Consider the following 57,671-nt stretch of genomic DNA (forward strand, 5'->3'; position numbering starts at 1 on the left):
CGGCAACGACTCGGGCCTTGACTTCGACGGACCGGCGAATGAGTTCGGGTAGCACCGATCCAGTCGGATCCATCGCTGCTTCGGGATCTGCTTCGATCAAGTCGAGAATGACAGGATCCTCGATGAAACCGGTCTTGATGACCTCTGCCAGGCCGGAGACGATCTCGTATTTCGGGACTGTCTCCAGCGTCGCAAGATCGATCAACACTGCCGAGGGCTCATGGAACGAGCCCACGAGGTTCTTTCCTGCCTCGGTATTGATGCCGGTCTTGCCACCGACTGCTGCGTCGACCATCGCCAACAGTGTCGTCGGCACATGGACCACCTTGACGCCGCGCATCCACGTCGCGGCAACGAAGCCTGCGAGGTCGGTAGCTGCTCCCCCACCGATACTCACCACGGCATCGCTTCGGGTCAGTCCGATTCTGCCGAGAACCTCCCAGCAAAAACCGGCGACCGCGAGTTCTTTGCCGTCCTCGGCGTCCGGAATCTCGATGCGGTGTGCATCGATTCCCTTCGCCGCCAACACCTCTCGGACTGCCTCGGCCGTCTCGGCAAGCGGCGGCTGATGGAAGATCGCAACGGTTTTCGTACCGACGAGTTGATCGACCAGGTCGGTCAACAATCCTCTGCCGATGATCACCGGATACGGCGCTGCAGTCTTGACCATTACGCGTACGGGGTCGGTCATCCGTTCACCTTCATCCACTCGACGACTCTTTGTGCACTGTTGATGGCGTAGTGCCTTCCTGGGCATGATGTTGCTTCAGCTTCGCCACGACCTGCCCCACCACTCGGGCCGGACTTCGCCCGTCCGTGCGGACGCGAATAGTGGCGACCGATCGATAGAGCGGACGCCGTGTGCGCATCAAAGCCTGATAGGTGGCGCGTGCATCCGGACCCGCCAGCAGCGGGCGGGATGTATTGGCCCCGGTTCGACGCAACCCCTCCGCGACACTGATCTCGAGGTAGACCACTGTCTGCGAAGCCAGCGATGCGCGGGTGCGATCGGAAAGAATCGATCCGCCTCCGAGCGAGACGATGCCCTCATGAGAGGCAAGTGCGTCGGCTACGACCTGCTCCTCGATCACTCGAAACGCCTGTTCACCGTCCTGCGCGAAGATCTCCGGAATTGTACGACCGGTGCGGCGCTCGATCGCTGCGTCCGTGTCGAGCAGCTCCAACTCGAGCGCCTGCGACACGCGCCTACCGATGGTGGACTTCCCCGCGCCGGGAGGTCCCACCAGCACCGCATAGGGAGTCATCGTGGTGGTCGGGCGGCGTTGCCCTTCAGGTAATGCGCGACGTTGCTCGTCGTCTCCGCCAACGAATCGCCACCGAACTTCTCGAGCACCGCCTGCGCCACAACGAGAGCCACCATCGTCTCGGCCACGACGCCCGCAGCAGGCACAGCACATACATCGGACCGTTGATGGATCGCGACGGCTTCTTCGCCGGTCGACATATCCACCGTTGCGAGCGCGCGAGGAACAGTCGAGATCGGCTTCATCGCAGCCCGAACACGAAGCGCCTCTCCGTTGGTCATGCCACCTTCGATACCACCGGCGCGGTTGGTCGATCGCAGGATGCCGTCCGGACCCGGGGTGATCTCGTCGTGCGCGGCGCTGCCACGACGACGGGCCGTCTCGAAGCCGTCACCAACCTCGACGCCCTTGATCGCCTGAATTCCCATGAGCGCTGCAGCAAGTCGTGCATCGAGCTTACGATCTCCGCTGACGAACGATCCGAGGCCGACAGGAAGCCCATGTACGACGACCTCGACGACGCCGCCGAGGGTGTCGCCGTCTCGCTTCGCGGCTTCGATCTCGGCGATCATCGACTCACCGGAAGCAGCGTCGAAGGCTCGCACCGGACTCGCATCGATTGCGTCGAGATCGTTACCGGACGGTGGTGGCCCGACATAGGGGTCCGATGCACCGATGGAAATGACGTGGGACACGACATCGACACCGAGTGCCTGTTTCAAGAAGTTTCGTGCCACGGTGCCGATCGCGACTCGCGCGGCCGTTTCACGGGCACTCGCCCGCTCGAGAACCGGCCTGGCGTCGTCGAATCCGTATTTCAACATTCCCGAATAATCGGCATGCCCAGGACGGGGCCTGGTCAACGGAGCGTTCCGCGCCAACGCGTCGAGAACCGACGGGTCAACCGGGTCCGCGGACATGACCTGCTCCCATTTGGGCCACTCGGTATTGCCTACTTCGATCGCGATCGGGCCGCCGATGGTCCGACCATGACGCACACCACCGGTGATCGTCACCTTGTCGGCCTCGAACTTCATCCGGGCGCCGCGTCCGTAGCCCAGTCGGCGGCGAGCCAACTGATCGGCAATGTCGTCCGAGGTCACCTCTACACCCGCGACCATTCCTTCGAGGATGGACACGAGAGCAGGGCCGTGAGATTCTCCGGCAGTTATCCAGCGCAGCACGGCCTCATCTTTTCACGTCGGTGAAGCCGCGAGTGCCAGCAGGGTCGACAGGCACATGGACGGGCCGTGAGGAATGGTGCAGTTTCGGTGGCCGAGCGCCGTTATCGCCACCCCTACCAGCCCGGTCAGCAGCGGCGGAAGTATTGCAACCAACGCCCACGCGTCGAGACCCGCCATCGCCGCAACACCGCCGAGTGGCCACGCCAGTTTCACGTCACCAGCACCGAATGCCGTGGGCAAACACACATGAACGAGAAGATAGCTGCCGAACAGGGCCGCCGCACCGACGAGCATGGGCGCGATGTCGCCGGAGAATGCTCCGAGCAACAGGGCGACGATCGCTCCTGCGCCTGTCAGCGAATTCGGTAAACGCCTGCACCCGATGTCGATGCACGCCAGCACCGAACACCACCAGCCCAACAGCCCGAGCGAGATACCGCAACCGAGCAGCGATCCCGCCGACCACACCACACTCAGCACCAAGGGAAGTCCGACGGCCTTCCAGGACAGTGCCAGCCCTCTCACAGTTCGCTCGGTGGCGATTCCTATGCCCCATCCGATCGAACCGAATGCCAGTGCCCATCCCAGAGATGCCGTGGTCATGCGGCAAGTGTGGAACTACTGCCGACGCATGTCGCGTCGGACTCCCAGGTGGAGAACCGCCCTGTGTATCGACGAGCCACCTGTGGATGAAACTGTCAGTGGGTGCCGATAGCTGCGATCATCGCCGCGCGCGGAGCGGATCGACCCGTAAATTGCTCGACCTGCCCGAAAGCTTGATTGAGCAACATCGACAGGCCCGAGACGATGATGCCGCCGGCCGACTCCACCGCGGTCGCCAACGGCGTCGGCCATGGATCGTAAATTGCGTCGAGGACGATCGGCGAGTGTGCAATGGCCGCCGACACCGGTGCGGCGCCGTCCGCGGGCACAGTACTGACAACGACTGCCGACGCGGCGGCCGCGTCGGACAGCGTTCCGTCGGACATTGCCAGGAACGTGGTCCTCAAGCCGGCCGCTTCGCCGCATGTGAGGGTCTCACGAGCTCGATCTTCCGATCGTGCGACAACTGTTGCCGATCGTGCCCCCATTTCGGCGAGCGCGACCAGCGCCGGCCTCGATGTACCGCCCGCCCCGACGACCATGACTGCCCGACCTGCAAGATCAGCGACACCGGCCTCGCGCAGCGCCCCCATCACCCCATCGACATCTGTGCAGTCGGCTCGCCATCCGGTCTCGGTGCGCAGCAGAGTGTTCGCCGAGCCGGCGAGAACCGCACGATCGGTTCTCGTATCGGCGAACTCCAACGCGGCAACCTTGTTCGGCATCGTCACCGACAGGCCTACCCAGTCCGGACCCAGACAGCCCACGAGCCCCGGCAGTTGATCGGCCGAACATTCGATGCGTTCGTAGGTCCAATCACTCAGACCCAAGGCACGGTATGCAGCGAGATGTAGCTGAGGCGATTTCGAATGGATGACCGGATTCCCCAGAACGGCGGCACGCATCGTTTCTACCGTCCGCTGTCGAGGAATCCGTCCTCGACCTTTCCGATATTCGCAAGATGCTCTGCGTAGTCGCGGGTGAACAACGTGTCACCTACTTGGTTGATAGTCACGAAGTACAACCAATCACCGTCTGCGGGTGCCTCGACCGCTTGCACTGCACCTATGCTCGGCGCCGCAATCGGGGTCGCCGGGAGTCCCTCCATTGCATAGGTGTTCCACGGTGTCACTGTCGCTCGGTCCTCGTCGGTCGTTGCGACCTCGGTTGTGTCGAGGGAGTAATTCACCGTCGAGTCGAACTCGAGCTTCTGCGGTGCGGCCAACCGATTGATGATGACGCGCGCTACCTTGCTGAAATCCGGCGGAAGCGATTCACGTTCGACGAGCGAAGCTGCCACCAACGTCTGATACGGGCGGAGACCCGAGTTGGCACCGGCGGTGAGGATCCCAGTTTTCTCGTAGGTCGCCGCGCTTTCCTCCACGAGCTGTCGGAGAATGTCACCCGGTGCTGCGGTCGGATCGAAGTCCCACGTGCCGGCAGCAATGAGACCTTCCAGTTGGCGGTCTCGATCGGGAACAACACTCACCTCCGCGCGCGCCCATTCGGGTACCCCCAACGCCATCGGCTCCGCGAGACCACCTGCGGTGTTGAAGTCGGCGTAGGAAATACATGTCGGTGTGCCTGCACCTGTCGTATCGATGCAGCTTGCTTCCGACAAAAGCGTGTAGATGCCCTTCTTGACAGCATCGGTATTGACGTCGCGTGAGTCGTGAAGTTGACGGCCCTCGGAAATTACGACGTTGCCGACCCGAGCGGATGGATCGACGAGTGCTGTCACTGCGTCCTCGGCAGGTACGTGACTCTCGAGCAGGTAGTAGCCGGGCTGCACCGACGACATTGCCGGGTTGACGACTGCGGCTTCCATGAAGGCACCAGAACTCGCCACGATGCCCTTGTCGGTCGCCTCGACACCGATCTGATCTGCAGTGTCACCAGGCTGCACCCGTAACACCACCGACGGCCCCGAACTACCTGCCGTGAAATCGTCAGGGGCCACCGGGCCGCCCGCAAACCGGTCGTACACGAGGAAACCTCCCACTGCGATCACGATGACGAGGATCATCCCCAGCGCCAGCCCGACCTTGCGGCCGCGTCGCTTGCGCTTTCGGGCCGAACGGTCGTGCCGAACCTCTGCTCGTGAACGTCCCACTTCCTGCGGACCGCCATGAGTCACAGCGTGATGAAATTCGCTCCCTTCGTCGACCTGATACCCGATCGGATCCGTCAGCGCTTCGTCGTCGTACTCGTAATTCCCCCGGTCCGTGGACCTTTGGTTGTTCACTCGACCTCCGGCGTTGGATCGGTCTCTGCCGATTTCAGTCGCGCGGACCGCTCATCCAGCCACCCCTGCAGGATTGCGACCGCAGCAGCTTGATCGATGACCGAGCGCTGTGATTTCCCCCGCACACCACTGTCTCGAAGTGCACGCGTCGCAGTTACCGTAGTCAATCGCTCGTCCGACATCCGAATCGGCACGCCGGGCAGTCGTCGCGACAATAATCGCGCAAACCCCTCAGCTGCCTTGACCGCGGATCCACTTTCTCCTCGCAGAGTGCGTGGTAGTCCGATGATCACCTCGACCGCCTCGTATTCGGTGACGATCTCGACGACACGCGCGACGTCGGGTGAGTCCGATCCTTTGGGCTTGGACCGCACGACAGTCTCCACCGGCGTCGCAAGTACGCACCGTGGGTCGCTGACGGCAACACCGACACGGACACTTCCGACGTCGATTCCAATTCGACGTCCGAAACCGGGATCGTCCGCGCCTGGACGGTCCGGTAGACCAGGAGGTCGACGAGAAAAATCCGGCACGGTCAGGCGCCGACGAGTTCTGCGATCCGGGCGCGCACAGCGGCCAATCCATCGGCGATACCGCTTGGATTCGATCCGGATCCCTGTGCAGATTCGGCCTTACCGCCGCCGCGACCACCGATGGCCGGGCCGAAGCTGGCCACCAGTTCTCCTGCTTTCACACCGGCTTCCTGTGCTCCGGCGTTTGCGGTTACCACGAAGGGCACCTTCCCATCGACGTCGCCGATAAGGACCACGACCGCAGGTTCGGAACCGAGACGCCCGCGAACATCGGCAGCGAGTCCGCGGAGATCATTGCCGCCTACGCCATCGGGGGCGCGCGCTATGACTGCTCGAACGGCTCCCAATCGTTCGGCACCTGCAGCGAGGCCACCTGCCGAAGCGAGTACGGAAGCTGCCTTCACTGCCTCGAGTTCCTTCTCTGCCACTCGCAGCTTTTCCACCAATGTCTCGATCCGGCCCGGCACTTCCTCGGTCGGAACCTTGAGCGAGGACGCGATCCCGGCGAGCAGGGCACGTTCTTTCGCCAAGTATCGATATGAATCCAAGCCGACGAATGCTTCGACTCGGCGCACCCCGGAACCCACCGACGACTCGCCGAGCAGGGTGACCGGCCCGATCTGCGAAGTATGTTGCACGTGCGTTCCTCCGCACAGTTCCATGCTGAACGGTCCACCGATGTCGACGACGCGAACCTCGTCCCCGTAGTTTTCACCGAACAGCGCCATCGCGCCCATGGCCTTGGCACTGTCGAGGTCGGTAACCAAGGTGTTGACAGCGAGGTCGGCACCGATCGCGTCGTTCGCGACAGCTTCGATGTCGTGTCGCTGTGCCTCGGACAGTGCGCCCTGCCAGGAGAAGTCGAATCTGAGGTACCCGGGCTTGTTCAGCGATCCGGCCTGGGTGGCATTGGGTCCGAGCACCTGCCGCAGCGCCGCGTGCACCATGTGGGTTCCAGAGTGACCCTGCGTTGCGCCCTTACGCCACGACGGGTCCACGTCGACGCGCACGACGTCGCCTTCGGTGATCTGACCTGATTGGACCGTGACCTTGTGCGTCCACACCTTTTTGGCGATCTTTTGGACGTCCTCCACGTCAGCGCTGAAACCTGGGCCACTGATCGTTCCGATATCGGCGATCTGTCCACCCGATTCCGCATACAACGGGCTGCGATCGAGAATGACCTCGACGGACTCCCCCGCCGTGGCCGTTGGGACGCGAACTCCACCGGAGATCAGGGCAAGCACATTCGCCTCCGAGGACAACTCCTCGAATCCGGTGAACTCCGTTGCCCCGAGGTCGACGAAGTCCTTGTAGACGGACAGGTCGGCGTGAGCATGCTTACGTGAACGCGCGTCTTCCTTCGCGCGCTGACGCTGTTCGGCCATCAGCGACCGGAAACCATCCTCGTCTACGTTCAAACCCGCCTCCGACGCCATTTCGAGCGTCAGATCTATCGGGAATCCGTAGGTGTCGTGCAGCGCGAACGCCTCGGCGCCGCCGATTGTCTTCTTTCCTGTCGACTTCACCGACTCCGCAGCTGTGTCGAACAGCTTGGAACCGGAAGTGAGGGTCTTGAGGAACGCCGACTCCTCACCGACCGATACATTGAGGATGCGATCGAAGCCGGTGACGAGCTCCGGGTACGACTGAGCCATGGTGTCGCGGACGACGGTGATGAACTCGCCCATGGTCCGGTCCGGCGCACCGAGCAGACGCGCCGAGCGCACGATTCTGCGCAACAGACGACGCAGCACGTATCCGCGCCCGTCGTTGCCCGGGTTGACGCCGTCGGAGATGAGCAGCGCGGCGGTGCGCGCGTGGTCTGCGATGACACGGAACCGGATGTCGTCCTCGTGGTTCTTCCCGTACGCCCGGCCGCTCAGTTCCTCGGCTTTGGCAATGACCGGACGAACGAGGTCGGTCTCATAGACGTTGTCGACGCCCTGAAGCAGGAAAGCCACGCGCTCGACGCCCATGCCGGTGTCGATATTCTGCTTCGGCAGCGGCCCGAGGATCTCGAAATCGTCCTTGCTGATTCCCTGCCCGCGCTCGTTCTGCATGAAGACGAGATTCCAGATCTCGATATAGCGATCCTCGTCGGCCTCCGGCCCACCGTCGACACCGTATTCGGGCCCGCGGTCGTAGTAGATCTCCGAGCACGGACCACACGGACCGGGAATTCCCATCGACCAGTAATTGTCTGCCATCCCACGGCGCTGGATCCGCTCGTCGGGTATCCCGGCAAGTTCTTTCCACAGCGCAATGGCCTCGTCGTCATCCAGATACACCGTCACCCAGATGCGCTCCGGATCGAATCCGTATCCGCCGTCGGCCACACTGCCGGTCAGAAGCGTCCAGGCATAGTGGATCGCTTCACGTTTGAAATAGTCACCGAACGAGAAGTTTCCGGCCATCTGAAAGAACGTGTTGTGGCGCGTGGTGATGCCGACGTTCTCGATATCGAGTGTGCGGACACACTTCTGAACACTCGTCGCCGTAGCGAACGGAGGTGTCTGCTGGCCCAGGAAGTAAGGAACGAACTGCACCATTCCTGCATTGACGAATAACAGGTTGGGATCGTCGAGCACCAACGAGGCACTGGCCACCTCGGTGTGGCCTGCCTTTACGAAGTGGTCGAGGAAACGCCTGCGAATGTCATGGGTTTGCACCGGTACAGGTTAACGCGCCGCCGGTGCACCCCGTGTCATCACCACTACTTGCACGTCAACGAGTTGTTCGTCGACGGCTTGTTCGTCAACGGCCACGCACAATGCGACGTAGCTTGCCTACGCGGGTCGCGATCTCACGCTCCACACCGTGATCGGTAGGCGCGTAGTAGTCGACACCCACCAATTCGTCCGGTGGGTACTGCTGCCGGAGAACTCCACTCGAATCGCTATGCGGATACTTGTAACCCACCGCACTACCGAGCGCTTGCGCCCCTTTGTAGTGCCCGTCCCGCAAATGGGCGGGCACCGGACCGGACTTGCCTGCTGCAACATCGGCCATCGCCGCACCGAGCGCTGCGATGACGGCACCGGACTTCGGCGCGGTCGCAAGATGAATTGTGGCTTGGGCCAAGGCCAATCGCGCCTCCGGCATACCGATGAGCTGTACCGCGGTGGCAGCAGCCATCGCTGTCTGCAACGCGGTGGGGTCTGCCATTCCGACATCCTCGCTGGCATGCACGACGAGTCTGCGTGCGATGAATCTGGGATCTTCGCCTGCTGTGATCATCCGCGCCAGGTAGTGCAGGGCGGCATCGACATCTGATCCCCTGATCGATTTGATGAACGCACTGATGACGTCGTAATGCTGGTCGCCGTCACGGTCGTACCGCACTGCCGCCTTGTCGACACTCGCTTCGACGGTGGCGAGGTCGAGCGTCGGCCCGGTAGCCGCCCCAGCGGCCGCCTCGAGCGCGGTCAACGCACGACGTGCATCTCCTGCTGCCAAACGAACCAGATGAGCCATCGCATCGGCGTCGATCGAGACGGCTCCGTCCAGTCCCCGCGGATCGTGGGCGGCGCGAGTGAGCAACAGTTCGATGTCTGCAGAACTCAACGGGTGCAGTTGGAGCACGAGGGAGCGGGACAGCAACGGTGAGACGACAGAGAAAGACGGATTCTCCGTAGTCGCGGCCACCAGAAGTACGATTCGGTTTTCGACGGCAGCCAGCAAGGCATCCTGCTGGGTTTTGGAGAACCGATGAACCTCGTCGATGAACAACACAGTTTGCTCACCTGCCGTCAACCGGCGGCGAGCCAGGTCGATGACTACCCGAACCTCTTTGACGCCTGCCGACAAAGCCGACAACGCTTCGAACCTGCGACCCGTCGCTCCGGAGATGAGCGAGGCCAACGTGGTCTTGCCGGTGCCGGGTGGGCCGTACAACATCACCGAAGATGCCCCTGAACCTTCGACGAGGCGTCGCAGAGGGGCACCCGGCGCGAGAAGGTGCCCCTGCCCGACTACCTCGTCCAGATTTTTGGGGCGCATCCGCACAGCCAACGGAGCGTCCGGTCGGGCGTGGGACTGGCTCGGCCGCGACCCTTCGCCTGCGTCGATGCTCGCCGGATCTCGCTCACCGCGGTCAGATTCAGCGGTGTCGAAGGTCTCGAACAGACCGCTTTCTTCTCCTTCATCGAAATCAGATCCGAAACCGATACTCACAAGTCGGACGCTACAGAACTGCGGGCGATGTTCAGCGCTCCCACTTCGACCTCAGAGACGCTAAAACTCTCTCGGCGAAATCGGTCACATCGTGGTCACCGGAACGTTGCGCCTGTTCGAAGAGAATTCGCCACCGCGATATGAGTGCCTCGGACCGTGGAACCGAGAGGTGATGCCGACGCGCAGCGGCGATCCGGGTGTGGTCGTCAGGGAGAAACCAGTAAGTCGACATCCAAACCCAGATGAGCTGAGCATCGAGAATTTTCGAGGCAAGGACCCGGTCGTCGGCCAGTTGCGGCCAAATGCCGACAACCTCGGCTCGCCATGCGTCGACCATGGCTTGTGCACGCTCGGTCGAAAGGTCGAAATGGCACAGGCATCCGGGAGAGGACGCCAATGCATACGTGATGTCGAGCGTGGCATCTCGAAAGCCGCCCCACTCGTAGTCGAGGAAGCGCACACCCTCCCCGTTGACGATGATGTTGTCCGGGCACAGGTCGGATGGGCTGAAGGCACGAAGCGCACCATGTGCGAACAACCTCCCGCTTCGCTCGACGCGGGCCAAGACGCGCAGCGGAGTGTCCGTCATGCCAAGTACTTCGGCGAGCATCTTCGGTACGGCAACAAGCGCATCCGGTATCTGCTCCGAAATGCCGTCAGCCGAATGCGGCAGACCCACACGCCTGAGCAGCGCCGCGAAATCGTCTTCTCGTCCAGCGGTGGCGGCATGCATGCGTCCGAGCGCTTGTGCCATGGCCATCAACGAGTTGGTGACCGATGCCGAGTCGGAATGTTTGAGCAATGCAGTGATCGAACTGGCATCGCCTAGATCACTGAGAACAAGCAACCTCGCCCCCAGGTCGTAAGCCAGCAGGGACGGCCCCGGTCGACTGTCGGTTGCGAGAGCCGTAGTGAATTGATACGACGCCGCCTCACGGAGAAAGGCCGACCTACCGCCGACAGTCTCCGCTTCGCTGTGGAGTTCGGTGTCGGTTGCGGTATCTCGAACCTGCTTGATCACCAGGGTTCGAGGCAACTGAAAAGGATTCTCCGAAACTCGAACGCGAAGGACAATTGCCTGGCCGCTGCCTCCGAGGTCGACGGGATCGACCAAGGTGACGTGTGCACCGGCACGTCGGGTAAGCAACTGCTGCGCAGCTGCTACCACCTCTGAAACAGGATCTGCCAATGTTGCGGTCATCGCGTACCAAGGTACCCGGTCTGTATGACAAACTGTGGCGGCTCCGATACGTCGAATCGGCTTGTTTCCGACTGACCTGGGGAATCGCCGATACCGATTTCATCACGACGGGCATCGAACCGGACAGACCGGAATCGAGGGTATCGACACAGGTGGAACTTCCTGCGGTAGTACCTGAATCCTCGGAAAGAACTGTTCGCTTCGACAAAGGCACTGCTCGTCGCCACGTCAGGCTTGACACATCACAGCCGGTGGGGTTCGCTCACCCTGAAATTGCGTCAGTACGCGACGGCGCGTTCATGGATGAAGAACGACTCGAGGGGGATATTTCGTGACCAACCCGCCCAATGATCCGCACTACGGCGGCGTAGACCCGAATCAGCCGCAGTATCCGCAGAATCCGGGCAACAGCTACCCACCACCCGGGAACTACCCACCACCCGGAAGTTACCCACCGCCGCCCGCCTCTGGCAATGCCGCGTACGGCCTCGGTTCTCAGCTGCCAGGAGGCGGCCGGCCAGGGGGCTTGGGAGCGCGGTTCGCCGCTCGCTTCATCGACGGCATCATCGTGGCCGTAGTGGCGCTCGTCGTCTATGCAATCTCGCCGGACGGGTTCGTCGGGCAGTTCATTCTCGGCCTCGTCACCGCGGTTCTGGGATTCGCCTACTTCACGCTCCTCGAGTCGAGCCGAGGGCAGACGCTGGGTAAGCAAATGCTGGGTCTTCGCACTCTCGGCGCTGCAGGCGGCAACCCCACGCAAGCCGAGGCTGCGAAGCGGAATGCGTTTCTGCTGCTGAACATCGTCCCGGTTCTTGGCGGGTTGCTCGTTTTCGTCGCATACATCGTCATTGCTGTGACGATCAACTCGAGCCCCATCAAGCAGGGCAAGCACGACGAACTCGCCGGCGGCACTCAGGTGATCGCGGTCAACTGACCCGGGCCTGCGTACAGGGGGGTGTAACCAAGCGGATCCATCGGAAGACTCCCGATGGATCCGCTTTTCAGTTCACCGACCGACGGATACGGATGTTCAGCCGACTTGAACGGCGCACAATGACCTGAAGTCCCTGAAAAAGGAGAAATACCGTGAGCGAGAACCCACCGACCGGCCCGCAGTACGGCAGCACTCCCGACCCCGACCGACCAGACCTTGGGAAGTCTTCGCAACCAGGAGAGGGCGGCTACCCGCCACCAGGCAACACACCACCAGGCAACACACCACCGGGCAACTACCCACCACCGGGCAACTACCCACCGCAGGGTGGATACCCCCCGCCGGGCAACTATCCACCGCCCGGTAACTATCCACCCCCGGGTGGATACCCGACTGGTGGCTATCCGCCTGCGTCCGGCAACTACCCACCCCCGGCGGGCAACTACCCACCCCCGGCGGGCAACTACCCACCCGGCAACTACCCCCCACCTCCCGGAAACTATCCCCCGCCACCCGGAAACTACGGCTCGCACGGGTCCGGATTCGGCGGAGGACTGCCCCCGACGCTCGACGTCGGCGGCGCGATTTCCTTCGGTTGGAACAAGTTCAAGGACAACGCAGGCGTGTGGGTCGGTATCGTCTTCATCGCTGTAGTTATTCAGTTCGTCATCAATCTGATCTTCGGCGGATTCGACACCTCCGGGGACTTCTCGTCGAGTTTCAATGTTCTGGGAATCATCGGCACGCTTGTCGGTGCGGTTGTGACATACCTGATCCAGGCTGCGATGGTTCGCGGTGCATTGCACGAGGTCGATGGGACCAAGCCCACGATCGGATCGTTCTTCCAGTTCGCCAATGTTGCGGCGATCATCATCGCCAGCGTGCTGATCGGGATCATGGCGACGATCGGCTTCGTGTTGCTGATCATCCCGGGCATCATCGTGGTGTTTCTGACGTGGTGGACGCTTCAATTCGTGGTCGACCGCAACGAAGATGCGATCACTGCAATCAAGTCGAGTTTCAGGGCGATTTCGTCGAACGCGGGCCAATTGTTCTTGCTTGCACTCGCACTCGTCGGAATCAACATTCTCGGCGCGATCCCCTGCGGGCTAGGACTACTGGTGACCATTCCGATCACCATCATTGCCTCGACGTATGCCTACCGCATCGTGACGAGCGGACAACCTGTCGCCTGAGCCTTCGGTCGAACAAGTGGAAGGGCCCCGATTCTCTCGCGAGAATCGGGGCCCTTCCACTGTGAGTTCGGCTATCGAGTAGCCGAAGGCTCATCCTTTTCAGCCTGCGCGGATTCCTTCTTCTCCAGCTTGGCGTCCTACTCCGGCTTGGCGTCTATGCCGGATTCCTTACGCTGTAGCGGCGTGATCGGCGCCGGCGCGTCGGTCAACGGGTCGACGCCGCCGCCGGACTTGGGGAATGCAATGACCTCGCGGATCGAGTCGACTCCGGCAAGAAGAGCAGTGATCCGGTCCCAACCGAAGGCGATCCCGCCGTGCGGCGGCGCTCCGTAGCTGAAAGCGTCGAGCAGGAATCCGAACTTCTCCTGTGCCTCGGCTTCGCCGATCCCCATCACCGCGAACACGCGTTCCTGAATGTCCTTGCGGTGGATACGAATACTGCCGCCACCGATTTCGTTGCCGTTGCAGACGATGTCGTACGCGTAGGCGAGCGCCGACCCCGGATCGGTGTCGAAAGTCGCCATCGAATCCGGCTTCGGTGAAGTGAAAGCATGGTGCACGGCCGTCCACGCCCCGGAGCCGACGGCAACGTCACCGCTGGCCGTCGCGTCGGACGTCGGCTCGAAAAGTGGCGCATCGACGACCCAGACGAACGCCCAAGCCTTCGGGTCGATCAGGTCGAGTTTGCGTGCGATCTCACCACGCACTGCCCCGAGTAGCCCGCGCGAGCCCTTGACCGGTCCCGCGGAGAAGAAGATTGCGTCACCGGGCTTGGCGCCTACGTGAGCTGCGAGGCCGTCGCGCTCGGTATCGGTGAGATTCTTCGCTACCGGTCCACCGAGGCTTCCGTCCTCGCCGACGAGTACGTAGGCAAGTCCCTTGTGCCCACGCTGCTTGGCGAATTCCTGCCATTTGTCGAGCTGCTTGCGCGGCTGTGAGGCGCCGCCCGGCATCACTACCGCTCCGACGTACGGTGCCTGGAATACCCGGAAGGTCGTGTCGGCGAAGAAGTCGGTGCACTCGACGAGTTCGATCTCGAACCGAAGGTCCGGCTTGTCCGACCCGTAACGCCGCATCGACTCGGCGTACGTGATCCGAGGAATCTTGTCGACGATCTCGTAGCCGACCAGTTTCCACAGAGCCGCGAGGATCTCTTCGGCCAGCAGAATGACGTCTTCCTGGGTGACAAAGCTCATTTCGACGTCGAGCTGGGTGAACTCGGGCTGACGATCGGCCCGGAAATCTTCGTCTCGGTAGCAGCGTGCGATCTGGTAGTACCGCTCGATTCCGCCGACCATCAGCAGCTGCTTGAACAGCTGCGGACTCTGCGGGAGCGCGTAGAAGCTGCCCGGCTGCAACCGTGCAGGCACGAGGAAATCTCGTGCGCCTTCGGGCGTGGATCGCGTCAAGGTGGGTGTCTCGACCTCGACGAACTCATGGTGCGCCAGCACACTGCGTGCTGCAGCATTGACATGCGATCGCAGACGGATGGCGCTTCCCGGGCCCTCGCGACGCAAATCCAGGTACCGATACTTCAGGCGAGCTTCTTCGCCCGGCTGTTCATCGAGCTGGAACGGAAGAGGGGCACTCTCGGCGAGAACCTCGATCGCTGATGCGTCGACCTCGATGGCGCCGGTCGGAATCTCGAAATTCTGGTTGCCGTCCGGTCTGGTCTCGACTTTGCCGGTCACCTTCACCACGTACTCCGCCCGTAGGCGGTGGGCCTGTTCGGCGACGGCGCCGTCACGGAAGACGACCTGAGCGACGCCGGACGCGTCACGAAGGTCGATGAAAATGACACCGCCGTGATCGCGTCGCCGCGCAACCCAACCCGTCAGGGTGACTGTTCGGTCGACGTGCTCGGGTCGAAGTGAGCCGGCGAGGTGGGTGCGCAGCACAGGTTTCCTTTCACAAAATTTCACAAAGCGTGTTCGTCGGTAGCCAATCCTACGGAGACACCTACGCCGACCGGAAACGCGATCCCACCACGGCGTGCGAAGCTAGTGCGCGACCGAGACCGAAAGCCCACAGAATTGACCCCGATGAAAGGATTTCGGCGATGACCTTCAACGAGGGCGCTCGTATGCAACCTGGCCGGGTTTCGACCGGCGGGGGCGGTGGCGGACGAGGCGGCAAGCTCGCGCTGGGCGGCGGCGCAGGTGGCCTGGTCATTCTGGTCTTGGCTTTGCTCTTCGGTGGAGATCCGGGATCCGTTCTCGGTCAACTCAGCGGTTCTACCGACAATGCAGGTCAGTCGCAGGCAGGCGGTACGGTGGCGAACTGCGAGACGGGCGCCGACGCCAATGCCAATATCGACTGCCGCGTGAGTTTTACCGTTGGCAGCCTCGACACGGTGTGGGAATCCGAACTCCAGTCGCAGACCGGGGTCGCGTATGTGCAGCCGGCCGTTCAGCTGTTCACCGGATCGATCAACACAGGTTGCGGCAACGCAACCAGCGCCGTCGGCCCGTTCTACTGCCCGGCCGACTCGACGGCCTACTTCGACACCAGTTTTTTCCAGGTTCTGGTGGACAGTTTCGGTTCGAGCGGCGGTCCCCTTGCACAGGAATACGTCGTGGCACATGAAGTCGGACATCACATTCAGAATCAGCTCGGCGACATCGGCCGTGCGCAGGCGGATCCACAGGGCCCACAATCAGGTGCTGTCCGGGTCGAGCTGCAAGCCGACTGCTACGCAGGGGTCTGGGCACATCATGCTGCGACGATTCCTGCACAGGACACCGGCGTTCCCTTCCTCGCTCCGTTGACCGACACCGATATTCGCGATGCTCTGTCCGCAGCGTCCTCGGTCGGCGACGATCGGATACAGCAGGCGTCGAGTGGCCGGGTCAATCCGGAGGGCTGGACCCACGGGTCGTCCGAGCAACGGCAGCAATGGTTCCTTTCGGGCTATCGAACCGGCCAAGTTGGCGCATGCAACACCTTCTCGGCCCGAGACCTCGACAACCCACCGGCGCTCCCTCGGTAAAGAGTTCGCGCGTCAGAACGGTCACGAGTGTGCTCACGGCGGCCTCTCGGGTACGCCGCTTTGCTTCGAACATCCGCCTCCGCGAAAGCCGTTGACATCTCGCTCATGCTGTGTAAATTTTACTGTAGGACTGGAGTCTCACGACGAATCGAGACGGCGATGAGCACCACCGCAGGAGTGATCGTTCGGGCACGTGACGAGGGTGAGCGTCGCTGGTTCTACGGAGGAGGCGAGCACCTCTGGAAGGCCACGACCGAGGAAACCAACGGTGCCTTCCTGCTTTTCGAAGATCGCATGACCGAAGGAAAGGTCACGCCTCTTCACATTCACCCCGAGTCCGACGAGTCGATGATGGTGCTCGAGGGGGAAATCCTCGTACACATCGACGGAACAGAACATCGGGTCGGCGCAGGTGGGTTCGCGCTCGCTGCCCGCGGTGTCCCTCATGCCTTCTTGGTTACTTCGCCTGAGGTTCGGTTGCTGTGCCTACACACACCTGGTTGCTGCCAAAGGTTCTACCTGGGCGCCAGCGATCCGCTGACCGCCGAGAATGCGGGAACCGTCGATATGGGTCGGGTCCAAGCATCGGCCGAGCAGTATGGCGGTATCGAGATTCTCGGTCCTCCACCCTTTGCGGCGCATCCCGACGGCATCTAGATTTGCCACCTGGCAGGACGCCGACCCTTCCGTCCAGGCGATTCCTCGGTGAAGTGCTTGCACATCAGAACAGGGTCAGTGCCGGGTCTACAGCGTTCGGCGTCGATGCCGGTTCCAGTTCGGCGGGCACGTTCACAGGTAGGAATTTGGTGTCGATGGGCCCGAACCCGTGGGTTGCAAGCAATGGGACGATACGTTCGCGCAGCCACGTCTTGTATTCGGGTGTGACGTACGCACCGCGTCCGTACAGCTGCCGATATCGCCTGACCAAGGCAGGGTGCTGCTCGGCCAGCCACGACATGAACCAATTTTTGGTCGAGGACCGTAGGTGCATCGGCATCGCGGTCACCGATGTGGCGCCTGCCTCGGCCAACGCCCCGAACAGTCCGTCGAGCTGCTTGGCTCCGTCGGTCAGAAATGGGATAACCGGTGCCACCAGCACAGCGCACGGCAAACCGGCCTCACGAATCGATCGGATAAGATCTAGCCGGGCCCGCGGGCTCGGAGTTCCTGGTTCCAATTGCTTCTGTAGATCCGGGTCGTGGATAGCGAGGCTGATACTGATGCGCACGTCCACCTCCCGGGCCGCGAGCGTCAGCAGGGGTAGGTCACGCCGCAGCAACGTGCCTTTGGTCAGAATCGAGAACGGTGTACCGGACTCCGTCAGCGCTCGGATGATGCCCGGCATCAGCCGGTAGCGGCCCTCTGCGCGCTGATAGGGATCGGTATTGGTTCCCAGCGCAACCTGTTCACACTTCCACGATCTGCGTGAGAGTTCCTTTCGGAGCACAGCAGCAATGTTGGTCTTGACGACGATCTGCGAATCGAAATCGTTGCCGGAGTCCAGTCCGAGATATTCGTGGGTGGGCCGGGCGAAGCAGTAGCGGCATGCATGCGAACAACCGCGTGCCGGGTTGATAGTCCAGGTGAACGGTAGCGAGGCGTCACCGGAAATCTTGTTCAATGCACTCTTGCACAGCACCTCGTGGAACGTGACGCCCTCGAACTCCGGCGTTTGCACGCTGCGCACGAGGCCGGCACGTTCCAAACCTGGTAGCGCGTCCTCGTCGGCAGCGTCGAGTGTTTGTCCCGCCCATCGCATGCACACAGTCGAACATTTGTTCTATGTCATGTCAAGACGCAACGAGGCGTGCACCTTTCGGTTCGCGGAGCACTAGGTGGTGAGACAAACGCGACGAAGGATAGCGTGTACCCACTGCCCGAACATGAAGGAGTACTTCTCACCGTGACTGCACCGAATATCCCGACTCTCGAACCGATCCTCCGGCTCGGCGTGACTCTCGGAGTTCCGATCGACATCGGCGGTGTCCCTACGGGAGAACGAGTCGTCATCCCCGTTCTCGGTGGTGCGGCGCCCGGACCGGACATCGAGGGCACGCTGGCCGGCACCTCGTCCGTCTTCGGATTGACACGGCCGGATGGCTGCACCGAATTCAGCGCCGAGTTCACTCTCGAACTGACGGTGGGCGGATATCTTTCACTGTCTTACCGCGGACTCCAATTCGGCCCGGCCGATGTCATCGCGGCACTGGGAGGGACCGAAGAAGTCGATCCGGCTACGTACTACTTCCGCGGAACTCTGGAAATCGCGACCTCCGTGCCGCAGTTCACGTACCTCAACCGGGCGCTGGTGGTGACATCCGGTTCACGATCGGCCGAAGCTGTTGTGCTCGACGCATTCTTGGTGACCTGACCGATCAGCTCGACAGTTCGGCGACTTCTCGATCGGTCAAAGTGGCAAGCGGAGTTCGTCCCGTCGCGCGGACCAACTCGATTGCTCGAAACAGCGGCCGCTCGTGCAGACCCGCGTCGCGCGCTTCTGCCTTGAGCTGATCGACCAGAACCGATGCGATCGCCGCCGCCGGTACCAACTCGGTGGTCCAGAGCGCATCGGCGAGCTTACGCAAAGACAGGATCGGCAGCTCTCGGCCACCGCCCTGGGTGTAGAGCGCGAGTGCGATCGTGACGCGAGCGTTGCCGTCGTACAACCGAAGAGTGACATTGTCGATCCGAGCGGTCCGCACCGCAATCTCGGCTGTCACGATCTTCGGCACCGACAATTGCTTCGTCCCGAAGCCGCCGCGGACGTGAATAGCGTTGCCGCTCAACCATGTTCGACGTCGGAGCACTATCCAAGTCGAGACCGACGTCGGCACCACCACGATGGCTCCGAGCACGACTGCCACAACCAACGGTAGGAAGAAGCTCGCGATGATCGCGAGCAGGATCGCGACTACTACTGCGCCGAACATGATCTTCATCAGCCGTGGTCTGATGAACTCGACCGGGACCAAATCGAGATCGACGTCATCCGAGCCGTCAGTCGGCAAGACGGGCCTCCAGATGATCGACGACGGCATCCAGCGAAACCTGCTGCTGTTCACCGGTGGCAAGTTCTTTGACAACAATGGACGTCTCGGCAAGTTCTTTGTCTCCGAGTACCAAAGCGAAGCGCGCTCCCGACCGATCGGCTGCCTTCATTGCTCCCTTCACACTACGATTTCCGTAGGCCAGGTCGACGCTGATTCCTTTGTGTCGCAACTCCCCCGCGATGGCCACGATCTTCGCTTTCGCTTCCAGGCCGAGCGGAACGCCGAACACTGCGCACCGGGAGGAAGCACCTGCCGATTTGCCCTCGGCTGCGAGGGCGAGCATCGTACGGTCGACGCCGAGCCCGAATCCGATACCCGAGAGCTCCTGACCACCCAACTGCGCCATGAGTCCGTCGTAGCGGCCCCCGCCTCCGATTCCGGACTGGGCACCGAGGCCGTCGTGCACGAATTCGAACGTGGTCTTGGTGTAGTAGTCGAGTCCTCGCACCATACGTGGATTTACGACGTACGTAACTTTCATCGCGTCCAGGTGGGCGAGCACCTCGTCGAAGTGCGCCTTGGCGGAATCGGACAGATGATCGAGCATGATCGGTGCGTCGGCGGTCATCTCGCGGACTTCCGGCCTCTTGTCGTCCAGCACACGCAACGGGTTGATCTCCGCGCGGCGCCGAGTGTCCTCGTCGAGGGGCAGGGCGAACAGGAATTTCTGCAGTAGCTCTCGGTACTGCGGGCGACAGGTGTCGTCACCGAGAGAGGTGATCTCGAGCCTGAAATCGGTCAACCCGACACTACGAAACCCAGTGTCGGCGACGGCGATGACTTCGGCGTCCAGAGCTGGATCGTCTACACCGATCGCCTCGACACCCACTTGTTGCAGCTGACGGTAGCGGCCGGCCTGTGGCCGCTCGTAGCGGAAGAAGGGCCCGGCATATGCCAGCTTTACCGGGAGCGCCCCTCGATCGAGGCCGTGTTCGATTACCGCGCGCATCACCCCGGCAGTGCCTTCCGGCCGGAGAGTGACCGATCGGTCCCCTCGATCGGCGAAGGTGTACATCTCCTTGCTGACCACGTCGGTCGACTCGCCGACGCCGCGGGCGAAGAGTCCGGTGTCCTCGAATATCGGCAGTTCGATATGCCCGTACCCCGCATTTCGTGCTGCGGTCAGCAACCCCTCTCGAACAGCGACGAATTCGGCGGAGTTCGGCGGAAAGTAGTCTGGAACACCCTTGGGTGCAGAGAAGGTCGACGGCTTGCTCACGAGTGCATATTTCCTTGTTCGGGACCGGTCAGTCCAACGAGAAACGGATTGGACGCGCGTTCTTGGCCGATGGAGCTCTGGCCGCCGTGTCCGGGAAGGATCACGGTGTCGTCGGCCAGTGGTAGCAGAGATCGGGCGATCGAGCGGAGTAGCTGGTCATGATCACCACCGGGAAGGTCGCTGCGGCCGATCGAACCGGCGAAGAGAGTGTCCCCGGTCAAAGCAATGGACACATCCCCGTCCGGCGCATCGATCGTTGTCGTGAATACCACCGAGCCCTGAGTGTGGCCCGGGGTACGCAGCACACCGAACGTGATTCCTGCGAGATCGAGTGCCATGCCGTCCTCGAGATCGAGTACATCGTCCGGCTCGTGGAACTCGGAGTCACCCAACATCGCCGCCAATGCCGGCCCGGTCCCTCGAATCGGATCCGAGAGCATGTATCGGTCCTCGGCCTGGATGTAGGCGGGGATGCCGAACTTTCTGCAGACAGGTTCCACGGACCATGTGTGATCGAGGTGTCCGTGAGTAAGGAGCACTGCGACCGGCGTCGTGTTCGAGGAGTTCAGAAACTCGAACAGGGGCTCTGCCGCATCCTGACCCGGATCGACGACGACGCATTCTTTTGCCCCGTCCTGGGCGAGTATGTAGCAGTTGGTCTGAAACATTCCCGCCGGGAATCCGGTGACGAGCACAGCTGCAGCTCCTAGATCGGTCTGGCACGGTCTTTCCTGCAGCCTAGTTGCACGGTGCGACCCGGACATCGCCAGTGCCTGGCGCTGCGCGCTGTGGAGCCCGTCAGAGTGTTCTCAGGATGTAATGGCACACTCACTGACGGCCGGTTTCGGCTCCGAACAGCCGGATCGAGCGCCGGTAATCGATCGAGGACAAGCGGGAGGACAGGCGAATTGCCCAGCAACGAGCAACGGCGTGAGGCAGCGAAAAGGAAGCTCGAGCGACAACTCGAACGCCGAGCAGAGCGAGCCAAGAAGCGTAAACAGCTGACGATCGCCGGGTCTGTTCTGGGCGTGGCCGTCGTAGTCGGTGCGGTCGCAGTCGTTTTCGCGATCACCCGAGGTGGTGACGAAACCGAGACGACCGCATCGGACACCCCTTCTGCAGACACACTCATCTCCGACGGCCGCTCCGAGCCGCTTCCGGAGACCGTGAATTGCGCGTACCCGGCGGCACAAGCGCCGGCGGCGAAGCCGAACACGCCACCACGCACCGACGCGATTCCGACGAGCGACGAGCCCCTGAGCTACAGCATGGAGACCTCGCAGGGCAACATCGGGCTGACGCTGAACAACCCGCAGGCGCCGTGCACTGTCAACAGCTTCGTTTCGCTGGCAAACCAGGGATACTTCGACGGAACCTCCTGCCATCGTCTTACAACGTCTGCAGGGTTGCAGGTGCTCCAGTGCGGCGATCCTGCGGGTACCGGTCAAGGCGGACCCGGCTACGAGTTCGCCGATGAGTTCCCGGTCGACCAATACAACGTCGGCGACCCTGCAGCCGGCCAGCCGATCTCCTATCCCCGCGGCACCCTTGCCATGGCAAACGCCGGGCCTGGAACCAATGGAAGCCAGTTCTTCCTCGTCTTCGGTGATTCGAAGCTGCCTCCCGCATACACGGCGTTCGGAACCATCGACGAGACGGGTCTGCAGACTCTCGACAAGGTCGCAGCAGGCGGGGTCGAAGGCGGTGCCCAAGACGGAAAGCCGGCCCTTCCCGTAGACATCACGAGCGTGGTGAGCGATCTATGATCACCCGCTCGGCCTTGTTCGCGGCGGCCGGTGCGGTAGCCGTGCTCGTGGCTGGTTGTTCATCGGACACATCGGGCACTGCGACATCCACTACGACGGCAGTAGCGTCGACGCCGAAGGCGACCAGCGCGGCACCCGAGCCGGAGTTGGATCTGCGCCAGTTCGGGGCACTACCTGCGGTCCCCGCACCCGGAGCGCCGACGACAAGTTGTGACTATCCCGCGGCGACCCCTGCCGTCCGCGACAACAACCCTCCGCCGACGGACGGTGTGTCCGCACAAGGGACGGTCGAGGTGGCGATGACGACGAGTCAGGGGCCGATCGGATTGACCTTGGACCGGACCAAGGCACCCTGCACTGTCAACAGCTTCACCAACTTGGCCGCTCAGGGGTATTTCGACGACACCCCGTGCCATCGTCTGACCACCTCCCCTGGATTGGAGGTTCTCCAGTGTGGCGATCCTTCGGGCAAGGGATCCAGGGGTCCGGGCTACGAGTACCCGAACGAATACCCGACCACGGTGTACCCCGCTGACGATCCCGCCGCGTCGACGCCGGTCGTGTTCCCACGCGGAACACTCGCGATGGCCAATGCCGGACCCGACACGAACGGCAGCCAGTTCTTCCTCGTCTACGAGGACTCGGTGCTGCCTCCGCAGTACACCGTCTTCGGGACGATTTCTGCCGAGGGACTGGCAACGCTCGACGAGGTTGCTGCGGCAGGGGTCGCAACTCCCGGCGGCGACGGCGCCCCGAACGCAGCTGTGACCATACAAACCGTCACCTAGAACCCCACCGGCTCGGTCGAGAGGCGTGTACGCGCGCTCGACCGTGCCGGTGAAGGTTCAGGCCGCCGAGGTCAGGCGGTAAACGTCGTAGACGCCTTCGACGTTGCGGACGACATTGAGAACATGCCCCAGATGCTTCGGGTCACCCATCTCGAAGGTGAACTTACTGATGGCGACTCGATCACCCGATGTTGCTACCGACGCGGACAGAATGTTGACTTTCTCGTCGGCCAGCGCCTTCGTGACATCGGAGAGCAGTCGGTGCCGATCGAGAGCCTCGATCTGGATGGCGACCAGGAACACGGACGACGCCGACGGCGCCCACTGCACGTCGACGAACCGTTCGGACTGCTCTTCCAGTGACTTGGCGTTGGTGCAATCGGTTCGGTGCACGCTGACCGATCCTCCGCGGGTGACGAATCCGAGAATCTCGTCGCCCGGAACCGGGGTACAGCATTTGGCCAACTTCGCCACGATGCCTTCGGCGCCCGAGACGAGCACGCCTGCATCACCGATATGTCGGGCCCGAGTGGGAATCGTCGACGGTGTCGAGCGCTCGGCAAGCTCTTCCTCGACGTCACCAACCCCGCCCAGGTGAGCAACCAGGCGCTGTACGACGTGCTGGGCAGATACGTGACTTTCACCGACCGCCGTATACAGCGCGGAGACATCCACATAGCGCAATTCGTGCGCGATGGTCGACATCGATTCCGCATTCATCAGTCGCTGCAGCGGTAGACCACCGCGACGGACTTCCTTGGCGATCGCGTCCTTACCGGCTTCCAGAGCCTCTTCGCGGCGTTCTTTGGCGAACCACTGTCTGATCTTCGATTTGGCACGCGGAGAGACCACGAAACCTTGCCAATCACGGCTGGGACCGGCAGTAGCGGCCTTGGAAGTGAAGACCTCGACCACCTCGCCGTTGTCCAGGGTGCGTTCCAATGCGACGAGCCGGCCGTTGACGCGCGCTCCGATGCAACGGTGACCGACTTCGGTGTGGACCGCGTACGCGAAGTCGACCGGGCACGAACCCGCAGGCAGCGTTATAACGTCACCCTTCGGTGTGAACACGAAGATCTCTTTGACTGCGAGGTCGTAACGCAGAGATTCGAGGAACTCCCCCGGATCCGCGGCCTCACGTTGCCAGTCGAGCAATTGACGCATCCAGGCCATGTCGTCGACCTCGGCGTTGTCATTGCCGTGCTTGCCTCGGGTCTCCTTGTATCGCCAGTGCGCGGCAATACCGAACTCCGCAGTCCTGTGCATCTCCCGGGTGCGGATCTGCACCTCGAGCGGTTTTCCCTCGGGACCGACCACAGTCGTGTGAAGCGATTGGTAGACGCCGTAGCGGGGCTGGGCGATGTAGTCCTTGAATCTTCCGGCCATCGGCTGCCACAACGAGTGCACGACGCCGACCGCCGCATAGCAATCACGAATTTCGTCACACAGGATACGAACGCCGACGAGATCGTGAATGTCGTCGAAGTCGCGGCCTTTGACGATCATCTTCTGATAGATCGACCAGTAGTGTTTCGGGCGCCCCTCCACCACGGCACTGATCCGCGACGCAGACAACGATGCGTTGATCTCCGCTCGAACCTTCTCGAGGTACGTGTCACGGGAGGGCGCTCGGTCCGCGACGAGTCGAACGATTTCCTCGTACTTCTTGGGGTGCAGAATTGCGAACGCCAAGTCTTCGAGCTCCCACTTGACCGTCGCCATTCCTAGCCGATGCGCAAGCGGCGCAATAACTTCCAAGGTTTCCTTGGCCTTGCGCGCCTGCTTTTCCGGCGGGAGGAACCTCATGGTCCGCATATTGTGGAGTCGGTCGGCGACCTTGATCACCAACACTCGGGGATCACGCGCCATGGCAATGATCATCTTGCGAATGGTCTCGCCTTCGGCCGCGGTGCCGAGCGCTACTTTGTCGAGTTTGGTGACCCCGTCGACGAGATGCGCGACCTCCTCACCGAACTCCTCGGTGAGCTGCTGAAGCGAGTATCCCGTGTCCTCGACAGTGTCGTGAAGCAGAGCAGCGACAAGTGTGGTCGTATCCATCCCGAGCTCGGCGAGAATGTTCGCCACCGCAAGCGGATGCGTGATGTAGGGGTCACCCGACTTGCGCATCTGCGTGGCGTGCCGCTCGTCGGCGACGTCGTAGGCCCGTTGCAGCAACGCGAGATCGGCCTTCGGGTACAGGTCCCGATGCAAACTGACGAGAGGCTCGAGAACCGGTTTGACGGCAGCCGAGCGACCAGCGGTGATCCGGCGTGCCAGACGAGCGCGGACCCTTCTCGATGCCGACGTAGGAACAGCCGGCACGGACCCGCGTTCGATTGTCGGCGGGGCGACTGGGACGGCCGTATTCGATTCGGGCGTCGAGGAATCCGAAGCGGGCCGTTCGGGCGAGGGTTGGTCGAGATAACTGGTCACGCTGATCGCCTCCTGCCGCGTTTGAGTTCATGGCCCGGTCTTGCACCGGGCACACACGCTCCGTGGTCCGACTTTAGTCCTCACACATTCTTCAAGGAGGTGAGCGGGTACCCATCGCACCTGGAGCGGCCTTGGAGCTCGGCTATCTCCAGCACTACGGCAGCTCCTACAACCTGCGCTCCACGTGCGCGCAGCAATGTCGCCGTCGCGGCGATCGTGCCCCCGGTCGCCAGCACATCGTCGACGACGAGGACGCGCCGACCGACCAAGTCGATGGATTCGGGGATCTCCAGTTGGGCGGATCCGTATTCGAGTTCGTACCGCTGCGATACGACGGGCGGAGGCAGCTTGCCTGCTTTGCGCACAGCGAGCACACCAGATCCCAGCGCAAGTGCAACGCCGGCACCGAGGAGAAAGCCGCGAGCGTCGATACCTGCCACGAGGTCCGTGCCCGCGCCCGCGACTGCCAGCGCTTCGACGACCGCGGAAAGCCCATCTGCATCGGCGAACACCGGTGTCAGATCCGCGAAACGGACGCCCTCGACCGGGAAGTTGTCCGCCCAGCGGACCAATCGATCGATGTTTGCCGAGGCGGTCTCGGCCAACGCGTTCGCGTTGTAATCTGTTTCACTGTGTTTGCTCACCGGAGGAGTATCCACCGATCCATATTCCAGCCCGCACCCGCCGCTGTCGGATTGGCGACGACGTTCTTCATCCCATCCGATACGAGGAGCATCCTCGGCTGGTTGAACAGCGGCAACGATGGCATCTCGTTCCATAGGATTTTCTCGCCCTCCGTCGCTACCGCGAGAGAAGTTGCGTCGGAGGTATCGACGGCAAGCTGATCCACTATTGCATTCACCCGACCGTTGTCGTAGCCGCCCACGTTGCTGCCGACGCCACCACGGAGGCTGTACTGGGCGGCCGCGTCGGACACGGTGCCGGACGCTCCCGACGCCGATGCGGTCGATGCGAGTACCGCGTCGACTTCGCCCCGCTGGAGGGCAGAGGGAGAGAACTGCGCGGAAGATGCGTCGACAACGTTGATCCCTGCTGGACCGCACGAGGCAGCGATGGTCGCCACGATGTCGCTTCGACGTGCATCCGGAGCGAGGTACCCGATCCGGATCGTCGGATTCGTCACACCGGCGGCCCGAAGCTCGAACGAGGACGCCGTCGTATCCGGCTGGCGATAACGCCCGGCCGCTGTAGCCGACACCGGCGGATAGAGCAGGGTGTCGGACTGCACAAGTCTGGCATCGACCACGCCGGATCCAATTCCGACGCTCTTGTCGTATCCGGAATGCCCGACCTCGTCGAACAACTGTTGGCGCGGAATGCACGAGGCAAAAGCTCGCCGCACCGCCGGCGGAGAAAGGGTTCCTTCGGTAGCGAACGTCAACTGTTCGACACCCCTGGAGGGCAAGTCTGTGCGTTCGAATCCGTCGGTGGGTTCAGCTCCCCCGGCACCCGCGTCGACGACCTCGAGATCGCCTGCTTCGCTCCGCTCCGGGATGTCCGTTCCCTTGGGCCAGATGACGATTCGTTCCGTTTCTGGTGGGACGCCCCACCATTTGTCGTTGGCAACCAGTATCAACCCGCCGTCGGCGGTGTAGGAATCGACACGGTACGGACCGTTGGACGGCATGAGGGATGTATCGATCGCGTCGGGAGCGAAGTTCCACCCGGTATTCCAGAATTCGGCGATCCGACCCACCGCGTCCAGGTCCCCACCGTTGATCGGGTCGACGATGTTGGGAACGTTCGCTGCACGCGCGACGACGTGGGCAGGTAGCAACGCCGTCGCACCGAACAAGCTGCGCCAGTCCAGGTAGGACCGCCCGGGCGCAAAGGTCACCGTGGCTTCCTTCGTACCGGTCACACAGTCCACTTTGTCGATGTCGGAGTACCCCGCAGTCGAAGAAGCGTCGAACAGCGAAGAATTGCCCTCACCGGAGGTGAAACGGCCACTCTCGGCAGCCCACGCCAACACGAGGTCGTCGCAGGTCATCGGGACGCCGTCGGAGTAGACGGCCTGTGGAGCGATCACGTAGCGAACGGTCAGAGCGGCACCGGGCACCACCGTCGAGCTTCCGATGTCGTTGTCGGAGAGCGCCTCTCCCCCGGGTCCGAGATAGGTGAATCCGGTCTGGACACGCGGAAACGCCTGACGCGCACCGGAGGCGGCGCCGTCCACAGTTCGAGCGTTGTACGTGGACACGACATTGTCGACGGCGTACCCGATGGACGGAACTGGATCCTCGGCCGCCGAGCACCCCGCGGCCGTAGCCACCGTCACGGTGGCAGCCAGTCCAGCCGCCACCGCCTTTACGACAGTTGTTCGACAGACTCGCACGTGATCAACGCCTTTTCTTGTTGCGCTTTCCTGTCGGCCTCGAGCCCGGCTGCGGCGTGGCCGGCGCGGACACGGTAGCGGCCGAGGACTCGACCATGCCGACAACGCCTCCGCGCTGTGCGGCTTCAGCTCGCTTGGCCATCACCTTCTTCGTATGGGGGGCGACGGGTCCCCACTTTTCCTTGATGGTCACGAGCAGCGGTGTTGCAAAGAAGATAGATGAGTACGCACCCACGATCATGCCCACCAACTGTACGAGTGCGAGGTCCTTCAGCGTTCCGACTCCGAGCAGCCATACGGCAACGACCATCAGAGCCAGCACTGGTAGGACGCCGATCACCGTCGTGTTGATCGAGCGCATGAGCGTCTGGTTGACAGCCAGGTTCGCCTGTTCTGCATAGGTCTTACGCCTCAGATTCAGAATCCCTCTCGTGTTCTCTTCGACCTTGTCGAAGACCACCACGGAGTCGTAGAGCGAGAAGCCGAGGATGGTCAACAAACCGATCACCGTCGCGGGCGTGACCTCGAACCCGACCAGCGAATAGACACCGGCCGTGACGAACAGGTCGAACCCCAGCGCCGCGAGGGCGGCGATCGCCATGTCTCGTTCGTATCTGATGGAGATGTAGATGCTGACGATGACGAGGAACACCAACAGCGCGATCAGTGCTTTCTGGGTGATCTGTCCGCCCCAGGTCTCGCTCACGTCGGAGATGCTGATCGCATTCGGAGACGCAACGCCGTTTACGTCGACCGGAGTGAAGGTATCGAACAGAGCAGTTTTGACCGAATCGACTTCGGCAGCATCGAGCGCCTCGGAACGAACTTGCACGGTGGCAGCGGCCCCGGAACCGACGGTCTGTACCGACACCGGATCGAATCCGAGGGTGTCGGCGAACACTGTCTCGACCTGCGCTGTGCTGACGTTGTCGGCGGCGGGGATCTGAATCCGGGTGCCACCTTCGAAATCGATCCCGAGGGTGAAGCCACGGACAGCGATGCTCAACAGGCAGATCAAGACGATCGTTCCGGTCAAAACGTAGTAGAAGCGACGTCGACCGATGATCTGAAAAGCCCCGGTGCCGGTGTACAGCCGACTCATCCAGCTGTGCTGCGGCTGATCCATTTGTTCGACGCCGGAATCTGTCAGCAGTGTCGAGGTTGGTTCCGAAATGTTCTTCTCCGGTGAATCGGACATATCACGCCCCCTTGGTCGACGCGTCGGCCGAGACCGTGCTCGATGTCGTTCGGGCAGCCGCCCGCTTGCGTTCCTGCGCGACCTCCGCCACTGCGCCGAGGCCGTTGACACCTGGTTTCGACCAGAACTTCGACTTCGTGCAGAGGTAGACCAGCGGCCAGGTCACCAGGAACACGACAACTACGTCGAGGATGGTCGTCAGGCCGAGAGTGAAAGCAAATCCTCGAACCTGCCCGACGGCGAGTGCATAGAGCACCGCGGCGGCGATGAAGCTGACCGCGTTTCCGGACAGGACAGTCTTTCGCGCACGTGCCCAGCCTCGCGGGACCGCTGATCTGAAGCTTCGTCCCTCACGAATCTCGTCCTTGATTCGTTCGAAGAACACGACGAACGAGTCCGCTGTCATACCGATACCGATGATCAACCCCGCAATGCCTGCCAGGTCGAGGGTGAAGTTGATCCATCGCCCGAGCAGAACCAGAATCCCGTAGACCATCAGACCTGCCAGCACCAGCGACAGTGCCGTCAACAGACCCAACGCGCGGTAGTAGACGAGGCAGTAGAGCAGAACCAACACCAGACCGATGGCGCCAGCGATCAAACCTGCCTCCAACGACGCAAGCCCGAGCGTCGCGGACACTGTTTCTGCTTCCGAGGAGGCAAAGGACAGCGGCAGTGAACCGTATTTGAGGGTGTTCGCCAACTCCGAGGCGCTTTGCGCGGTGAACTGACCGGTAATCGAGGTGGCGCTCCCGGCAGGTGTCGCACCCTGGATCTGCGGTGCACTGACGACCTTCGAGTCGAGTGTGAACGCTGCCTGCTTGCCGATGTTGGCGCCAGTGAACTTCGCCCAGGTGTTACTACCTTCCGAGTCGAAACTCAGACTGACCTCGTGGCGCGACTGCTGGCTGTTGAAGCCCGACGTAGCATCGTCGATCTGCTGGCCGTCGATGATGCTCGGACCGAGTACATAGACGGAGGCGCCGTCGGTCGAGCACGCAACGAGGGGCAATGCGGGATCGTCGTTGCCTTGCAGTGGGTCGGGTGCGTTGCAATCGATCGTCGCGAGAGCGGCCTGCTGAACCTGAGGGTCCTCGCTCTGCCGTAGAGCCTTCGCCTCGGTGATCTGATTGGCTGCCTCATCGGCTTCGGAGACCTCCGGTGATCCCACTGCCGCCGGAGCTTCGGGGCTACCCGGATCGCCGGTGGCAGGAGCCGCCGGAACCGGATCGACCGCGCTCGGTTCCTGGGCCGGGAACGGACGGCCCTGAGGCACCGATTCACCGACCGGGGCCTGCTCACCCGCAGCGGGCGCAGGTGTTTCGTTCGCAGGAGCTTGCTCTCCTGGCGCCGGCTGTCCTGCCACCGGTTGCGCTGCGGTCAACACGGGACGAATGAAGAGCCTTGCGGTCTGGCCGAGCGAACGTGCCTGCGAACTGTCGTCGCCGGGAACGGTGATGACAAGATTGTCGCCGTCGATTACCACTTCGGACCCGGACACACCGAGCCCGTTCACGCGAGTCTCGATGATCTGCTGCGCCTGTTTCAGAGAGTCCTGACTCGGCTGACTGCCGTCAGGCGTCCTGGCGGTCAGCGTGACACGCGTGCCACCCTGCAGGTCGATTCCCAACTTGGGAGTCGGCGACTTGTCTCCGGTGAAAAAGACCAGCGCATACACAGCGGCCATCAATACCGCGAAGACGGCGAGATAGCGGGCTGGATGCACCGATCCGCTGGAAGGTGCCACGGTGTGTGATTCTCCTCTTGGCGTGGGACAACATGCGGTCGATCAGGGGACGCAAGCGGTCTCTGTCGGGTGATACGCGTCGGAACAGGGAATTGCAGACGAACTGGGCAGCATGTGCGCGGCAAGCGAAACCGCTGCCGGAGTTCTCTCCGGCAGCGGTTTCATTCACAGGTCGGTCACTCTTTTTCGAGACGCCGTGCGCTCTGCTCCACGGTCTCTTCCGAAGTCGACGGGGACGCGTCCTTCTCGAGTGTCGTGCTTTTCTCGAGCGACGGTGTCGTGTCGCCGGACTCGATGACGTCATCCGATCCGGCGACGTCGGAGTCGAGATCGTCGACATCCGGGGGTAAGACCTCTTTCACGACGGCGCGGGACCACGTCGTCACGATGCCGTCGGCGATCTCGAGGTCCACTGTGTCGTCTTCGACCAGCACGACGCGGGCATACAGACCGGCTGTGGTGACCACTTCGTCACCGATCTTCAGCGAATCCTGCAGAGTCTGCGTCTGGGCAAGAGCCTTCTTCTGGCGCCGGACGTTCAGGAACATCGGAACGAGCAGAGCCACGATGAGAAGGGGGAATAGCAGTTCCATCTTTTACGTCAGTCCTCGAAGTTTCGGTTGTCTATCGGTTTCGGCTTTCGTGCCCACGGTGTGTTCACGGTGGTTTCTTACGTTCACGTACAGCCGAAGTCGGCGACAATTCGGTCACCGCGGCTGTGCTGAAGAACCACGCAAAGAACCAGTGTGCCATTACCGGACCGGCGATCCGGTCAGCTCCCACCGATTATCAGCAGATTATTCGAATATCTCCTGCTGAGCCTCGTTGGTTCGAACAGAAATTCCGCCGATGGCCAGATCAGGCGGCGGTACAAGTCCGAGGTGTTGCCACGCCGCAGCAGTGGCTACCCGACCGCGAGGTGTGCGGGCAACCATTCCAGCGCGAACCAGAAAGGGCTCACACACCTCCTCGACGGTTGCCGGTTCTTCCCCGACGGCCACCGCAAGGGTGGAAACTCCCACCGGTCCACCGCCGAAACTTCGAATCAGCGCGCTGAGCACCGCTCTGTCCAGCCTGTCGAGGCCGAGTTGGTCGACGTCGTAGACGACGAGAGCCGCGCGAGCCGTGGCCTTGGTGATGGTGCCGTCACCGCGTACTTCCGCGTAGTCACGAACGCGGCGCAGAAGCCGGTTGGCGATGCGCGGTGTGCCTCGCGAGCGTCCAGCGATCTCGGTGCACGCAGCCTTGTCGATCGGGACACCGAGGATGCCGGCCGATCGCTGGAGAATCAGTTCCAACTCCGCAGGCTCGTAGAAATCCATATGCGCGACGAACCCGAAACGATCACGGAGCGGTCCAGTCAGCGCTCCCGATCGAGTAGTAGCCCCTACCAGGGTGAACGGTGCTACTTCGAGGGGAATCGACGTTGCCCCCGGACCCTTGCCCACCACTACGTCGACCCGAAAATCCTCCATGGCCAGGTAGAGCATTTCCTCTGCCGGTCGCGCAATCCGATGTATTTCGTCGATGAAGAGGACATCACCCTCGACGAGATTGCTGAGCATCGCCGCTAGATCGCCTGCTCGTTCGAGCGCCGGTCCCGACGTGAGACGCAACGAGGTATTCAACTCCTGCGCGATGATCATGGCCATCGAGGTCTTACCCAGACCCGGCGGACCGGACATCAAAATGTGATCGGGGGTACTGCCGCGCAGCTTGGCGCCTGTCAACACCAATTGCAATTGCTCACGCACGCGTGGTTGGCCGATGAAATCGGTGAGGGTCTTGGGCCTCAGGCTCGTCTCGACATCTGCGTCGTCCGCGATCAACCCGGCCGCGAGCTGTGAGTCCGCGAACTCCTCTTCCGGATCTCCGGTCATCTGCTCTTACCCAGATAGGCCAGCGCGGACCGTAGCGCTGCCGACGTGGACGCATCCGGACTCTCGGCCAAAACCGAGTCCGTAGCGTCCTCGGCCTGCTTGGCCGGGAAACCGAGCCCGGTGAGCGCCTCGACGATCTGGTCGCGAACGGAGTCGCCCGTTCCCGACCCGGACTGCACGATCGTGGTGTTCCCTGCTGCCACGATCGCATCGACCTTGTCGCGCAATTCCACGATCATGCGCTCGGCCCCTCGTTTGCCGATTCCCGGCACTCTGGTCAACGCGGCCACGTTGCCGTCTGCCAGTGCGGTCCGCAACGCCTGGGGATCGAGTACCGCCAATGTCGCCATGGCAATACGGGGGCCTACACCGGAGACCGACAACAGAAGCGAGAACAGCTCGCGCGATTCACTGTCCGAAAAGCCGTAGAGAGTCATCGAGTCTTCGCGGACGATCATCGTCGTCAGCAATCTCGACGCCGATCCGCGGCTCAACGTGCCAAGCGTGTCGGGCGTCGCATTGATTCGATAGCCGACCCCCGATGCCTCGATGACCACGTGATCGAGGGCGATTTCGAGGACCTCGCCGCTGATCGAGGAGATCATCGTGTCCCTGCCTCTCGCGCGGGACGAACCGGAGCGGCGGCGGCTGCAAGTCTGGCGCGTTCGACCTTGCGCGCTGCCTGTGCCCGCGATTTACGTTCCTCGGCGAGCCGAATCTCGTACTTCCGCTTCTGCTGCGCGGCCATCGCTTCGGCCTGCGCCATTCTGGCAATCATCGGCGCCCGCCAACAATGGCAAATGCCCAGTGCCAGAGCATCCGCGGCATCGGCGGGTGTAGGGGCGGTCTGCATACCGAGAATCCTCATGACCATCGCGGTTACCTGCGCCTTGTCGGCGCTACCGTTGCCGGTTACGGCAGCCTTGACCTCGCTCGGAGTGTGAAAACAAACGTCGATCCCGCGACGAGCGGCCGCAAGCGCGATGACTCCCCCAGCTTGGGCGGTACCCATGGCTGTCCGCACGTTGTGCTGCGAAAAAACGCGCTCGATAGCGACCACCGTCGGCTTGTGCGTATCCAACCAGTACTCCGCCGCCTCGGAGATTCGAAGTAGACGCTGCGCCAGTTCCATATCGGGCGGCGTTCGCACCACGTCTACATCGAGTGCCACGACACTGCGACCGGCCCCGCCTTCGATCAAGCTCAGACCGCACCTGGTCAAACCTGGATCGACGCCCATCACTCGCACACTGACACCTTCCGCTTACGAACTGTTGTTCGATAGCGTATCGGAGCAGTGCGACCTATCGGGTGTGCGACACCCGGAAGCGAGATCGGTCTTCCCGCCCCGAACGTTTTCACTCCTCGTCGAGTGCAGCCATCACTTCATCGGAGAGTTCGACGTTCGAGTACACGTTCTGCACGTCGTCGCTTTCCTCCAACGCGTCGATGAGCTTGAACACCTTGCGGGCACCGTCCACGTCCACGGGAACGGATACCGATGCCTGGAATGTGGCCTCCGCCGAGTCGTATTCGATGCCGGCCTCCTGCAGTGCAGTGCGGACCGCAACCAGGTCGGTTGGTTCACTGACAATTTCGAAGGTATCTCCGTTGTCGGTGATCTCCTCGGCACCAGCATCGAGGACGGCCATCAGCACGTCGTCCTCGCTCTGCCCGTTCTTCTCCAACGTGACAAGACCCTTGCGGGTGAAAAGGTACGACACCGATCCCGGATCGGCCATGTTGCCGCCGTTACGCGTCATCGCGACGCGAACTTCTCCAGCAGCCCTATTGCGGTTGTCGGTCAGACACTCGATGAGCATCGCCACCCCGCTGGGGCCGTATCCCTCGTACATGATCGTCTGCCAGTCGGCACCACCAGCTTCTTCACCTGCGCCGCGCTTGCGGGCACGTTCGATGTTGTCGTTGGGAACCGACGTGCGCTTCGCCTTTTGAATGGCATCGAACAGGGTGGGGTTACCCACCGGATCTCCACCACCGGTGCGGGCCGCCACCTCGATATTCTTGACGAGTTTGGCGAAGGACTTGCCTCGACGGGCGTCGATTACCGCCTTCTTGTGCTTGGTGGTGGCCCATTTGGAGTGGCCGCTCATGCGATGGAGCCCCTTTCCTGCTTCAGCTAAGTGTTGTGTACTTTACGCATGTGCTCGGGTGAGGGATCCACTATCTCGGTTCGACCATCCGGCAACTGCCGTGCATAGACCTACTGGGCCCGGCGCGTACTACTGGGCCCTAACGTTCCATCAGGTGTTGCGTACCAAGTCTACGAACAGTTCGTGGACTCGGCGGTCACCGGTGACTTCCGGATGAAAGCTCGTTGCCATCACGGCGCCCTGCCGTACCGCGACGATCCGCCCAGCGGCCGGGCCACTCGGGACTTCGGCCAGCACCTCGACGCCGTTACCGACCCTTTCCACCCACGGCGCACGAATGAACACCGCGCGCACTTTCTCACCTTGGATGCCCGCGAATGTCAGGTCCGTTTCGAACGAGTCGACCTGCCTGCCGAACGCATTGCGCCGAACGGTGATGTCCAGCGCATCGAGATGCTGGGCGTCGGGACGAGTATCGAGAATCTCCGATGCAAGCAAGATCATCCCCGCGCAGGACCCGTAGGCGGGTAACCCGTCCTTCAGCTTCGCTTTGAGAGGTTCGAGCAAGTCGAAGACGGACAGCAGAGTGCTCATCGTCGTCGATTCCCCACCGGGAATCACCAATCCGTCTACCTCGTCCAGTTCGCCGGGCCTGCGAACCGTCGTTGCGGTGGCGCCACAAGAATCCAGGGCGGCGAGGTGCTCGCGGACGTCTCCCTGCAGCGCAAGGACACCGATCTTGGGACCGTTCACTGGGGCCTGGCCAGATCTTTGTTCACCCGGTCGGGGTTGCGATCGAAACGCATCAGCCCCTCCTGAACCACGGCAGCGACCATCCGACCCTGCCGGTCGAAGATCCGTCCTTGCGTGAGCGCCCGACCGAAATCCGCGGAGGGCGAAGTCTGGTCGTACAGCAACCACTCGTCCGCCCGGAACGGCCGCAGGAACCACAGGGCGTGGTCGAGCGACGCGGTCTGTGTCGACACGTCGGGATGCGGCACCAACGCCGACCCGAGAAGCGTCATATCGCTCATGTAAGCGAGTGTGCAGACGTGGAACACCTGGTTGTCCGGCAGCTTGTCCCGGTACCGAAACCACACGCGCTGCTGGGCGGCAAAATCCGGATGCTTCTCGGTCTGTTCATCCGGAACCAGCCTGACGTCCCATTCTTTCCATTCGCGAAAGAATGGACTTCCCCCGTCCGGGAGATCACGCGAGTCGGCCAGAGACTCGGGGTCGACGACCTTGGGCATCGTGTCCTGATGTGAAATGCCCTCGTCGTCGACGTGAAAGGACGCGGACATGGTGAAGATCGGCTTACCAGCCTGAATACCGGTGACCCGACGCGTACTGAACGACCTCCCGTCGCGGAGGCGATCCACCAGATAGATCGTCGGCTCGGTCGGGTTGCCCGGACGAATGAAGTATCCGTGCAACGAGTGGACGCGATATTGCTCGCCTACCGTTCGGACGGCAGAAACCAGCGCCTGTCCGGCAACCTGTCCCCCGAACGTCCGTTGCAGCAGACTGGGAAATGTTCGACCGCGAAAGATGTCGTCCTCGATGCGCTCGAGTTCGAGAATGTCTTCGATACTCGCCATGATCCACCTTTCTGTACAAGCTGCCTGAAGGCTAACAAGGATACGAACGCGATCTGCGGCCACCGCGACCTGAGCCTGTACAGGGCAAAATGTTCCCTATGCCCCGACTCGAACCGATCTCGCCGACTCGACTCGTCGAGACGTTCAGCACATTGCTTCCGTCGGGCCGTCGCTGCGTGGCGGTCGTCGATGGTCCGGACGGCGCCGACCCCGTCGACTTCGCCTATCGGACAAGCGCATTCGTTTCCAGTACCGGTCGCCCGTGCGACGTGGTGGACCTTCACGACTTCGTTCGTCCTGCCTCGCTTCGATTCGAATTCTCCAGAACAGACGAAATAACTTATCGCACAAGCTGGTTCGACTTCGACGCGATCCAACGCGAGGTGATCGCCCCTCTGCGTCCCGGCGGTCGAGGACAGTTCCTGCCCCGCTTGTGGGACGAAAAGAGTGATCGCTCGGCGCGGGCCACGTTGCGCGATGCCGCCGAGACGCACGTAGTGATCCTTGCCGGACCGATGCTGCTGGGCCGAGGCCTCGACGTCGACGCGACGATCCGACTCGACCTCTCGGCAGGCGCATTGCGTCGTCGGACACGGCCCGAGGAACAGTGGACGATAGAGCCGCTACTCACCTACTACCGTGAGTTGGACCTACGCCAGGGCACTGAGTCCGCGGGACCGGCGCTCTGGGTTCGCTGGGACCATCCCGATAGGCCTGCGGTCCGGCTTCGGTGACGAACCCGACGGATCCGTCACCGACGAGTTCACCAGCCGCGCTCGGACAACCTGTGCCCAACCGGGAGATCGTCCACGTTGATTCCCACCATTGCTTCACCGAGACCGCGCGACACCTTGGCCAGCACATCCGGGTCGTCGAAGAAGGTGGTCGCCTTCACGATCGCCTCTGCGCGCTGTTGGGGGTTGCCCGACTTGAAGATTCCCGAACCGACGAACACGCCCTCTGCGCCGAGTTGCATCATCATCGCCGCGTCGGCGGGCGTCGCAATGCCGCCTGCGGTGAAGAGCGTGACCGGAAGTTTCCCTGCGCGTGCAACTTCCACGACGAGATCGTAAGGTGCCTGTAGTTCCTTTGCTGCAACATACAATTCGTCCTCGGGGAGCGAGGTGAGTCGGCGAATTTCGTCGCGGATCTTACGCATGTGCGTTGTTGCGTTCGATACGTCTCCGGTGCCTGCCTCGCCCTTGGAGCGAATCATTGCAGCGCCCTCGGTGATGCGACGCAGGGCCTCGCCCAGGTTGGTCGCGCCACATACGAACGGGGCGGTGAAATTCCACTTGTCGATGTGGTTCGCGTAGTCGGCGGGGGTCAATACCTCGGACTCGTCGATGTAGTCGACGCCGAGACTTTGCAGAATCTGAGCCTCTACGAAGTGGCCGATCCGTGCCTTGGCCATCACCGGAATGCTCACAGTGGCCATGATGCTGTCGATCATGTCCGGATCGCTCATTCGGGACACGCCACCCTGCGCACGAATGTCTGCCGGGACACGCTCGAGTGCCATCACTGCGACCGCGCCTGCGTCTTCGGCGATCTTGGCCTGCTCGGCGGTGACGACGTCCATGATCACGCCGCCCTTGAGCATTTCGGCCATGCCGCGCTTGACGCGGGAGGTTCCGATTCCTGGCTTGGAAACCTTCTCCTCGGAGCCGCTGGTTTCGGTCTCGGTGGGGGTACTCACGGCAAACTCCTGTGTTTGATCGAATGCGTTCTCGATGTCGAATCGTCCTTCAACGGCAGCGGGCGCACATGCCCGCGGGTCCGAAAGGACGTATTTGTTCGAAGTCGATTCTAAGCTGGCCTTCGATCACCACCTATAACCACTCAGCGATTGCTGGACTGGTAGCCCTAGATCGCCGCGCAGTCGATCTGCCGCCGAAAGATGTCAGCGAATGGCTCGGACGTCCGGCTCGACTCGGCGAGCAAGCACGATGTTGACTTCGTCGAGCAGCTCGGCAAGTTCGAGGGGGTAGACGGTTTCGCCCGTCGCACCCAACGCCCGGATGTCGTCATCCTCACACCAACGGTGGCCGGTGACGGTTCGTCGTTCGAAATCGGTGAAGCCACCGTGCTGCGGTTCGAACTCCTGAGTGCGGTACGCAAAGAACAGCTCTTCCGAGCGAATCAGAGTTCCATTGAAAGGGAAGGTGGCCACCCGCCGCCACATCGGGCCCTTGAGATCGGCCGCTTCGACTTCGAGACCTGTTTCCTCGTAGACCTCACGCACGGCTGCTTCACGCAGACTCTCACCGGATTCGACCGCGCCGCCGATCGTGAACCAGAAGTAGACTTCCGGAACGATCGGGTCATGTCCACGCAACAGCAGAACCCGCCCCCGCTCGTCGACGAGCACCACTCTCGCCGAGGTCCGCTGCACGGCTCGTTCCTTGTGACCGAAGGTCTCCGACGCCGATCTCTCGGCAATTTCGAAATAAGTCGGCAACGGCGCGGTACCGCCCAGATGCAAGATCCGCACCGGAGTGGTCGTTCGCAGCGCCAAAGTGTCCCGCACCGCGTCGTTGTGGAAACGCCTTGCGATCAATACGCGCGCTTCGGAATCTGCAAGTTCGGCAACAAGTTGCGGCGGAAGATCGGCTGGATCGAGAGCCGCGAGTGCCCCGGACACGGCATTCTCGGCATCCTCACGTCGCGATCTCTCCGCCCTTTCGGCGGCGTCGGCCAACGCTGCGAGACGTTTGCTGTCTTCGAGCTGATCGCGAGTTGCTGCCGATACTGCACGCGCCACCACGGCACGTCTGGCCAACGCCGAATCGAGTGATTGCCATGCGAGGTCCGACCGGACGTGAAGACGATCCAGGCGATTGGCCGTGGCGTAGGCCCACAGGCCGATGATCAATATCACCACCGAGACCAAGCCCAGTACGAAAATCGTCAATGCAGACAGTGTCATCAGCTCGCAGCCCGCACCTTCTGGCCTCCGACAGTGACTGTCTCGTAGACGCGCATGATCTGTTCGGCAACTACCGGCCAGTCGTAGTCGACGACGGCTCGTCCTGCGGATTCGACCAATCCGACCCGTAGTTTCTCCGAGGACAACAGAGAATCGACAGCGGTCGCCAGCGCCTCCGAGTCGCCGATCGGAACGAGCAGCCCGGCGGCACCGTCGCGTAGTACTCGGCGAAACGCATCGAGCTCACTGGCAACGACCGCTGTTCCCGACGCCATTGCTTCGACGAGCACGATTCCGAAACTCTCACCACCGAGATTCGGTGCGCAGTACACGTCTGCACTGCGCATCGCAGAAGCCTTTTCTGCGTCGTCGACCTGTCCGAGGAATCTCAGATGATGGCCGAGCTCCCCTGCTTCGTTCCGCAGGTTGTCTTCGTCACCGCGACCGACCACGAGAATCTCGATATCAGGATGCCGCGCTACGAGCGACGGGAGGGCACCGAGGAGTACCCCCATGCCTTTGCGGGGTTCGTCGAAGCGCCCGAGAAACAGCACGGTTTTCCCCGCGCGCGGATAACCGGGCAGAAGCGGTGCCCCCGCGAATGCGGCGACGTCGACGCCGTTGGGGATCTCGACGGCGTCGCCACCGAGGGCTTCGACCTGCCAGCGTCGGGCAAGCTCGGATACTGCAATTCTGCCGCTGATCTTCTCGTGGTAGGGCCGCAGTACCCCTTGAAACGTACTGAGCATCAACGACTTCGTGGTCGAGGTATGAAAAGTGGCGACGATCGGCCCGTCGGCGGCTTTGAGTGCAAGCATCGACAGACTCGGCGCATTGGGCTCATGAATGTGCAGAACGTCGAAATCGTTCTCGGCGATCCATCGACGGATTCTCGAATATGTGACGGGCCCGAAACGCAAGCGGGCAACAGAGCCGTTGTACCGAATTGCCAATGCCTCACCCGCCGAGACGACGAAGTCCGGAAGCCGAGTCTCCTCCGATGCCGGTGCCAACACGCTGACACGGTGACCGCGCTCGATGAACACTTCGGCAAGTTGTTGTACGTGCGCTTGCACTCCACCCGGCACGTCGAAAGAGTACGGGCAGACCATTCCGATCCTCACGACTCTTCGATCCGTGCTCTGCGCTTGTCCGAAAGGTCGGACATCCACAGCGGTTGCAACATGTGCCAGTCCGCTGGGTGCTCGGCGATGTGGGAGGCGAACGAGTCGGCGAGAGCCTGAGTGGCAACGGCGACGCCCTCGCGGACGTCGATACGAGGAGAAATGGTGAAACCCCATCCGTCACCGTCGAAGTAGCCGTGTACCGGCAGCAGGTGCGCTCCGGTATCGAGGGCGAGCTTCGCAGGGCCGGCCGCCATCCTCGTCTGTTCTCCGAAGAACGAGACCGGCACACCATTTTTGGCCAGGTCGCGTTCACTGAGCAAGCAGACGACCCCGTTGGCTCGAAGCCGCTCCGACAATGCAGCGAAGGGCGGGGCCTCGCCCCCGCTCAGCGGAAATATCTCGAATCCGAGGCTCTCGCGGTAGTCGACGAACCGCTGATACAACGATTCGGGCTTCAGTCGTTCCGCAACGGTGGCGAAGCGACCGTAGGTGCGGACCAACCACATACCGGCCATGTCCCAATTCCCGCTGTGCGGCAAAGCCAGCACCACACCGGAGCCCTCACGCAGTGCGGCGTCGAGATGCTCCCGCCCGTAAACACACTTGTCGATCACCGCGGCCTGGGACTCCAAGTCCATCGACGGCAGCCGAAACGCTTCACGCCAGTAACGTGCATACGACCGGACGCTGTCACGAATCAACTCGTCCGGCACCAGGTTCGGGTGCACACCGAGCACTCGTCCCAGATTCTTCCGCAACTGCTCCGGCCCACCGCCGCGACGAGCAGCGACATCGGCACCCTTGTCGAACAGCTTCCGAGCCAACGAGTCCGGAAGAGCTCGAACCACTCGCCACCCCGCGGCATACCCGGCATCGGTGGCGCGCTCGACCAGCGTCATCTCTATTCGGCCTTCCCATCGGATCCGGCTTCTGGCGGCGTGGTCGGCGGGAAGATGATCGCACGTGCGCCCTCGGACCGCCTCACCGCTAGTACTCGCTGAAAGACCGTTACCACGCTCGCCGCAGCGAGAATCCACATCGCCGGATAAATAAGGCTCTGGAGCCATGGAATATCGAAATGGCGCCCGACACCGGTCAATCCAGCACCGACGAGCACGATCACCAGACGGTCCGGGCGTTCTATCCAGCCACCGTCGGCCGACAGACCTGATGCTTCTGCGCGCGCCTTGGCGTAGGAGATCACCTGCGAAGTGACGAGGCAGATCAGCGTCGCTATCAGCAACGGCTTGTCGTTCTCGGTGAACACTGCCCACCAGGCGAGGCCACCGAAAATGGCACCGTCGGCGACCCGGTCACAGGTAGCGTCGAGAACCGCGCCGTATTTGGTGCCACCACCTCTGGCCCGAGCCATTGCACCGTCGAGCATGTCGAACAAGACGAACAGTGTGATGACTACTGCTCCCCACCACAGGTGGCCGGCCGGGAACAGCGTCACCGCGGCCGTCACTGTCGCGACCGTTCCGATCAGCGTCACCGCGTCCGGTGTCAACCCGGTGCTGTTCAACGCTTTACCCAGCGGGGCGGTCAGTTTCGATACCGACGCCCGTCCGAAAACGCTCAGCATGACGACGCCCCGTCGCTCCGCCGACTCATTCGTTCCATGCCGATGCCAGCAGAGCACGAGTTTCGCGTAGCAACTGAGGCATCACCTTGGTGCCGCCGATCACGGTGATGAAATTCGCATCGCCTCCCCATCGGGGAACGATGTGCTGATGCAGATGCTCGGACAACGAACCACCCGCGGCAGCACCGAGATTGAGGCCCACATTGAAGCCGTGTGGCCGCGACACTCTTTTGATGACACGAATGGTGCGCTGAGTGAACTCCATCAACTCGGCGCTCTCGGCAGAGGTGAGATCCTCGAGCGCAGCGACACGCCGGTACGGCACCACCATCGTGTGTCCGGGGTTGTACGGATAGAGATTCAGCACGGCATACACCTGCTCGCCCCGTGCAACGACGAGACCATCCTCGTCACTCATCTGCGGAATGTCGGAGAACGGTTCGCTCGACTGACTCTTCGCCCCGGGCGCCTCGGCTATGTACGACATCCGATGCGGCGTCCACAACCGCTGCAGACGATCGGGATGACCGAGACCGGTGTCGACGATCGCCGCATCGTGTTCGGGCATTGTCAGCTCACTCCTGAAGTGTCGGGAAGAAAGAGCGCGGCAGTAGGAGATGTATTGGTGCGTGCGGCAATCCAGTCGGCAATCAGCGCTACCGCATCAGCTGCCGGGACACCGTTGACCTGTGTGCCGTCACGGAATCGGAAACTGACTGCACCCGCCTCGACGTCGCGCTCTCCTGCCAGGAGCATGAAAGGAACCTTCTGCGCGGTCTGGTTGAAGATCTTCTTCTGCATGCGATCGTCGCTCGCGTCGACCTCCGCACGTATCCCGAGCTTCTTCAAGTCGGCAATCACGGAGAACAAATGGTCTTGATGGACTTCTGCGACGGGGATGCCGACGACCTGTACCGGTGACAGCCACGCTGGGAACGCTCCAGCGTAATGCTCTGTCAGTAGGCCGAAGAATCGCTCGATGGAGCCGAACAGAGCCCGGTGGATCATGACCGGACGCTCCTTCGTCCCACCGGACGCGGTGTACTCGAGCTCGAACCTCTCGGGCAAGTTGAAATCGAGTTGAATGGTCGACATCTGCCAGGTTCGACCGAGAGCGTCCCTGGCCTGCACCGAGATCTTCGGACCGTAGAACGCGGCACCGCCGGGATCCGGCACCAAGTCCAGGCCCGATGCGGCAGCGACCTCGGCGAGAGTGTTCGTTGCCTCCTCCCACACCTCGTCGCTTCCCACGGACTTCTCCGGGTTACGGGTCGACAGCTCGAGATAGAACTCGTCGAGCCCGTAGTCCTTCAGGAGGCCGAGCACGAATTCCAGTGCCCGAGTGAGCTCGTCGTGCATCTGATCCCGTGTGCAGAAGATATGAGCATCGTCCTGAGTCATTCCGCGCACACGAGTGAGCCCGTGAATCACACCGGACTTCTCGTAGCGATACACCGACCCGAATTCGAACAAGCGCAGTGGCAGCTCACGATACGACCGACCCCGCGAGCGGAAGATCAAGTTGTGCATCGGGCAATTCATCGGCTTGAGGTAGTAATCCTGGCCGGGCTTGCGCACCACGCCATCCTCATCGAGTTCGGCGTCGAGATGCATCGCGGGGAACATGCCGTCGCGGTACCAATCCAAATGGCCGGAAACCTCGTACAGATGCCCCTTGGTGATGTGTGGAGTGTTGACGAACTCGTAACCCTCTTCGATATGACGTTGACGTGAGTAGTTCTCGAGCTCGTTTCGGATCACTCCACCCTTCGGGTGGAAAACCGGAAGACCGGAGCCCAGCTCGTCCGGGAAGCTGAACAAGTCGAGCTCCGAACCCAACTTGCGGTGGTCTCGGCGCTCGGCTTCAGCCAGCAACTCGAGGTGCTTGTCCAGCGCCTCGGTCGACTCCCAGGCAGTGCCGTAGATCCGCTGCAGGTCCGCGTTGTCCTGGTTTCCGCGCCAGTATGCGGCGGAGCTACGAGTCAATTTGAACGCCGGCACGTATTTGGTGGTCGGGATATGCGGCCCGCGGCACAAATCCCCCCAGATGCGTTCTCCGGTTCGTGGATTCAAGTTGTCGTACGCGGTGAGTTCGCCGCCGCCGATTTCCATGATCTCGGGATCGTCGATACCCGACTTGTCGTTCACGAGCTCGAGCTTGTACGGCTCGTCTGCGAGTTCTTCGCGTGCCTGTTCGATCGATTCGTACACCCGCCGCGAGAATCGCTGGCCGGCCTTGACGATCTGCTTCATCTTCTTCTCGAGAGCAGTCAGATCCTCGGGAGTGAAAGGAGTCTTCACGTCGAAGTCGTAGTAGAAGCCGTCCTTGATGAAGGGACCGATTCCCAGTTTGGCGTCCGGAAAAAGTTCTTGCACGGCCTGCGCGAGGACGTGTGCGGCCGAATGGCGGATGACGCTTCGCCCGTCTTCGGTGTTCGCAGCAACCGGCTCGACCTCGGCATCGCCCTCAGGAGCCCACGACAGGTCGCGAAGGTGACCTTCGGCGTCTCGGACCACCACGATGGCGTCGGGCCCCTTGTTCGGCAGACCGGTGTCCCGTAACGCCGTTCCAGCGGTCGTTCCAGCCGGCACCATGATGCGGGCGGGTGAGACGTCTGTTGCGGGCATGGTCACGGCGATGTACTCCTCGATAGGTCATTTCGGTCGGGTGAGACCGAAGGACAGCCTATCGGGAACTCACTTCGGACTCTTACCTCACTCCGGCCTGCATGGTCAGAGTGGGCTCGCTAGCCACTGCCAGTCCGGCCCGACCCAGCCGGCGATCAGATACAGACCACCGATCAGCCACAACGTAGCGAGGACCACACCTGCGGTGAACAGCACTCCTGCTGCCCTGGTTGCGATCGGCTGTCGCGAGAACCAATCCATGAACGCGTCGTACTTCCCGCGGGCGAACTGTAGGAGCCGATGCGCCCAGGTGAACTCGGATGCGAGAATCCCCAAACCGGCGAAGACGATCAGCCAGCCCGGGCCCGGGTACGGGATCGCAATGATGCCGAGAACCAGGACTGCCAGCCCGACGACGCCGACCACGATGCGGTAGGTCAGGTCGAGTGCCGCATTCGACGCGATCTTGTCGCGAAGTCGCTGCCTCCGCTGAGAGAGGCGATCGAGAACACTGTCCTCGTTGTCGATCTCCGCCTGATCGGTGCGAACGTCGTCGGCTGCCACGGTCCCAGGCTAGACGAATCAGCCACGCGGCGTGCCGCACCAACCACCTCGGCAGCGTGAGCTATCTGGGAATCCCCGTCCGTAAGGGGCGGGAGGATGTCAAACAAAGGACGCGGACTTCTGCTCGGTCCGATCAGCATGCTGCCTGGCGAGCGGGCGATGGGTTGAGAAGCCCCACAGCAGGCACACCAATGGGAATAGGGGACGTCACAGCGGTGGCCCAGATGCCGACGGGCCCGTTGCCTGTGGTGATGGTCGTAGGTGTCGACCCGACAACCGTGGCACCGCTAGCCCCATTCGCGAAGTTGATCCACCGCACCGACAAATCTTGGGTGAACCCAGCGCACCGTGGTCCCAGCGGGTTGCACATCGGACCAGCACTGAAACGGACGTTGCCGGTTCCATTGGTGGCTGCGTCGAGTATCTCGTAACCGAAGGGGAACGGGTCGCCTGCGACGAAGTCGGTTCGGAAGGTGTGCGAGGTGAACGCAGGTTCGTCCACCGGTGCGGCCGCCGCGGGAGCGATGCCCACTACTGCGGCACCTGCCAGGGCACACCCAACCACGGCAGAGCGTATAAGATTCGTGCGACGTGAAAACACCGATGACTCCTCGGGTCGGCGCTGTGTGTGCCGTATCAATTCGGCGCCACCGTACCGCTGCACCTGGATCAGGATCAGTGGTTCGCGGCGCACACTCTCGTCCATCTAGTTGCCGGCAAAGAAGACGAGCGCAGTGAAATTCGATCGAGCGAGTCACTGGTGTGAGTTGGTGTACGAGCGAATCAAGAGAACGGCTACCGTGCCTAGCGAGGCACCAATAACCACGGTAGCCAGAGCCGCGACGAAAGAATCGCTTGTAATCCACACGGACACTGCGCCGAACGTCAGTCCGATGGCACCAGCGATCGCCGCTTGCTTTTCATTCGATCTCATCGAACCACACCCGTCTCCGGCTTTAGACGATCCGACCGGAGGTTTCTCCCGTCGCCACCACTATCGAGTGTGCAGGGCAGGGGCAAGGGTGGTGTGCCAGGCTTCGCGGAGCTCGTCTTCGAACAGTCCCCAGGTGTGCGCGCCTTCGGTGCGCATCGACACTGTCGCCGGCACACCCTGCGCTCGCAGCGCGTCGACGACGATGCCGGTGCAATAGTGCACCATCGCTTCGACTGCCATCCCGCCGAACGGAGGGATAGCTCCGGCGGGAATTTGGTCCACGGGTCCTGGATTGCCCTGCGAGGCAGAGACATACACCGCAGTTCCGCGTATCCGCTCGACGTTGACGGACGGGTCGTGCTCACGCCAGCCCGGGCTTCCCGGTGGACCCCACATGTTGAACGGATTGTTCAATCCTCCCGCGATCATTGCCGATATCCCAGCTACGGCAAGGGGGTCCGAGGGGGCCGGGCAACCACTGAACGAGGCAGCAGCATCGAATACATCCGGAGCCTGAATCGCCAAGTCCAATGCCGGGCCACCGGACATCGACACCCCCGCTACCGCCCGGCGCCCGTTCGAGCCGTATGCGGCGTCGATCGCAGCTGGCAGTTCCCGGGTGAGGTAGGTCTGCCAGCGATTGGTCCCTAGCATCGGATCCGGTGCCTGCCAATCGGTGTAGAAACTGAACCGGCCCCCGATCGGTAGCACCACCGTCACGTTCTTGCCCGCGAAGAACCCTTCGACACCGGAATTGTTGAGCCACCCCACCCCGTCCTCGTTACCCCAAGCCCCGTTGAGCAGAACCAGCGACGGAGTTACCCCACCGGATGCGGGACGGAGGACTTCGTTGGCGATGACCCTGTTCATCGACGGTGAAAACACCTCGAGAACCTCTCGGGTCGCCGACACCGGACGTCGTTCCACCATCTGTTCAATCTCTGCCGAGCCGGAACCGGGCGGTTGCGCATACGCTGGAACCCCGACAGAAGCCATAGTCGTGACCACGGCGGCAAGCACCGCAACCGCTTAAGGCCCCATGGACCTCGTACCGGGCTTCCGACTCGATTTCTGCCTCATTGGCCACATAAGCACCAGACGAGCATTGCACGAGCATCGTTGCCTTCCGCTAACGATCGAGTCACAAATCCGTTCGCTCCGTCCGTGTCGAGACCGCGCAAATGCAGCTATTGCCCGACGGCCCGCACCTGCTCGGTACTCGTTCGGAATGAACGAGTCCGTAGACAGCACCAAAACACCCTCACCCGCACGCACAACACCTCGAAATTCCGCTGCCCGGGCTACACCCAGGGACAGATATGGCCGAAACGGGCCCAGTGACACCCGGGTCGTCATGATCGATATCGACGCTGATTACCTGCCGCAGCATCCGCTGGATGTGTTCGCGAACGGATCGGGAGCGCCCGTACCGTTTATCATCGGCATCAATTCGCATGAGAGCCGGTTTTTTTCCGCGCTTTCTCAACATCATCCCGACCGACGATCCTGTGCGCGCAAGGTCACGCCGAGCATGCGCCGACCCTGCTACCGCTACCATTACGCGCCGCGCTTGCTGAACCTCAGCGGCTTTCACGCCACCCATGACACCGAACTGCTGGCAGTGTTCGGCATAGCGAACGACCTACTCGGTCGCGCCGCAACACTTCTCGGTTGTCGCGCTGGGGCGGTCACGGACACGATGCAGTCGCATTGGCTGAACTTCGCGCACCACAGCGTTCCTGAATCTACATGGCCCGCTTACACAACGGAACGACGCGGGACGCTGATCATCGATCACCGGTCCGCGTCGAAAATAGTCCATTGAGTGATCGTCGCTAGGGGTGGCTGGGCTACCACCACCGTCGATAGCTAACCGAAGTTGTACACCTCGGTCGGCACCGGTACGTCCGACACAACGTTCGAGCCGTCCCAGCTGAACGTCACGTCTGCATTGCCCTGCGGGCAGCAGTTCGGCTCGTCGCCCACCAGCCACGAATAGTGCACGGTCACCGAATCATCGGTGCTACCGGATATCGACGTGAACGCGGACGGGCTCGGGGTGGCAAGCCTGGCGAACATATTGTCGTGAAAAAACATGATGCTTTCGGGCGAACTGCCGGTGCCGCTGGGGGTCTCGGCGACCGCCCACGTGAGCGTCGGGCAGTTCGGCGTTGTCGCCGTCGTGTGCTCACCGATTTCGTAGAAATCGCTTCCCGGCGGCGGGCCCAATGTGGCTATGACATTCTGCACCAGGTCGGAACTGGTGTCCAAGCACGGATTCCGTTGGTCCACCGGCACCGCCGCCGATGGATCCGTCGGGTTGTCCACCGGCGTCGGCGGAAGTGGCGCGTCCGGAGTCGCCGGGGCACCCGACTCGCCCGGCCGGGCCGACGCACCTACCGAACCGCTCACCCGGGTGGGTGCAGATGTCTGCGACTTCACCGCATCGACTGTGCTGGTTGCAGCCGCCCCCACACTGCCGTCGTCGGAACATCCGGTCGCCAAAGCCAGCACCACAGCTGCAGCTATTGCTGCGTGCACAAGTGTCTTCATAATCCCCTCGGTCCTCCCGACTGTCGGGCGACCGCCAATCACCATCGCTCGACAGGTCTCTCGCATTGGGCGGGGTGACTGTTACGCCCGTTACGTAACGAATTCATCCAATAGGCAACATGCGCCGGTCCGCCAGCACTTTCCCGCCGGTTCGGCAGGTAGCCCTCGGGTATCCCGAAGTCCTTCGCGATCTGGGACAACGGGACAAGGTCACTTTCATCGAAGGCGACCTCGCCCACAGATCGGCCCGCCGCTGTCCGGAGTGTCCGTCGGTCATGCCGGCATCACACCTGGCATATTTCATAGCATGGTGAACGAACTGCGTCCGGATCGGGCGGATGCGAATGTGGTCCCGACGTGGCTTCTCGCACTACTAGGGGTCACTGCAACCGTGGCCTTTGTAGCGCATGACAAATTGTTGTCGTTCGAGCAGTTCTATGGTCTCTTCGGTAACGGCATCGACGCGTTGGTGTACCGGTACGGAGGCCACACCGTCCTGGAAAGTGAGCCGCTGTATACCTTCATGCTCGAGGATGCGTTGCCGTTCACGTATCCGCCTTTCGCTGCACTGATTTTCGCTCCTCTCGCTTATTTGTCCGTCGTTGGTGCGCAAACGCTGGTGGCGGTACTCAATATCGGACTCTTGTATATGGCCGTTCACCTGAGCTGGCGTCAATTGGGATACGAGAACACGACGCGTCTACGCCTGCTGAGCATGTTTCTGGCAGTCGCTTTCACATGGCTGGAACCTGTGCGGATGACGATCTGGCTCGGACAGATCAACTTGCTGCTGCTCGTGTTGGTGCTGTGGGATCTCGGACGGCCGGCAGGCAGCCGCCTGCGTGGGGTCGGCGTAGGTATCGCCGCAGGGCTGAAACTGACCCCTGCCTTGTTCATCGTGCTTCTCGCCGTAGTCCGAGATACCCGAGCGTTCATTTGTGCCTCGGTGACGTTTGTCGCCACGATCATCGTGGGATTCGTTGTGATCCCGGGCGACTCCTGGACTTACTGGACGGGGACCATCATCCGATCGGATCGAATCGGACTGATCTCTTCACCTGCCAACCAGTCGATTCGCGGCATTCTGGCCCGCACGCTGCACACCGAGAATCCGCCGATGGTGTTGTGGATTGCGTGCGTCGGCGTAGTAGCAGTGGCCGGGATGTGGGCCGCCCACGTAGCTCACAGTCGCGGTGAGCACTTGCTTGCTGTAACCATCTGCGGCCTGACAGCCCCCATGATTTCGCCTTTCTCATGGGGGCATCACTGGGTATGGACCGTCCCTCTGATAGTTCTGACCTTGCATTACGCAGCGCGCGTCAGGACGTGGTGGGCAGCTGTCCTGCCCGTCGTACTCGTTCTTTCTTTGGTCGCCTGGTACAAGACATACCCAGACGGGACCGTCGCGATCGGCATTTTCATGACCCACGGCATCCCGATCGTTCGTGTCGCTGCGCAAACTGCATATCCCATCGTCTACCTTCTGATGCTCATCACGGCAGTAGTGTGTCTGGCCCGCCGACCGGTGAGGTCGCCGATCTGAAGACGTGCTCTGGACGCGGTACGGCGAAAGCCAAGCTCGCTCTGTCTGAGCGCACCTACGTGCCTACGGGGCGTGCGGCGTACGCCCGCGACGAGCACGACCCCGGTCAAGGATCTGCGTTCATTGGCCTCGAACGTCGAGAGCTGCGTCGACGAGATCTGCAGCGGCCTTCAGTCCCAGATCTCGATGCAAACTGAGAAGGCGCGACGTTCGGGGAGGGTAGCGGCAGAAGGCAAGTCGGAACTCCAGATTGACTGGACAGTTCCGAACGGCAGGTGACTATCTGCGGCTGGCGCTATGTGAGAGGCCTGCTGTTATCCCCGCGTTTCCTTTTCGCTACGGGCGGCGATGAAACCGTCCGATCACCTGCGCTCGGTAGGTGTTTACCTACCAACGGGGGCCGTATGCCACGTGAACCTACCAGTGCCGCGCCAAGTTGCGCCGATTCCAAGTGAAGTTATCGCAGAAGGAGCAGCGCCCACAGGAACCACAAACCCGTAGGACCTACGAGCCCAAGAACCGGGACCACCTGAAACGCAAAAAACCGCCTGTTACCAGGCGGTTTTTAGTTGTGGTCCCGGCTGGGATCGAACCAGCGACCTTCCGCGTGTGAAGCGGACGCTCTCCCACTGAGCCACGGGACCATTGCCTGATCACGTCATGCGTGATCGGACGACGCAAACGTTAACACGGCTCTCAACCGGATCTCGACTCGGCCTTATCCCTTTCCCCGGACGCCATCTACGACCCTCGATTGCTGGTTCGTGCCACCTTTGCCTCTCAAATCCACTTCTGACCACGTGATTTGTGAGTTCGTCTTCCGTTGGTCTAATGTTTTGACCGCACCGCAGAGAGAGCAACTGCCTCTGAGGAGCATGCGGATGTGGCGCAGTGGTAGCGCATCACCTTGCCAAGGTGAGGGTCGCGGGTTCGAATCCCGTCATCCGCTCGAGGGACTAGGGCCCGTTGGTGGAGTGGCCGAGTGGTGAGGCAACGGCCTGCAAAGCCGTGCACACGGGTTCGATTCCCGTCTCCACCTCGTAATGAAGCGAAGGTTCCCGACCTTCAACTTCTGATCTTGCGCGATTAGCTCAGCGGGAGAGCGCTTCCCTGACACGGAAGAGGTCACTGGTTCAATCCCAGTATCGCGCACCATACGAAAAGACCCCGGCGATTGCGCCGGGGTCTTTTTTGTCTCATCAGGACTGTCGAGATGTTTACCGCCGATCGTGAGTGGTGATCCACGTCATAGACGTGCACTCTGGTTTTCCAGCCCGCGATCGAAAGGACGCCTGCGATGGCCGACGACAATCAACCGAGCACCGAGGGCAGCGAACCTCAGGTCAGTTCCGATGCGCACAAGCGTGCACAAGACGAAGTGGCCGGCATCGATGCCGAGTACGAGCCTGGTTCGAGACCGACGGTTGTTCTTCCAGGCACCAACGGAATGGTGTCGGGTACGGCGTTCGCCGACATGGTCGATGACGAGGGAAACTTGAAAGAAGACGATTCGGAAGACACCGCTGACAGCACGTCGACGGCCGACGACCGGGACGAATGAGCGAAGGAACCGACAACTCCGGCGACGGCGAAGTGCCCAAGTTCGTCGATGAAGCCGAGGTGCGTGGCTTCTTGCACACGCCGTCAGGACCCTCGGTGGGTTCTCTCGCACTCACTCACGGCGCAGGTGGAAACTCCGACGCTCCGCTCCTCGTCGCCACTGCTGAAGCGTGGTCGGCACGAGGATTCACGGTTCTACGGTTCGATCTGGCGTTTCGACAGCGAAAGCCGTCCGGTCCCCCGCATCCGTCGAAGGCCGACGCCGACCGCGCGTCGATCGACGCGGCAGTGACGTACCTCCGCAGGCTGCGCGGCGGCCCCATTTTGCTCGGCGGCCACTCGTACGGGGGTCGGCAGGCATCGATGCTTGTAGCCGAACAGCCGGAACTGGTCGATGGGCTGATTCTGATGTCGTATCCATTGCACCCTCCTGTCAAACCGGAGAAGGCACGCACTGCGCATCTCCCCCAGCTGCGCACTCGAACGATGTTCGTACACGGCACGAAGGACCTGTTCGGTTCACCCGCCGAGCTGTCCGATGCAATCGCGTTGGTGCCTGCTCATACCGCCACGATCGAGATTTCCGGTGCAGGCCACGATCTGTCGGCAAAAAAATACGGAGTAGCCGGCCTGGTTCTCGAGAGGGCACTCGAATTCTTCGATGCGGGGTCCTGGAGTTAGAGCGAATGGCCCCCGGGCGCGATCGGGCTCGTCGTTATGCAATCGTCATGCCGCCGACTGTCGACTTTCGAGTGAGGTGTTCTACTTAGATCCATGCCCACCTGGGGATGGTTCATCGTCGCATTGGTCCTCATCGATGCCGCAGTGCTCGCGGTCTGGCTCCTCGCGCGCAAGAGTCCACCCAAGAACGCTGCTGCCACAACACAATTGATGCTCGCAGGTCTGGATCACTCGGCGCGCGAAGATATATATCGTCTCGTGGGGGAAAGGAAGAAGATCCACGCAATCAAGTTGTTCCGCGAAAGAACCGGCGCAGGACTCCAAGAAGCCAAAGATGTTGTCGAGTCCGTCGGGCGCGGAAACCCTATCCCCACGCTCGGCGCCTCGACAGATGTATCAGGCACGGATACCTGTGCTTGGGCAGACATCATTCCCAGGCTGCGCACCCTCAAGGCCGAAGGCAACATAATTTCTGCCATCAAGCTCTTGCGCGCTCGATCCGAGCTTTCGTTGCGTGAGGCGAAGGCAGCGGTCGACCGCCTGTGACTGTCACCGTATCCACCGCAGGCCTGTGGGACGCCGAGCAGCTAGCCGATGTCGCGGCTGTCACCTTTCCGCTGGCATGCCCGCCTGGCTCGTCCAGAGCAGCAATAGCGGCGTTCATAGACGGCGTTCTATCGCATGAGCGATTCGGTGAGTACCTGGCGGATCCGCAGCGCACCATTCTGGCGGCGACCGACGATGCTTCCACCGATGATGCTTCCATGGTCGGATACGCCATGCTCGTGTCCGGACCACCATCGGATCCGGACGTTGCGCGAGTGCTGACGTACACACCGACGATGGAACTCTCCAAGATGTATGTGCTTCCCGGCCATCACGGGAGCGAAGTGGCGGCGGCCCTGATGGCCGAATCACTGGCCCGGGCGACCCTCGACGGGTGCACAGGTATCTGGCTGGGCGTCAACCAACAGAACCTGCGCGCCCAACGCTTCTATGCCAAACAGGGATTCGAGATCGTCGGAACCAAAACCTTCACACTAGGCTCCGAGATCCACGATGACTTCGTGATGGAGCGAGCACTACGGTCGTAAATCTGCCGACCCGAGCGTCACCCGGCTGACCCGAGCGTCATCCGACTAACCTGAGCGTCATCCGACGGCGGCGAAGCGAGACAAGGCAAGCAGACGGGACGTCGCACGGAGGTACTTCTTACGGTAACCACCGGCCAGCATTTCCTCGGTGAAAATCTCGTCGAGCTTGCTGCCTGATCCGGTCACCGGTATGCCCGCGTCGTACAGGCGGTCGGCGAGCACCACGAGTCGAAGCGCAACAGCCTGGTCCGACGCCGGGTGCACGTTCTTCCAGAACACCGCCTGCACACCGTCGAGCAGCTTTCCGTATCGCGATGGATGCAGTGTGCTCAGATGTGCCAACAACTCGTCGAAATCGTCGAGGGTCGCATCCGCCACGGAATCCGCCCGTTCGATCAACTCGGCTTCGGATGTCGGGTCGGGGGCCGGGGGTAGGTCACGGTGTCGGTAGTCGGGGCCATCGACCCGAATGGACTCGAAGATGGACCCGAGCTTCTTGATTTCCCGCATGAAGTCCTCGGCTGCGAATCTTCCTTCGCCGAGTTGACCGGGCAGGGTGTTGGACGTGGCCACGATGGACACGCCGCGCTGAGATAGCTCGGACAGCAATCGCGACACGAGCATCGTGTCGCCTGGATCGTCGAGTTCGAACTCGTCGATACACAGAACGCTGTGACCCGACAACTCCTCGAGCGCCTTGTTGAAGCCGAGCGCACCCACCACATGAGTCAATTCGACGAACGTACCGAATGCCTTCGGTTCGGGGACGCTGTGGAAGATCGAGGCCAGGAGGTGGGTCTTACCGACACCGAAACCACCGTCGAGGTACAAGCCTGCGCCGGTAGAGGGCGTCTTCTTGCCGAACAGTCCGCGTTTACCCTTCCCGCGAATCTTTGTCACCTTCTCCGCAAACGACCCGGCTTTGGCGACTGCCTCGGCCTGGCTTGGTTCGTTCGGATCCGGGATGTACGAGGCGAAACTGACTTCGTCGAACATGGCCGGGGGGACCATCTGCGCGATCAACTGATCGGAGGGCACGACAGGATTACGATCGACAAGACGTCCAGGCATCTAGTAAGCGTAACGAGGTGGTCTTATTTACAATGTGCGCCTACTCGATATTGCGACCTACTTCACACCCGGCTCCGGCACGTCCTACCCGGCTGACGGCGTCGTCGACCTGGCCGAACTACGCCGGTTGTACGCCTATCCGGACAACCTGACCGCACCGTGGATCCGGACGAACTTCGTCTCCAGCATCGACGGAGCCGTCAGCGCCGACGGCGTGTCCTCAGGTCTCGGTACACCCTCTGACAAGGCAGTGTTCGATGTCCTGCGAACACTTGCGGATGCGGTTCTCGTCGGGGCGGGGACGGTGCGAAGCGAGAATTACGGGGGCGTCCGGCTGACGAAGTCACAACAGAGCCAACGAATCGACGCGGGCCTGGTACCGATCCCCCCGGTAGTGGTCGTCACTGCTTCGGCGTCGATCGATCCGAGATCGCGGCTTCTCACCGACACCGAAGTGCCGCCGACGATAATCACGACGACCTCCGCGTCGGCGAAGTCACGTTCGGCACTTCGCGAAGCAGGTGCGCACATGATCGAAGTCGAGGAAACTACCGTTCCGACATCTGCTGTCCTGGCCGCCTTGGAAGAACTGGGTCTGAGGCGAGTCCTGTGCGAAGGCGGCCCAGGCCTGTTCGGAACACTGCTTGCAGACGATTGCGTCGACGAACTATGCCTGACGACTTCGCCGAACCTGCTCGCGGGAAAGTCGGGGCGTATTGCGCACTCGAATGCGTCGGTTTTTCACCGGATGAAACGTATTCACGTGCTCGCGGACGACGATGGAACTCTGCTGACCAGATGGGTCCGAGTGCGTCCGGCCGGGACCGGTGAAGTTTCCGGTGCGGAAAAGTAGATAGCCTCGCAGCGTGACGCAGAAAAGATCGTTGCTCGCAGTTCTTCTCTCGGTCTCGATGTTGGGGGCGGCATGCAGTGCTGGGCCGTCCGGACGCCCAGACGTCGCCGTCGAGCAGAACTCCCCCGGGCTACCCGATAAGTCCACTGCCGATACGGAACCGAAGAGTCCAGAACTACAGGTTCCGGTGAACGATCTTGCGTGGACCGATTGCACACAGAGCACCCTCGATCTATACGGCCTCACCTCCCGCACTCCCGGGGTCGTGCTCGAATGCGCTGACTTCGACGCGCCTGTCGACCCGAGCGGTCAGATGTTCGGGTCCTTCTCCGTCGGCGCACTGCGTGCGAAATTGGACAGGACGCCGCCCGATGCCGCGCCCCTGGTTTTCACGTCCGGGTCCGACCGCGCGTCGATCGCCACACTTGCCGACCTTGCGGCCGGCAACAGCAGCACGATGCTGGAGGCTCACCCGCTCGTCGCTATCGATCGGCGCGGAATCGGCAGGTCGACAGCCATCGATTGCGTGAAAGCCGACACCCGCGAGACGCTGGCGAACCTGGGGCAATTCGCGGCGTCCGACGGTGATGCCGTGGACCGCGCCGTCGCTGTCGGACGCCAGGCGACGATCGAATGCACCGATCTACTGCAGCCACAGGAGATCGCTTTCGCCACCAGCTATGCCGCAGGCGATCTGGAACAGCTTCGGATTGCCTGGGGAATCGATGCTCTCGGCATCGTCGGCACCGGAAACGGTGCATCCACCGCGCTGGCGTACGCAGCCCAGTACCCGGACCGAGTGTCGCGGTTGATTCTCGATTCGCCCACCGGAATGAACGTAGATCAGATGACCGTGGCCCAGCAGAAGACGGAAGGAAGAGAGGCTGCGTTCACGGCGTTCCTACAGCGATGCCAGGCACTCCAGTGCTCGCTCGGATCCGACCCCAAGGGCGCGGTATCCGAACTCCTGGCCCAGGTGGCGAGCGGAGCGCTGGCACCTCTGTCGACCCACGCTGTGCTCGACGGGATCGCTTATGCACTTGCCTCGTCCTCCGGTGATCCGTCGAGACGGACACTCGAGCTTGCCGATGCACTCTCCACAGCCAGGTCCGGCGATCCGTCCGCACTGAGCCGGTTGTCCTCACGCGGTGCAGTTGCCTACGGAACGGACGGTCAGTTCGTCGCACGCTGCATCGACGGCCAACAGTGGCCATCCCCGCAGGCCGTCCGGGATGCCGGTGCGAGGTGGAGCGAGCAATACCCCATCTTCGGCACCGACGCAGCTCTGACAGCACTCACGTGCTCGTCGTGGCCCACCGCACCCGCCCCGCCCCTGCCGACGTCGCTGTCCGTTCCGGTTCTCGAGCTCAGTGGCACCGGTGACCCGGTCGTCGGAAATGGGGGGTTCGCCAGTGTGACCGGGCTTGTTGCCGCCACCGGCACGCGTTCTGCCGCCATGACCTGGCAGGGCGCCGGCCACCCGGTGATCGGCGGGTCGGTGTGCGCCCAGGCAGCGGCCACTGCGTACGCGACCGAAGCGTCGTTGCCTCCCGACGGCAGTGTCTGTCCCGCGTGACACGTCGGCTATCGATTCACGAAGTGGTACCGAATGCACCCAACGGGTGTCGACGGTCATTGCCCGAGCCCGGTCAAGGTACCGTTCCCACGTGTCACTTAGCTTCCTCGAGCCCCGCAACGGCCGGACGACCGCGGATGTAGTCCGGTTCGCGCTATGGCCGATCGCCATCATGACTGTTCTCAACCGGGCGATCGTACGTGCGGTCAACGGTGACTTCACCAATGACTTCAATCCCGTTTACCAGGCTGCACTCGCGTTTCTCAATCGCGAGCCGGTGTACACGGCGAACTTCGACTCGGTCGATCCGCACTATCTCTATCAGCCGAGCGCGACGATGCTGTTGTCGCCTCTCGCAATCATCGATCCCGAACGGTCTCGCTGGTTGTTCATCTTGGCGAGCACGGTCGCGATCGTTCTTGCGTTGTACATCTTGCTCAAAATCTTCGGATTCGGTCTGAATTCTGTCGCAGCTCCCGCACTTCTCCTCGCCGC

At 62.0% G+C, this 57,671-nt stretch carries 57 protein-coding genes and 4 tRNA genes (2 of these 61 running past the window's edge); 20 read left to right on the plus strand and 41 right to left on the minus strand.

Annotated features, from left to right (window positions below):
* From aroB to BJI47_RS07905, 10 genes are all read right to left on the minus strand, one after another.
* Nucleotides 1-691, minus strand: the 5' portion of a protein-coding gene (gene aroB, locus BJI47_RS07860; RefSeq protein ID WP_088943178.1) for a 3-dehydroquinate synthase. 422 nt of this gene lie to the left of the window's left edge; the window shows 691 of its 1,113 coding nt (coding positions 1-691); its start codon is at nucleotides 689-691; its stop codon lies off the left edge, out of view.
* Between the two features lie 10 nt (nucleotides 692-701).
* Nucleotides 702-1,265, minus strand: a complete 564-nt coding sequence (locus BJI47_RS07865) for a shikimate kinase (RefSeq protein WP_088943179.1) — start codon at nucleotides 1,263-1,265, stop codon at nucleotides 702-704.
* Nucleotides 1,262-2,449: a chorismate synthase gene (gene aroC / locus BJI47_RS07870; protein WP_088943180.1), complete on the minus strand. Its 1,188-nt coding sequence runs from the start codon at nucleotides 2,447-2,449 to the stop codon at nucleotides 1,262-1,264. Before aroC ends, BJI47_RS07865 begins: the two co-directional genes overlap by 4 nt.
* 12 nt (nucleotides 2,450-2,461) lie before the next feature.
* Entirely contained in the window at nucleotides 2,462-2,884 is a 423-nt protein-coding gene (locus tag BJI47_RS07875; protein ID WP_368655880.1) for a prepilin peptidase, read from the minus strand.
* Between the two features lie 263 nt (nucleotides 2,885-3,147).
* Nucleotides 3,148-3,957, minus strand: a complete 810-nt coding sequence (locus BJI47_RS07880; RefSeq protein WP_088943182.1) for a shikimate dehydrogenase — start codon at nucleotides 3,955-3,957, stop codon at nucleotides 3,148-3,150.
* Between the two features lie 5 nt (nucleotides 3,958-3,962).
* Nucleotides 3,963-5,297 (minus strand): endolytic transglycosylase MltG, encoded by a 1,335-nt coding sequence (gene mltG / locus BJI47_RS07885; RefSeq protein WP_088943183.1) that lies wholly within the window; start codon nucleotides 5,295-5,297, stop codon nucleotides 3,963-3,965.
* Nucleotides 5,294-5,830 (minus strand): Holliday junction resolvase RuvX, encoded by a 537-nt coding sequence (ruvX, locus tag BJI47_RS07890; RefSeq protein WP_176224727.1) that lies wholly within the window; start codon nucleotides 5,828-5,830, stop codon nucleotides 5,294-5,296. The genes mltG and ruvX overlap by 4 nt, the downstream gene beginning before the upstream one ends.
* 2 nt (nucleotides 5,831-5,832) lie before the next feature.
* Nucleotides 5,833-8,502, minus strand: a complete 2,670-nt coding sequence (alaS, locus tag BJI47_RS07895; RefSeq protein WP_088943185.1) for an alanine--tRNA ligase — start codon at nucleotides 8,500-8,502, stop codon at nucleotides 5,833-5,835.
* Nucleotides 8,503-8,587: 85 nt separating this feature from the next.
* Nucleotides 8,588-10,006: a replication-associated recombination protein A gene (locus BJI47_RS07900; protein WP_088943186.1), complete on the minus strand. Its 1,419-nt coding sequence runs from the start codon at nucleotides 10,004-10,006 to the stop codon at nucleotides 8,588-8,590.
* A 31-nt stretch (nucleotides 10,007-10,037) separates the two neighbouring features.
* A complete protein-coding gene (locus tag BJI47_RS07905) occupies nucleotides 10,038-11,207 on the minus strand; it encodes a kinase (RefSeq protein ID WP_088943187.1) in 1,170 nt (389 codons plus the stop codon).
* A 331-nt stretch (nucleotides 11,208-11,538) separates the two neighbouring features.
* Between BJI47_RS07905 and BJI47_RS07915 the strand changes: the two genes are divergently transcribed.
* Both BJI47_RS07915 and BJI47_RS07920 read left to right on the plus strand, forming a co-directional pair.
* A complete protein-coding gene (locus tag BJI47_RS07915; RefSeq protein ID WP_254900449.1) occupies nucleotides 11,539-12,141 on the plus strand; it encodes an RDD family protein in 603 nt (200 codons plus the stop codon).
* A gap of 152 nt (nucleotides 12,142-12,293) precedes the next feature.
* Nucleotides 12,294-13,337, plus strand: a complete 1,044-nt coding sequence (locus BJI47_RS07920; RefSeq protein WP_088943189.1) for a hypothetical protein — start codon at nucleotides 12,294-12,296, stop codon at nucleotides 13,335-13,337.
* 137 nt (nucleotides 13,338-13,474) lie between these two features.
* Here BJI47_RS07920 and aspS read toward each other — a convergent pair whose 3' ends face one another.
* Nucleotides 13,475-15,235 (minus strand): aspartate--tRNA ligase, encoded by a 1,761-nt coding sequence (gene aspS / locus BJI47_RS07925; protein WP_088943190.1) that lies wholly within the window; start codon nucleotides 15,233-15,235, stop codon nucleotides 13,475-13,477.
* Nucleotides 15,236-15,396: 161 nt separating this feature from the next.
* On the opposite strand from aspS, the gene BJI47_RS07930 reads away from it, so the two are divergent.
* Nucleotides 15,397-16,326, plus strand: coding sequence for a neutral zinc metallopeptidase (locus BJI47_RS07930; protein ID WP_088943191.1), 930 nt, complete (start codon nucleotides 15,397-15,399; stop codon nucleotides 16,324-16,326).
* A gap of 159 nt (nucleotides 16,327-16,485) precedes the next feature.
* Entirely contained in the window at nucleotides 16,486-16,983 is a 498-nt protein-coding gene (locus BJI47_RS07935) for a cupin domain-containing protein (RefSeq protein WP_088943192.1), read from the plus strand.
* 64 nt (nucleotides 16,984-17,047) lie between these two features.
* Here BJI47_RS07935 and BJI47_RS07940 read toward each other — a convergent pair whose 3' ends face one another.
* Entirely contained in the window at nucleotides 17,048-18,085 is a 1,038-nt protein-coding gene (locus BJI47_RS07940; protein ID WP_088943193.1) for an Rv2578c family radical SAM protein, read from the minus strand.
* 144 nt (nucleotides 18,086-18,229) lie between these two features.
* Here BJI47_RS07940 and BJI47_RS07945 point away from each other — a divergent pair, with 144 nt between their 5' ends.
* A complete protein-coding gene (locus BJI47_RS07945; protein ID WP_088943302.1) occupies nucleotides 18,230-18,697 on the plus strand; it encodes a DUF3237 family protein in 468 nt (155 codons plus the stop codon).
* A 4-nt stretch (nucleotides 18,698-18,701) separates the two neighbouring features.
* Here BJI47_RS07945 and BJI47_RS07950 read toward each other — a convergent pair whose 3' ends face one another.
* Genes BJI47_RS07950 through BJI47_RS07960 form a run of 3 tightly spaced genes read right to left on the minus strand, consistent with a single transcriptional unit; the run spans nucleotide 18,702 to nucleotide 21,290 of the window.
* Nucleotides 18,702-19,334: a hypothetical protein gene (locus BJI47_RS07950; protein ID WP_254900450.1), complete on the minus strand. Its 633-nt coding sequence runs from the start codon at nucleotides 19,332-19,334 to the stop codon at nucleotides 18,702-18,704.
* Nucleotides 19,324-20,595: a histidine--tRNA ligase gene (gene hisS, locus BJI47_RS07955; protein ID WP_088943195.1), complete on the minus strand. Its 1,272-nt coding sequence runs from the start codon at nucleotides 20,593-20,595 to the stop codon at nucleotides 19,324-19,326. Before hisS ends, BJI47_RS07950 begins: the two co-directional genes overlap by 11 nt.
* Nucleotides 20,592-21,290 (minus strand): MBL fold metallo-hydrolase, encoded by a 699-nt coding sequence (locus tag BJI47_RS07960; RefSeq protein WP_088943196.1) that lies wholly within the window; start codon nucleotides 21,288-21,290, stop codon nucleotides 20,592-20,594. Before BJI47_RS07960 ends, hisS begins: the two co-directional genes overlap by 4 nt.
* 213 nt (nucleotides 21,291-21,503) lie before the next feature.
* On the opposite strand from BJI47_RS07960, the gene BJI47_RS07965 reads away from it, so the two are divergent.
* Entirely contained in the window at nucleotides 21,504-22,361 is an 858-nt protein-coding gene (locus BJI47_RS07965) for a peptidylprolyl isomerase (protein WP_088943197.1), read from the plus strand.
* On the plus strand, nucleotides 22,361-23,149 hold the full coding sequence (locus tag BJI47_RS07970) for a peptidylprolyl isomerase (protein WP_176224742.1): 789 nt from the start codon (nucleotides 22,361-22,363) through the stop codon (nucleotides 23,147-23,149). Before BJI47_RS07965 ends, BJI47_RS07970 begins: the two co-directional genes overlap by 1 nt.
* Before the next feature lie 57 nt (nucleotides 23,150-23,206).
* Here BJI47_RS07970 and BJI47_RS07975 read toward each other — a convergent pair whose 3' ends face one another.
* From BJI47_RS07975 to BJI47_RS08030, 12 genes are all read right to left on the minus strand, one after another.
* The gene (locus BJI47_RS07975) at nucleotides 23,207-25,486 is read right to left on the minus strand and encodes a RelA/SpoT family protein (RefSeq protein WP_254900461.1); all 2,280 of its coding nucleotides are present in this window, start codon (nucleotides 25,484-25,486) and stop codon (nucleotides 23,207-23,209) included.
* 176 nt (nucleotides 25,487-25,662) lie between these two features.
* On the minus strand, nucleotides 25,663-26,226 hold the full coding sequence (locus BJI47_RS07980) for an adenine phosphoribosyltransferase (protein WP_254900451.1): 564 nt from the start codon (nucleotides 26,224-26,226) through the stop codon (nucleotides 25,663-25,665).
* The gene (locus BJI47_RS24485; RefSeq protein ID WP_254900452.1) at nucleotides 26,223-27,905 is read right to left on the minus strand and encodes an ABC transporter substrate-binding protein; all 1,683 of its coding nucleotides are present in this window, start codon (nucleotides 27,903-27,905) and stop codon (nucleotides 26,223-26,225) included. Before BJI47_RS24485 ends, BJI47_RS07980 begins: the two co-directional genes overlap by 4 nt.
* Nucleotides 27,906-27,942: 37 nt before the next feature.
* Nucleotides 27,943-29,136 carry a protein translocase subunit SecF gene (gene secF, locus BJI47_RS07990; protein WP_088943201.1) on the minus strand — a complete coding sequence of 398 codons (1,194 nt, stop codon included), beginning with the start codon at nucleotides 29,134-29,136 and terminating at the stop codon, nucleotides 27,943-27,945.
* Nucleotide 29,137: 1 nt separating this feature from the next.
* A complete protein-coding gene (secD, locus tag BJI47_RS07995) occupies nucleotides 29,138-30,883 on the minus strand; it encodes a protein translocase subunit SecD (protein ID WP_176224728.1) in 1,746 nt (581 codons plus the stop codon).
* A 176-nt stretch (nucleotides 30,884-31,059) separates the two neighbouring features.
* Nucleotides 31,060-31,476, minus strand: a complete 417-nt coding sequence (gene yajC, locus BJI47_RS08000) for a preprotein translocase subunit YajC (protein ID WP_088943202.1) — start codon at nucleotides 31,474-31,476, stop codon at nucleotides 31,060-31,062.
* Nucleotides 31,477-31,680: 204 nt separating this feature from the next.
* Nucleotides 31,681-32,763 carry a Holliday junction branch migration DNA helicase RuvB gene (gene ruvB, locus BJI47_RS08005; protein WP_088943203.1) on the minus strand — a complete coding sequence of 361 codons (1,083 nt, stop codon included), beginning with the start codon at nucleotides 32,761-32,763 and terminating at the stop codon, nucleotides 31,681-31,683.
* Nucleotides 32,760-33,368 (minus strand): Holliday junction branch migration protein RuvA, encoded by a 609-nt coding sequence (ruvA, locus tag BJI47_RS08010; RefSeq protein ID WP_088943204.1) that lies wholly within the window; start codon nucleotides 33,366-33,368, stop codon nucleotides 32,760-32,762. The genes ruvB and ruvA overlap by 4 nt, the downstream gene beginning before the upstream one ends.
* Complete coding sequence (gene ruvC, locus BJI47_RS08015) at nucleotides 33,365-34,012, minus strand: crossover junction endodeoxyribonuclease RuvC (RefSeq protein WP_254900453.1); 648 nt, start codon at nucleotides 34,010-34,012, stop codon at nucleotides 33,365-33,367. The genes ruvA and ruvC overlap by 4 nt, the downstream gene beginning before the upstream one ends.
* A gap of 109 nt (nucleotides 34,013-34,121) precedes the next feature.
* Nucleotides 34,122-34,877, minus strand: coding sequence for a YebC/PmpR family DNA-binding transcriptional regulator (locus BJI47_RS08020; protein WP_084348779.1), 756 nt, complete (start codon nucleotides 34,875-34,877; stop codon nucleotides 34,122-34,124).
* A gap of 150 nt (nucleotides 34,878-35,027) precedes the next feature.
* Nucleotides 35,028-35,630, minus strand: coding sequence for a pyridoxal 5'-phosphate synthase glutaminase subunit PdxT (pdxT, locus tag BJI47_RS08025; protein ID WP_088943205.1), 603 nt, complete (start codon nucleotides 35,628-35,630; stop codon nucleotides 35,028-35,030).
* On the minus strand, nucleotides 35,627-36,478 hold the full coding sequence (locus BJI47_RS08030) for an acyl-CoA thioesterase II (protein ID WP_088943206.1): 852 nt from the start codon (nucleotides 36,476-36,478) through the stop codon (nucleotides 35,627-35,629). Before BJI47_RS08030 ends, pdxT begins: the two co-directional genes overlap by 4 nt.
* A gap of 98 nt (nucleotides 36,479-36,576) precedes the next feature.
* Between BJI47_RS08030 and BJI47_RS08035 the strand changes: the two genes are divergently transcribed.
* On the plus strand, nucleotides 36,577-37,212 hold the full coding sequence (locus BJI47_RS08035; protein ID WP_088943207.1) for a hypothetical protein: 636 nt from the start codon (nucleotides 36,577-36,579) through the stop codon (nucleotides 37,210-37,212).
* A 29-nt stretch (nucleotides 37,213-37,241) separates the two neighbouring features.
* Here the strand turns inward: BJI47_RS08035 and pdxS are convergent, their stop codons facing one another.
* From pdxS to BJI47_RS08090, 11 genes are all read right to left on the minus strand, one after another.
* Nucleotides 37,242-38,117, minus strand: coding sequence for a pyridoxal 5'-phosphate synthase lyase subunit PdxS (gene pdxS, locus BJI47_RS08040; protein ID WP_088943305.1), 876 nt, complete (start codon nucleotides 38,115-38,117; stop codon nucleotides 37,242-37,244).
* A 264-nt stretch (nucleotides 38,118-38,381) separates the two neighbouring features.
* On the minus strand, nucleotides 38,382-39,407 hold the full coding sequence (locus BJI47_RS08045; protein WP_088943208.1) for an NUDIX domain-containing protein: 1,026 nt from the start codon (nucleotides 39,405-39,407) through the stop codon (nucleotides 38,382-38,384).
* Nucleotides 39,407-40,531: a glycosyltransferase family 4 protein gene (locus BJI47_RS08050; protein WP_088943209.1), complete on the minus strand. Its 1,125-nt coding sequence runs from the start codon at nucleotides 40,529-40,531 to the stop codon at nucleotides 39,407-39,409. Before BJI47_RS08050 ends, BJI47_RS08045 begins: the two co-directional genes overlap by 1 nt.
* Complete coding sequence (locus BJI47_RS08055) at nucleotides 40,528-41,433, minus strand: phosphatidylinositol mannoside acyltransferase (protein ID WP_088943210.1); 906 nt, start codon at nucleotides 41,431-41,433, stop codon at nucleotides 40,528-40,530. The genes BJI47_RS08050 and BJI47_RS08055 overlap by 4 nt, the downstream gene beginning before the upstream one ends.
* A gap of 2 nt (nucleotides 41,434-41,435) precedes the next feature.
* The gene (gene pgsA, locus BJI47_RS08060; protein ID WP_088943211.1) at nucleotides 41,436-42,119 is read right to left on the minus strand and encodes a phosphatidylinositol phosphate synthase; all 684 of its coding nucleotides are present in this window, start codon (nucleotides 42,117-42,119) and stop codon (nucleotides 41,436-41,438) included.
* 25 nt (nucleotides 42,120-42,144) lie between these two features.
* The gene (locus BJI47_RS08065) at nucleotides 42,145-42,687 is read right to left on the minus strand and encodes an HIT domain-containing protein (protein ID WP_088943212.1); all 543 of its coding nucleotides are present in this window, start codon (nucleotides 42,685-42,687) and stop codon (nucleotides 42,145-42,147) included.
* Between the two features lie 2 nt (nucleotides 42,688-42,689).
* Nucleotides 42,690-44,753: a threonine--tRNA ligase gene (gene thrS, locus BJI47_RS08070; protein ID WP_088943213.1), complete on the minus strand. Its 2,064-nt coding sequence runs from the start codon at nucleotides 44,751-44,753 to the stop codon at nucleotides 42,690-42,692.
* Between the two features lie 99 nt (nucleotides 44,754-44,852).
* Nucleotides 44,853-45,311: a TIGR02611 family protein gene (locus BJI47_RS08075; protein WP_088943214.1), complete on the minus strand. Its 459-nt coding sequence runs from the start codon at nucleotides 45,309-45,311 to the stop codon at nucleotides 44,853-44,855.
* 133 nt (nucleotides 45,312-45,444) lie between these two features.
* The gene (locus tag BJI47_RS08080) at nucleotides 45,445-45,843 is read right to left on the minus strand and encodes a hypothetical protein (protein WP_139804847.1); all 399 of its coding nucleotides are present in this window, start codon (nucleotides 45,841-45,843) and stop codon (nucleotides 45,445-45,447) included.
* 222 nt (nucleotides 45,844-46,065) lie between these two features.
* A complete protein-coding gene (locus BJI47_RS08085; protein ID WP_088943216.1) occupies nucleotides 46,066-46,245 on the minus strand; it encodes a hypothetical protein in 180 nt (59 codons plus the stop codon).
* A gap of 60 nt (nucleotides 46,246-46,305) precedes the next feature.
* A complete protein-coding gene (locus BJI47_RS08090; RefSeq protein ID WP_088943306.1) occupies nucleotides 46,306-47,241 on the minus strand; it encodes an alpha/beta hydrolase family protein in 936 nt (311 codons plus the stop codon).
* Nucleotides 47,242-47,599: 358 nt separating this feature from the next.
* On the opposite strand from BJI47_RS08090, the gene BJI47_RS24490 reads away from it, so the two are divergent.
* On the plus strand, nucleotides 47,600-48,070 hold the full coding sequence (locus BJI47_RS24490) for a carboxylesterase family protein (RefSeq protein WP_088943217.1): 471 nt from the start codon (nucleotides 47,600-47,602) through the stop codon (nucleotides 48,068-48,070).
* A gap of 44 nt (nucleotides 48,071-48,114) precedes the next feature.
* Here BJI47_RS24490 and BJI47_RS08100 read toward each other — a convergent pair whose 3' ends face one another.
* Nucleotides 48,115-48,798, minus strand: coding sequence for an LppP/LprE family lipoprotein (locus tag BJI47_RS08100; RefSeq protein WP_176224729.1), 684 nt, complete (start codon nucleotides 48,796-48,798; stop codon nucleotides 48,115-48,117).
* Between the two features lie 307 nt (nucleotides 48,799-49,105).
* On the opposite strand from BJI47_RS08100, the gene BJI47_RS08105 reads away from it, so the two are divergent.
* Nucleotides 49,106-50,341, plus strand: coding sequence for a glycosyltransferase 87 family protein (locus tag BJI47_RS08105; protein ID WP_176224730.1), 1,236 nt, complete (start codon nucleotides 49,106-49,108; stop codon nucleotides 50,339-50,341).
* Between the two features lie 572 nt (nucleotides 50,342-50,913).
* Here BJI47_RS08105 and BJI47_RS08115 read toward each other — a convergent pair.
* A tRNA-Val gene (locus tag BJI47_RS08115) sits at nucleotides 50,914-50,985 on the minus strand.
* 233 nt (nucleotides 50,986-51,218) lie between these two features.
* Here BJI47_RS08115 and BJI47_RS08120 point away from each other — a divergent pair.
* From BJI47_RS08120 to BJI47_RS08150, 7 genes are all read left to right on the plus strand, one after another.
* A tRNA-Gly gene (locus BJI47_RS08120) sits at nucleotides 51,219-51,290 on the plus strand.
* Nucleotides 51,291-51,309: 19 nt separating this feature from the next.
* A tRNA-Cys gene (locus tag BJI47_RS08125) sits at nucleotides 51,310-51,380 on the plus strand.
* Nucleotides 51,381-51,421: 41 nt separating this feature from the next.
* Nucleotides 51,422-51,496 (plus strand) — tRNA-Val (locus BJI47_RS08130).
* Nucleotides 51,497-51,638: 142 nt separating this feature from the next.
* Complete coding sequence (locus tag BJI47_RS08135) at nucleotides 51,639-51,902, plus strand: hypothetical protein (RefSeq protein WP_254900454.1); 264 nt, start codon at nucleotides 51,639-51,641, stop codon at nucleotides 51,900-51,902.
* The gene (locus BJI47_RS08140; RefSeq protein WP_088943220.1) at nucleotides 51,899-52,582 is read left to right on the plus strand and encodes an alpha/beta fold hydrolase; all 684 of its coding nucleotides are present in this window, start codon (nucleotides 51,899-51,901) and stop codon (nucleotides 52,580-52,582) included. The genes BJI47_RS08135 and BJI47_RS08140 overlap by 4 nt, the downstream gene beginning before the upstream one ends.
* Nucleotides 52,583-52,675: 93 nt before the next feature.
* Nucleotides 52,676-53,128, plus strand: a complete 453-nt coding sequence (locus tag BJI47_RS24495) for a ribosomal protein L7/L12 (protein ID WP_254900455.1) — start codon at nucleotides 52,676-52,678, stop codon at nucleotides 53,126-53,128.
* Nucleotides 53,125-53,676, plus strand: coding sequence for an N-acetyltransferase (locus tag BJI47_RS08150; protein WP_088943221.1), 552 nt, complete (start codon nucleotides 53,125-53,127; stop codon nucleotides 53,674-53,676). Before BJI47_RS24495 ends, BJI47_RS08150 begins: the two co-directional genes overlap by 4 nt.
* A 57-nt stretch (nucleotides 53,677-53,733) precedes the next feature.
* On the opposite strand, the gene zapE is transcribed toward BJI47_RS08150, so the two are convergent.
* Nucleotides 53,734-54,747 carry a cell division protein ZapE gene (zapE, locus tag BJI47_RS08155; protein ID WP_088943222.1) on the minus strand — a complete coding sequence of 338 codons (1,014 nt, stop codon included), beginning with the start codon at nucleotides 54,745-54,747 and terminating at the stop codon, nucleotides 53,734-53,736.
* A 34-nt stretch (nucleotides 54,748-54,781) separates the two neighbouring features.
* Here zapE and BJI47_RS08160 point away from each other — a divergent pair, with 34 nt between their 5' ends.
* The 3 genes from BJI47_RS08160 to BJI47_RS08170 all read left to right on the plus strand — a co-directional run.
* On the plus strand, nucleotides 54,782-55,600 hold the full coding sequence (locus tag BJI47_RS08160) for a pyrimidine reductase family protein (RefSeq protein WP_088943223.1): 819 nt from the start codon (nucleotides 54,782-54,784) through the stop codon (nucleotides 55,598-55,600).
* A gap of 13 nt (nucleotides 55,601-55,613) precedes the next feature.
* Nucleotides 55,614-57,176 (plus strand): alpha/beta hydrolase, encoded by a 1,563-nt coding sequence (locus BJI47_RS08165; RefSeq protein ID WP_088943224.1) that lies wholly within the window; start codon nucleotides 55,614-55,616, stop codon nucleotides 57,174-57,176.
* A 91-nt stretch (nucleotides 57,177-57,267) separates the two neighbouring features.
* Nucleotides 57,268-57,671, plus strand: partial view of a glycosyltransferase family 87 protein gene (locus BJI47_RS08170; RefSeq protein ID WP_088943308.1) — the 5' end (the start) only. 853 nt of this gene lie beyond the right edge of the window; only the first 404 of its 1,257 coding nucleotides appear in the window; its start codon is at nucleotides 57,268-57,270; the stop codon falls past the right edge of the window.

This window comes from Rhodococcus sp. 1168, assembly GCF_002091955.1.
Taxonomy (GTDB): domain Bacteria; phylum Actinomycetota; class Actinomycetes; order Mycobacteriales; family Mycobacteriaceae; genus Rhodococcoides.

Excerpts from the sequence above, each read along its gene's own strand:
- BJI47_RS07865 (WP_088943179.1), bottom strand. The coding sequence starts at position 1,265 with ATGACTCCCTATGCGGTGCTGGTGGGACCTCCCGGCGCGGGGAAGTCC.
- BJI47_RS07880 (WP_088943182.1), bottom strand. The coding sequence starts at position 3,957 with ATGCGTGCCGCCGTTCTGGGGAATCCGGTCATCCATTCGAAATCGCCT.
- BJI47_RS07905 (WP_088943187.1), bottom strand. The coding sequence starts at position 11,207 with ATGACCGCAACATTGGCAGATCCTGTTTCAGAGGTGGTAGCAGCTGCG.
- BJI47_RS07930 (WP_088943191.1), top strand. The coding sequence starts at position 15,397 with ATGACCTTCAACGAGGGCGCTCGTATGCAACCTGGCCGGGTTTCGACC.
- BJI47_RS07935 (WP_088943192.1), top strand. The coding sequence starts at position 16,486 with ATGAGCACCACCGCAGGAGTGATCGTTCGGGCACGTGACGAGGGTGAG.
- BJI47_RS07940 (WP_088943193.1), bottom strand. The coding sequence starts at position 18,085 with ATGCGATGGGCGGGACAAACACTCGACGCTGCCGACGAGGACGCGCTA.
- secF (WP_088943201.1), bottom strand. The coding sequence starts at position 29,136 with ATGTCCGATTCACCGGAGAAGAACATTTCGGAACCAACCTCGACACTG.
- yajC (WP_088943202.1), bottom strand. The coding sequence starts at position 31,476 with ATGGAACTGCTATTCCCCCTTCTCATCGTGGCTCTGCTCGTTCCGATG.
- ruvB (WP_088943203.1), bottom strand. The coding sequence starts at position 32,763 with ATGACCGGAGATCCGGAAGAGGAGTTCGCGGACTCACAGCTCGCGGCC.
- ruvA (WP_088943204.1), bottom strand. The coding sequence starts at position 33,368 with ATGATCTCCTCGATCAGCGGCGAGGTCCTCGAAATCGCCCTCGATCAC.
- BJI47_RS08020 (WP_084348779.1), bottom strand. The coding sequence starts at position 34,877 with ATGAGCGGCCACTCCAAATGGGCCACCACCAAGCACAAGAAGGCGGTA.
- BJI47_RS08030 (WP_088943206.1), bottom strand. The coding sequence starts at position 36,478 with ATGGCGAGTATCGAAGACATTCTCGAACTCGAGCGCATCGAGGACGAC.
- BJI47_RS08035 (WP_088943207.1), top strand. The coding sequence starts at position 36,577 with ATGCCCCGACTCGAACCGATCTCGCCGACTCGACTCGTCGAGACGTTC.
- BJI47_RS08045 (WP_088943208.1), bottom strand. The coding sequence starts at position 39,407 with ATGACACTGTCTGCATTGACGATTTTCGTACTGGGCTTGGTCTCGGTG.
- BJI47_RS08055 (WP_088943210.1), bottom strand. The coding sequence starts at position 41,433 with ATGACGCTGGTCGAGCGCGCCACCGATGCCGGGTATGCCGCGGGGTGG.
- pgsA (WP_088943211.1), bottom strand. The coding sequence starts at position 42,119 with ATGCTGAGCGTTTTCGGACGGGCGTCGGTATCGAAACTGACCGCCCCG.
- BJI47_RS08065 (WP_088943212.1), bottom strand. The coding sequence starts at position 42,687 with ATGCCCGAACACGATGCGGCGATCGTCGACACCGGTCTCGGTCATCCC.
- BJI47_RS08085 (WP_088943216.1), bottom strand. The coding sequence starts at position 46,245 with ATGAGATCGAATGAAAAGCAAGCGGCGATCGCTGGTGCCATCGGACTG.
- BJI47_RS08090 (WP_088943306.1), bottom strand. The coding sequence starts at position 47,241 with ATGGCTTCTGTCGGGGTTCCAGCGTATGCGCAACCGCCCGGTTCCGGC.
- BJI47_RS24490 (WP_088943217.1), top strand. The coding sequence starts at position 47,600 with ATGATCGATATCGACGCTGATTACCTGCCGCAGCATCCGCTGGATGTG.
- BJI47_RS08100 (WP_176224729.1), bottom strand. The coding sequence starts at position 48,798 with ATGAAGACACTTGTGCACGCAGCAATAGCTGCAGCTGTGGTGCTGGCT.
- BJI47_RS08105 (WP_176224730.1), top strand. The coding sequence starts at position 49,106 with ATGGTGAACGAACTGCGTCCGGATCGGGCGGATGCGAATGTGGTCCCG.
- BJI47_RS08135 (WP_254900454.1), top strand. The coding sequence starts at position 51,639 with ATGGCCGACGACAATCAACCGAGCACCGAGGGCAGCGAACCTCAGGTC.
- BJI47_RS08140 (WP_088943220.1), top strand. The coding sequence starts at position 51,899 with ATGAGCGAAGGAACCGACAACTCCGGCGACGGCGAAGTGCCCAAGTTC.
- BJI47_RS24495 (WP_254900455.1), top strand. The coding sequence starts at position 52,676 with ATGCCCACCTGGGGATGGTTCATCGTCGCATTGGTCCTCATCGATGCC.
- zapE (WP_088943222.1), bottom strand. The coding sequence starts at position 54,747 with ATGCCTGGACGTCTTGTCGATCGTAATCCTGTCGTGCCCTCCGATCAG.